Annotated in this window: 54 protein-coding genes (2 of these 54 cut by a window edge); 28 read left to right on the top strand and 26 right to left on the bottom strand. The window is 62.8% G+C overall.

What is annotated here, in order from left to right:
* Positions 1-860: the 3' portion of a heme o synthase gene (gene cyoE / locus CHU94_RS17545; protein WP_094482241.1), read on the top strand. It extends 37 nt beyond the left edge of the window; 860 of the gene's 897 nt are visible here — the last part of the coding sequence; the start codon falls outside the window, past its left edge; it ends in the stop codon at positions 858-860.
* Positions 861-868: 8 nt separating this feature from the next.
* Complete coding sequence (locus CHU94_RS17550) at positions 869-1,480, top strand: SCO family protein (protein ID WP_094482243.1); 612 nt, start codon at positions 869-871, stop codon at positions 1,478-1,480.
* Here CHU94_RS17550 and CHU94_RS17555 read toward each other — a convergent pair whose 3' ends face one another.
* The 3 genes from CHU94_RS17555 to CHU94_RS17565 form a co-directional block, all read right to left on the bottom strand.
* A complete protein-coding gene (locus CHU94_RS17555; RefSeq protein ID WP_094482245.1) occupies positions 1,481-2,470 on the bottom strand; it encodes a tripartite tricarboxylate transporter substrate binding protein in 990 nt (329 codons plus the stop codon).
* A gap of 88 nt (positions 2,471-2,558) precedes the next feature.
* The gene (gene rpoH, locus CHU94_RS17560; RefSeq protein WP_094482247.1) at positions 2,559-3,500 is read right to left on the bottom strand and encodes an RNA polymerase sigma factor RpoH; all 942 of its coding nucleotides are present in this window, start codon (positions 3,498-3,500) and stop codon (positions 2,559-2,561) included.
* 171 nt (positions 3,501-3,671) lie between these two features.
* The gene (locus CHU94_RS17565; RefSeq protein ID WP_094482249.1) at positions 3,672-5,351 is read right to left on the bottom strand and encodes an AMP-binding protein; all 1,680 of its coding nucleotides are present in this window, start codon (positions 5,349-5,351) and stop codon (positions 3,672-3,674) included.
* A 276-nt stretch (positions 5,352-5,627) separates the two neighbouring features.
* Between CHU94_RS17565 and CHU94_RS17570 the strand changes: the two genes are divergently transcribed.
* From CHU94_RS17570 to CHU94_RS17585, 4 genes are read left to right on the top strand one after another with little or no spacing between them, the layout of a single operon-like run.
* Positions 5,628-6,203, top strand: coding sequence for an isochorismatase family protein (locus CHU94_RS17570; RefSeq protein ID WP_094482251.1), 576 nt, complete (start codon positions 5,628-5,630; stop codon positions 6,201-6,203).
* A gap of 10 nt (positions 6,204-6,213) precedes the next feature.
* The gene (locus CHU94_RS17575) at positions 6,214-6,477 is read left to right on the top strand and encodes a DUF1272 domain-containing protein (protein ID WP_094482253.1); all 264 of its coding nucleotides are present in this window, start codon (positions 6,214-6,216) and stop codon (positions 6,475-6,477) included.
* A 14-nt stretch (positions 6,478-6,491) separates the two neighbouring features.
* Positions 6,492-7,400 carry an EamA family transporter gene (locus CHU94_RS17580; RefSeq protein WP_094482859.1) on the top strand — a complete coding sequence of 303 codons (909 nt, stop codon included), beginning with the start codon at positions 6,492-6,494 and terminating at the stop codon, positions 7,398-7,400.
* Between the two features lie 4 nt (positions 7,401-7,404).
* Positions 7,405-8,370, top strand: coding sequence for a GlxA family transcriptional regulator (locus CHU94_RS17585; RefSeq protein WP_094482255.1), 966 nt, complete (start codon positions 7,405-7,407; stop codon positions 8,368-8,370).
* Here CHU94_RS17585 and CHU94_RS17590 read toward each other — a convergent pair.
* On the bottom strand, positions 8,345-9,100 hold the full coding sequence (locus CHU94_RS17590; protein WP_176452072.1) for an ABC transporter substrate-binding protein: 756 nt from the start codon (positions 9,098-9,100) through the stop codon (positions 8,345-8,347). The two genes, CHU94_RS17585 and CHU94_RS17590, sit on opposite strands and share 26 nt — an antisense overlap.
* Before the next feature lie 136 nt (positions 9,101-9,236).
* Between CHU94_RS17590 and CHU94_RS17595 the strand changes: the two genes are divergently transcribed.
* Both CHU94_RS17595 and CHU94_RS17600 read left to right on the top strand, forming a co-directional pair.
* Entirely contained in the window at positions 9,237-10,469 is a 1,233-nt protein-coding gene (locus CHU94_RS17595; protein ID WP_094482259.1) for a multidrug effflux MFS transporter, read from the top strand.
* A 77-nt stretch (positions 10,470-10,546) separates the two neighbouring features.
* Positions 10,547-10,993 carry a C40 family peptidase gene (locus tag CHU94_RS17600; protein WP_094482261.1) on the top strand — a complete coding sequence of 149 codons (447 nt, stop codon included), beginning with the start codon at positions 10,547-10,549 and terminating at the stop codon, positions 10,991-10,993.
* Between the two features lie 9 nt (positions 10,994-11,002).
* On the opposite strand, the gene CHU94_RS17605 is transcribed toward CHU94_RS17600, so the two are convergent.
* The gene (locus tag CHU94_RS17605) at positions 11,003-11,587 is read right to left on the bottom strand and encodes a flavin reductase family protein (protein WP_094482263.1); all 585 of its coding nucleotides are present in this window, start codon (positions 11,585-11,587) and stop codon (positions 11,003-11,005) included.
* A gap of 140 nt (positions 11,588-11,727) precedes the next feature.
* Here CHU94_RS17605 and imuA point away from each other — a divergent pair, with 140 nt between their 5' ends.
* Both imuA and CHU94_RS17615 read left to right on the top strand, forming a co-directional pair.
* On the top strand, positions 11,728-12,456 hold the full coding sequence (imuA, locus tag CHU94_RS17610; protein ID WP_094482265.1) for a translesion DNA synthesis-associated protein ImuA: 729 nt from the start codon (positions 11,728-11,730) through the stop codon (positions 12,454-12,456).
* Positions 12,425-13,798 (top strand): DNA polymerase Y family protein, encoded by a 1,374-nt coding sequence (locus CHU94_RS17615; protein ID WP_094482267.1) that lies wholly within the window; start codon positions 12,425-12,427, stop codon positions 13,796-13,798. The genes imuA and CHU94_RS17615 overlap by 32 nt, the downstream gene beginning before the upstream one ends.
* A 6-nt stretch (positions 13,799-13,804) precedes the next feature.
* Here the strand turns inward: CHU94_RS17615 and CHU94_RS17620 are convergent, their stop codons facing one another.
* Together CHU94_RS17620 and CHU94_RS17625 are read right to left on the bottom strand one after the other, a co-directional pair.
* Positions 13,805-14,293: a hypothetical protein gene (locus CHU94_RS17620; protein ID WP_094482269.1), complete on the bottom strand. Its 489-nt coding sequence runs from the start codon at positions 14,291-14,293 to the stop codon at positions 13,805-13,807.
* Entirely contained in the window at positions 14,293-14,808 is a 516-nt protein-coding gene (locus tag CHU94_RS17625; protein WP_094482271.1) for a DUF1993 domain-containing protein, read from the bottom strand. Before CHU94_RS17625 ends, CHU94_RS17620 begins: the two co-directional genes overlap by 1 nt.
* 59 nt (positions 14,809-14,867) lie before the next feature.
* On the opposite strand from CHU94_RS17625, the gene CHU94_RS17630 reads away from it, so the two are divergent.
* Positions 14,868-15,365: an acyl-CoA thioesterase gene (locus CHU94_RS17630; protein ID WP_094482273.1), complete on the top strand. Its 498-nt coding sequence runs from the start codon at positions 14,868-14,870 to the stop codon at positions 15,363-15,365.
* Positions 15,366-15,389: 24 nt separating this feature from the next.
* On the opposite strand, the gene CHU94_RS17635 is transcribed toward CHU94_RS17630, so the two are convergent.
* Entirely contained in the window at positions 15,390-15,860 is a 471-nt protein-coding gene (locus CHU94_RS17635; protein WP_094482275.1) for an Lrp/AsnC family transcriptional regulator, read from the bottom strand.
* Positions 15,861-15,925: 65 nt separating this feature from the next.
* Here CHU94_RS17635 and CHU94_RS17640 point away from each other — a divergent pair, with 65 nt between their 5' ends.
* Entirely contained in the window at positions 15,926-16,870 is a 945-nt protein-coding gene (locus tag CHU94_RS17640) for an EamA family transporter (protein ID WP_094482277.1), read from the top strand.
* 16 nt (positions 16,871-16,886) lie between these two features.
* On the opposite strand, the gene CHU94_RS17645 is transcribed toward CHU94_RS17640, so the two are convergent.
* From CHU94_RS17645 to CHU94_RS17655, 3 genes are all read right to left on the bottom strand, one after another.
* Positions 16,887-17,642 (bottom strand): SDR family oxidoreductase, encoded by a 756-nt coding sequence (locus CHU94_RS17645; RefSeq protein WP_369597403.1) that lies wholly within the window; start codon positions 17,640-17,642, stop codon positions 16,887-16,889.
* A gap of 152 nt (positions 17,643-17,794) precedes the next feature.
* The gene (locus tag CHU94_RS19600) at positions 17,795-18,553 is read right to left on the bottom strand and encodes a PEP-CTERM sorting domain-containing protein (RefSeq protein ID WP_255034023.1); all 759 of its coding nucleotides are present in this window, start codon (positions 18,551-18,553) and stop codon (positions 17,795-17,797) included.
* 169 nt (positions 18,554-18,722) lie between these two features.
* Positions 18,723-19,286 (bottom strand): YlcI/YnfO family protein, encoded by a 564-nt coding sequence (locus CHU94_RS17655; RefSeq protein ID WP_176452073.1) that lies wholly within the window; start codon positions 19,284-19,286, stop codon positions 18,723-18,725.
* 102 nt (positions 19,287-19,388) lie between these two features.
* Here CHU94_RS17655 and CHU94_RS17660 point away from each other — a divergent pair, with 102 nt between their 5' ends.
* Complete coding sequence (locus CHU94_RS17660; RefSeq protein WP_176452074.1) at positions 19,389-22,661, top strand: error-prone DNA polymerase; 3,273 nt, start codon at positions 19,389-19,391, stop codon at positions 22,659-22,661.
* A 20-nt stretch (positions 22,662-22,681) separates the two neighbouring features.
* Here CHU94_RS17660 and CHU94_RS17665 read toward each other — a convergent pair whose 3' ends face one another.
* A complete protein-coding gene (locus tag CHU94_RS17665; RefSeq protein WP_141211486.1) occupies positions 22,682-23,281 on the bottom strand; it encodes a hypothetical protein in 600 nt (199 codons plus the stop codon).
* Between the two features lie 174 nt (positions 23,282-23,455).
* Between CHU94_RS17665 and CHU94_RS17670 the strand changes: the two genes are divergently transcribed.
* The gene (locus tag CHU94_RS17670; protein ID WP_094482287.1) at positions 23,456-24,418 is read left to right on the top strand and encodes a chemotaxis protein CheX; all 963 of its coding nucleotides are present in this window, start codon (positions 23,456-23,458) and stop codon (positions 24,416-24,418) included.
* Positions 24,419-24,459: 41 nt separating this feature from the next.
* Positions 24,460-24,831, top strand: coding sequence for a response regulator (locus CHU94_RS17675; RefSeq protein WP_094482289.1), 372 nt, complete (start codon positions 24,460-24,462; stop codon positions 24,829-24,831).
* A 22-nt stretch (positions 24,832-24,853) separates the two neighbouring features.
* Here the strand turns inward: CHU94_RS17675 and CHU94_RS17680 are convergent, their stop codons facing one another.
* The 3 genes from CHU94_RS17680 to CHU94_RS17690 are packed head-to-tail and all read right to left on the bottom strand — an operon-like array spanning position 24,854 to position 27,803.
* Positions 24,854-25,873, bottom strand: a complete 1,020-nt coding sequence (locus CHU94_RS17680) for a Gfo/Idh/MocA family oxidoreductase (protein WP_094482291.1) — start codon at positions 25,871-25,873, stop codon at positions 24,854-24,856.
* An 8-nt stretch (positions 25,874-25,881) separates the two neighbouring features.
* Complete coding sequence (iolG, locus tag CHU94_RS17685; RefSeq protein WP_094482293.1) at positions 25,882-26,877, bottom strand: inositol 2-dehydrogenase; 996 nt, start codon at positions 26,875-26,877, stop codon at positions 25,882-25,884.
* A 50-nt stretch (positions 26,878-26,927) separates the two neighbouring features.
* A complete protein-coding gene (locus tag CHU94_RS17690; RefSeq protein WP_094482295.1) occupies positions 26,928-27,803 on the bottom strand; it encodes a MurR/RpiR family transcriptional regulator in 876 nt (291 codons plus the stop codon).
* Positions 27,804-28,079: 276 nt separating this feature from the next.
* On the opposite strand from CHU94_RS17690, the gene CHU94_RS17695 reads away from it, so the two are divergent.
* The 7 genes from CHU94_RS17695 to iolB all read left to right on the top strand — a co-directional run bounded on the left by CHU94_RS17695 (position 28,080) and on the right by iolB (position 36,703).
* The gene (locus CHU94_RS17695) at positions 28,080-29,042 is read left to right on the top strand and encodes a sugar ABC transporter substrate-binding protein (protein ID WP_255034050.1); all 963 of its coding nucleotides are present in this window, start codon (positions 28,080-28,082) and stop codon (positions 29,040-29,042) included.
* A gap of 87 nt (positions 29,043-29,129) precedes the next feature.
* Positions 29,130-30,272 (top strand): ABC transporter permease, encoded by a 1,143-nt coding sequence (locus CHU94_RS17700; RefSeq protein ID WP_094482861.1) that lies wholly within the window; start codon positions 29,130-29,132, stop codon positions 30,270-30,272.
* Positions 30,273-30,290: 18 nt separating this feature from the next.
* Positions 30,291-31,076 carry an ATP-binding cassette domain-containing protein gene (locus CHU94_RS17705; RefSeq protein WP_094482299.1) on the top strand — a complete coding sequence of 262 codons (786 nt, stop codon included), beginning with the start codon at positions 30,291-30,293 and terminating at the stop codon, positions 31,074-31,076.
* Between the two features lie 5 nt (positions 31,077-31,081).
* Positions 31,082-33,037 (top strand): 5-dehydro-2-deoxygluconokinase, encoded by a 1,956-nt coding sequence (iolC, locus tag CHU94_RS17710; protein ID WP_094482301.1) that lies wholly within the window; start codon positions 31,082-31,084, stop codon positions 33,035-33,037.
* 15 nt (positions 33,038-33,052) lie between these two features.
* Positions 33,053-34,930 carry a 3D-(3,5/4)-trihydroxycyclohexane-1,2-dione acylhydrolase (decyclizing) gene (gene iolD, locus CHU94_RS17715; protein ID WP_094482303.1) on the top strand — a complete coding sequence of 626 codons (1,878 nt, stop codon included), beginning with the start codon at positions 33,053-33,055 and terminating at the stop codon, positions 34,928-34,930.
* Positions 34,931-34,954: 24 nt separating this feature from the next.
* Positions 34,955-35,881: a myo-inosose-2 dehydratase gene (gene iolE, locus CHU94_RS17720; RefSeq protein ID WP_094482305.1), complete on the top strand. Its 927-nt coding sequence runs from the start codon at positions 34,955-34,957 to the stop codon at positions 35,879-35,881.
* 18 nt (positions 35,882-35,899) lie between these two features.
* Positions 35,900-36,703 (top strand): 5-deoxy-glucuronate isomerase, encoded by an 804-nt coding sequence (gene iolB, locus CHU94_RS17725; protein WP_094482307.1) that lies wholly within the window; start codon positions 35,900-35,902, stop codon positions 36,701-36,703.
* Positions 36,704-36,764: 61 nt separating this feature from the next.
* Here the strand turns inward: iolB and CHU94_RS17730 are convergent, their stop codons facing one another.
* Positions 36,765-37,721 (bottom strand): LysR family transcriptional regulator, encoded by a 957-nt coding sequence (locus tag CHU94_RS17730; protein WP_094482309.1) that lies wholly within the window; start codon positions 37,719-37,721, stop codon positions 36,765-36,767.
* A gap of 105 nt (positions 37,722-37,826) precedes the next feature.
* On the opposite strand from CHU94_RS17730, the gene CHU94_RS17735 reads away from it, so the two are divergent.
* Positions 37,827-39,353, top strand: coding sequence for a CoA-acylating methylmalonate-semialdehyde dehydrogenase (locus tag CHU94_RS17735; protein WP_094482311.1), 1,527 nt, complete (start codon positions 37,827-37,829; stop codon positions 39,351-39,353).
* Positions 39,354-39,460: 107 nt separating this feature from the next.
* On the opposite strand, the gene CHU94_RS17740 is transcribed toward CHU94_RS17735, so the two are convergent.
* Genes CHU94_RS17740 through CHU94_RS17750 form a run of 3 tightly spaced genes read right to left on the bottom strand, consistent with a single transcriptional unit; the run spans position 39,461 to position 42,880 of the window.
* Positions 39,461-40,138, bottom strand: a complete 678-nt coding sequence (locus CHU94_RS17740) for a GntR family transcriptional regulator (protein WP_094482313.1) — start codon at positions 40,136-40,138, stop codon at positions 39,461-39,463.
* Positions 40,135-41,514 carry an aspartate aminotransferase family protein gene (locus CHU94_RS17745; protein ID WP_094482315.1) on the bottom strand — a complete coding sequence of 460 codons (1,380 nt, stop codon included), beginning with the start codon at positions 41,512-41,514 and terminating at the stop codon, positions 40,135-40,137. Before CHU94_RS17745 ends, CHU94_RS17740 begins: the two co-directional genes overlap by 4 nt.
* Positions 41,515-41,539: 25 nt before the next feature.
* On the bottom strand, positions 41,540-42,880 hold the full coding sequence (locus CHU94_RS17750; protein ID WP_094482317.1) for a glutamine synthetase family protein: 1,341 nt from the start codon (positions 42,878-42,880) through the stop codon (positions 41,540-41,542).
* Positions 42,881-43,056: 176 nt separating this feature from the next.
* Here CHU94_RS17750 and CHU94_RS17755 point away from each other — a divergent pair, with 176 nt between their 5' ends.
* On the top strand, positions 43,057-44,244 hold the full coding sequence (locus tag CHU94_RS17755) for an MFS transporter (protein WP_094482319.1): 1,188 nt from the start codon (positions 43,057-43,059) through the stop codon (positions 44,242-44,244).
* A gap of 289 nt (positions 44,245-44,533) precedes the next feature.
* Here the strand turns inward: CHU94_RS17755 and CHU94_RS17760 are convergent, their stop codons facing one another.
* The gene (locus CHU94_RS17760; RefSeq protein WP_094482321.1) at positions 44,534-45,415 is read right to left on the bottom strand and encodes a LysR substrate-binding domain-containing protein; all 882 of its coding nucleotides are present in this window, start codon (positions 45,413-45,415) and stop codon (positions 44,534-44,536) included.
* A gap of 129 nt (positions 45,416-45,544) precedes the next feature.
* Here CHU94_RS17760 and CHU94_RS17765 point away from each other — a divergent pair, with 129 nt between their 5' ends.
* From CHU94_RS17765 to CHU94_RS17775, 3 genes are read left to right on the top strand one after another with little or no spacing between them, the layout of a single operon-like run.
* Positions 45,545-46,015 (top strand): RidA family protein, encoded by a 471-nt coding sequence (locus CHU94_RS17765; RefSeq protein WP_094482323.1) that lies wholly within the window; start codon positions 45,545-45,547, stop codon positions 46,013-46,015.
* Positions 46,012-47,190, top strand: a complete 1,179-nt coding sequence (locus tag CHU94_RS17770) for an aminotransferase class V-fold PLP-dependent enzyme (protein WP_094482325.1) — start codon at positions 46,012-46,014, stop codon at positions 47,188-47,190. The genes CHU94_RS17765 and CHU94_RS17770 overlap by 4 nt, the downstream gene beginning before the upstream one ends.
* A gap of 25 nt (positions 47,191-47,215) precedes the next feature.
* Positions 47,216-47,602: a tautomerase family protein gene (locus tag CHU94_RS17775; protein WP_094482327.1), complete on the top strand. Its 387-nt coding sequence runs from the start codon at positions 47,216-47,218 to the stop codon at positions 47,600-47,602.
* Positions 47,603-47,902: 300 nt separating this feature from the next.
* Here CHU94_RS17775 and xylA read toward each other — a convergent pair whose 3' ends face one another.
* From xylA to xylF, 6 genes are all read right to left on the bottom strand, one after another.
* Positions 47,903-49,219 carry a xylose isomerase gene (gene xylA / locus CHU94_RS17780; protein ID WP_094482329.1) on the bottom strand — a complete coding sequence of 439 codons (1,317 nt, stop codon included), beginning with the start codon at positions 49,217-49,219 and terminating at the stop codon, positions 47,903-47,905.
* A 74-nt stretch (positions 49,220-49,293) separates the two neighbouring features.
* Complete coding sequence (xylB, locus tag CHU94_RS17785) at positions 49,294-50,742, bottom strand: xylulokinase (RefSeq protein ID WP_094482331.1); 1,449 nt, start codon at positions 50,740-50,742, stop codon at positions 49,294-49,296.
* A gap of 6 nt (positions 50,743-50,748) precedes the next feature.
* A complete protein-coding gene (locus CHU94_RS17790) occupies positions 50,749-51,924 on the bottom strand; it encodes an ROK family transcriptional regulator (RefSeq protein ID WP_094482333.1) in 1,176 nt (391 codons plus the stop codon).
* Between the two features lie 19 nt (positions 51,925-51,943).
* Entirely contained in the window at positions 51,944-52,723 is a 780-nt protein-coding gene (locus CHU94_RS17795) for an ATP-binding cassette domain-containing protein (protein ID WP_094482335.1), read from the bottom strand.
* Positions 52,720-53,856, bottom strand: coding sequence for a sugar ABC transporter permease (locus tag CHU94_RS17800; protein ID WP_094482863.1), 1,137 nt, complete (start codon positions 53,854-53,856; stop codon positions 52,720-52,722). The genes CHU94_RS17795 and CHU94_RS17800 overlap by 4 nt, the downstream gene beginning before the upstream one ends.
* A gap of 141 nt (positions 53,857-53,997) precedes the next feature.
* Positions 53,998-55,017 carry a D-xylose ABC transporter substrate-binding protein gene (xylF, locus tag CHU94_RS17805; protein ID WP_094482337.1) on the bottom strand — a complete coding sequence of 340 codons (1,020 nt, stop codon included), beginning with the start codon at positions 55,015-55,017 and terminating at the stop codon, positions 53,998-54,000.
* A 222-nt stretch (positions 55,018-55,239) separates the two neighbouring features.
* On the opposite strand from xylF, the gene CHU94_RS17810 reads away from it, so the two are divergent.
* On the top strand, positions 55,240-55,557 hold the beginning of the coding sequence (locus tag CHU94_RS17810; RefSeq protein WP_255034025.1) for a CRTAC1 family protein. The gene runs 1,311 nt beyond the window's last position; the window shows 318 of its 1,629 coding nt (coding positions 1-318); the start codon lies at positions 55,240-55,242; the stop codon falls past the right edge of the window.

The following is a 55,557-nucleotide window of genomic DNA, read 5'->3' on the forward strand; positions in this document are numbered from 1 at the left end:
TGCGCCAATTTCATGCGCTGACCAAACCCCGGGTGATTCAGCTGATCGTCTTCTGCGCCCTCATCGGCATGGTGCTGGCGGTGCCCGGCGTGCCCACGTTTCCTCAGATCGGCTTGGCCGCCATCGCCTGTGTCGGCATCTACCTGGTGGCTGGCGCGGCCGCTGCTTTCAACTGCATTGTCGAAAAAGGCATTGACGCCAAGATGAAACGCACCGCCTGGCGCCCCACCGCGCGTGGCGAGCTCAGCGATGTGCAGACCCTCATCTTCTCGGCCCTGCTGTGCAGCGTGGGGTCAGTCATCCTCTATGTGTGGGTCAACCCGCTCACCATGTGGCTCACCTTTGCCACTTTTGTGGGTTACGCCGTCATCTATACCGTGATCCTCAAACCACTGACACCCCAGAACATCGTCATCGGTGGTGCCTCGGGCGCCATGCCGCCCGTGCTGGGCTGGGCCGCCATGACGGGCGACGTGGGGCCCGAAGCGCTGATTCTGTTCCTCATCATCTTCTTGTGGACACCCCCGCACTTTTGGGCGCTGGCCCTCTACCGGGTGGAGGACTACCGCAAGTCCGGCCTGCCCATGCTGCCGGTCACCCATGGCAGCGAGTTCACACGCCTGCAAATCCTGCTCTACACCTTCATCCTGGCTGCAGCCTGCGTGTTCCCCTTCGTCTATGGCATGAGTTCCTGGCTGTACCTTGTGGTGGCGCTGGTCTTGAGTGCTGGCTTCTGCTGGTATGCCGTGCGCTTGCTGCGCAACTACTCGGACGACCTCGCCCGGGCCACTTTTCGCTTCTCCCTCATCCACCTGAGCGTGTTATTTGCCGCTCTACTGGTGGACCATTACCTTCTGTGAGACCCGCCATGAATAAACGTTCTGCTCTTAAATCCATAGCTGTCTGCGCAATATTCATGGGCGCTATGACTATTTTGACGGCCTGTTCCGAGCAGAAACCCTCGTTTGCCTCGGTGGACGTGACCGGTGCCAACTACGCCAAGGACTTTGAGCTGACCGACCACAACGGTCAGGTGCGTCATCTGACCGACTTCAAGGGCAAGGTGGTGGTGATGTTCTTTGGTTTCACCCAGTGCCCAGATGTGTGCCCGACCTCCATGGCCGAGTTGGCCGAGGTCAAGCAACTGCTGGGCAAAGACGGTGATCGCCTGCAAGGCCTGTTTGTGACTGTGGACCCCGAGCGCGACACCGCCGAGGTGCTGAAGGCCTATATGGGTAACTTCGACCCCACCTTTTTGGCCTTGTACACCACGCCCGAGAAGCTGGCCGCATTGGCCAAGGACTACAAGGTCTATTACAAAAAGGTGGAGGGCAAGACCCCCACCAGCTACACCATGGACCACTCGGCGGGCAGCTATATCTACGACCCGCAGGGCAATCTGCGCCTGTTTACGCGCTACGGCAGTGGGGCCAAGGTGCTGGCGTCCGACATCGCCCAGCTGCTCAAAAGCAGTTCCTGATCAATCGATCTTGATGCCCTGGCTGGCTATGATGCCGCCCAGCAGCGCGGTGTCGGACTGCACGCGCAGGCGCAGGCCCTCCGCCGTGGTGCCCACCACGGTCCAACCCTGCTGAAACATCTTTTGGCGCATCTCGGGGCTGCGCGCAATCTCACTGAAGAGCGTGGCCAGCTTGGCCGCGGCCGCCGGGGGCAGGGTGTTGGGCGCGGCCACCGCGTTCCAGATCTCCAGGTTGAAGTTTTTCACACCGGCTTCAGACAGGCTGGGAATCTCGGGCGCCAGCGGGCTGCGCACGCTGGCTGTGACGCCAATCGCTTTGAGCTTGCCGGCCTTGATTTGGGCATTGGCCAATGCCGGGGGCAGCAGGCTCAGGTGCAGGTCCCCGGCAATCATGGCGGTGGCCACCTGCGGGTAGCCGGGGTAGGGTACATGCACCGGGGCAATCTTGGCCTGTGACTTGAGCAGCTCCATGCCCAGGTGGCCCACGGTACCCATGCCCGGCGTGCCGTAGTTCCAGCGGTCACCGGCTGCGCGCGCGGCCTGCAAAAACTCGGAGGCGTTGTTGCCTGGGGCATTGACTGGCGCCGTCAGCACCAGGGGCGACACACCCAGCAGGCTCAGCGGCTGCAGGTCCTTGAGCGGGTCGTAGCTCAGCTTGGGGTTGAGCAGCTTGGCAATCGTCATGTTGCCGTTGATCATCAGACCGATGGTGTGGTTGTCGGTGGCCTTGGCCACTGCGTCCGCGGCAATATTGCCAGCCGCGCCCACCTTGTTGTCCACAATCACCGGCTGGCCCAGGGCCTTGGACAGCGGCTCGGCAAAGGCGCGGGCTGTCAGGTCGGGCGAGGAGCCGCCGGGAAAGCCCACGATGATGCGCAGCGGTTTGCTGGGCCAGGTTTCGGTTTTTGGTGCTTTTTGGGCCATAGCCCCCGTAGATAGTGCGCAAGCAGCTATCGAAAGTGTAGCAATGGTGAGCGCGCGGCGTTGCATGGTGTGGGTGTCTCCGAAATAAAAATGCCCCTGCGACCGGGGCCAGCAGGGGCATTGTCGCGCAAGCGCCGCAGCGCTTGGCGCGGGATCAGGCGTAAGCCGCCAGCGCGGTCTTCATCTTCTTCATGGCTGCCACTTCGATCTGGCGGATGCGCTCGGCGCTCACGCCGTATTCGGCGGCCAGGTCATGGAGGGTCATGCCGCCACTGTTGTCGTCGTTCACCTTGAGCCAGCGCTCTTCCACGATGCGGCGGCTGCGCTCGTCCAGACTGGCCAGGGCGGTGGCAATGCCGTCGGTGGCCAACACATCGCGCTGGCGCGCTTCGATCATGGCCACGGGTTCGTGGGCGGTGTCGGTCAGGTAGGCGATGGGGCCAAAGGCGTCTTCGCCGTCGTCACCCGGGGTGGGGTCCAGCAACACGTCACCACCCGACAGGCGGGTTTCCATTTCCAGCACGTCTTCGGGCTTCACGTTCAGCTCACGGGCCATCGCGTCCACCTGGGTAGGGTTCAGCGTGTCGCGGTGGGTGTCCAGATCGGCGGCCGCATCTTCGCCCTTGAAGCGCTGCTTCATGGAGCGCAGGTTGAAGAACAGCTTGCGCTGGGCTTTGGTCGTTGCAACCTTGACCATGCGCCAGTTCTTCAAGATGTACTCGTGAATCTCGGCCTTGATCCAGTGCAGCGCATAGCTCACCAGGCGCACGCCCTGGTCCGGGTCGAAGCGTTTGACGGCCTTCATCAGGCCCACATTGCCCTCTTGGATCAGGTCGCCGTGGGGCAAGCCGTAACCCAGGTATTGGCGTGACACGGACACCACCAAACGCAAGTGAGAGAGCACTAACTTACCGGCAGCTTCAAGGTCGTTGTCATTCTTGAACTTGCGCGCAAACTCCTGTTCTTCTTCCAGCGTGAGCATGGGCAGGCGGTTGGCGGCAGAAATATAGGCGTCCAGATTCCCCAGTGGCGGCACCAGCGACCACGGATTGGCCGGGGCCAGGGCAGTTTGGGGCATGGCAAGCAGTGTGGACATTCAGAACCTCCTTGTGTTCAGTCTTTATATTAGCACTCGTAAGAGTTGAGTGCTAAAGGGAAGTTCAATGACCCCAATAGGATTCGGATGAAGTTGTGTAAAGCCTCGGCCCCCACCGTTTTGGGCGCAAAAAAAGGGGCCGAAGCCCCTGGTTCCAATGCAGTACGGGTTTTAGGCCCACTGCACCGTGCCCTTGCCGCTGTACCAGCCGTCCAGCTTGGGCTCCACCGCCGCTTCGATGCGGTTGCGGCGGATCTTCATGGTGGGCGTCAGGAAGCCGTTCTCAATCGACCACGGTTCAGGCGCAATCACCAGCATCTGCAGCTTCTCGTAATCCGGCAGTTCGGCATTCACGTCCTTGAGCAGCTGGGTCAGTTCGGCGGTGATCTGGGCTTTGACAGCCGGGTCCTTGACCGTGGGGCGCACGGTTTCGGCCAGTACGACCATGGCGTAGGCCGAAGGCTGGCCCACGCCGGAGACCATGCTCAGCTCGATCAGCGGGCAGGCGTTGATACGGTTCTCGATGGGGGCGGGTGCCACGTACTTGCCCTTGGAGGTCTTGAACAGCTCCTTCACGCGACCGGTGAGGCGCAGCAGGCCGTCGGCGCGACGCTCGCCTTTGTCACCGGTGCGGAAGAAGCCGTCTTCGGTGAAGACTTCGGCGTCCAGGTCAGGCCGCTTGTAGTAGCCCACAAACTGGCCGGGCGACTTGATCAGCACTTCGCCTTCCTCGCTGATGCGTACTTGCACCCCCTTGAGTGGCACACCCACACAGCCGGGAGCGTTGACCTTCTCGGTGGAGTTGTGCGAGTAGGCAAAGTCCTCTGTCATGGCATAACCCTCAATCAGGTTGAGCCCGAGGCGACGGTACCAGGCAATCAGCTCGGCCGGAATGGGCGCGGAGCCGCTACCGGCCAAGAGGGCGTGGTCTAGGCCCAGACCCTTGAGCACCTTGCGCCCGACGATCTTGCCCAGAATGGGGATGCTCAGCAGGCGGTCCAGCTTCTTGGGGGGCATCTTGGCAAACACGCCTTGCTGGAACTTGAGCCAGAGGCGTGGCACCGAGATAAAGGTCACCGGCTTGGCGCGGTTCAGGTCTTGCACAAAGGTGTCCAGCGACTCGGCGAAGAACAGGTGCGTGTTGCCATCGACCAGCGATGCACTCTCTACCCAAGCGCGCTCAAACACGTGTGCCAGCGGCAGGTAAGACAACATGCGGTTTTTCACGTCGGCCCCAATGCGCGACTTGGTGTCCTGGCTGATGCCCTCGGCCGCAGCAGTGATGCGCTCGAAGCTGTGCATCACGCCCTTGGGCTGGCCGGTGGAGCCGGAGGTGTACATCAGAATGCCAATGTCGGTGCCGGCTCGCGTTACCTTGCCTTGCAGAGGCTGGGTGCGGGCGACCACGGCATCCCAGCTCTCGTAACTGTTTTTGGGGGCCAAGGGGAAGGCGATACGGGGCAGGGACTCGGGGATGCCAGGCAACTGCTGGTCAAAGGTGTCGAGCTTGCCGACAAACAGCAGACTGGCTTCGCTGTGGTCCAGCACATAGCGCACGGTCTCCGCTGTCTCGGTGGGGAAGATGGCGACGGTAGTGCCCCCAGCCAGCCAGATGGCCAGCTCCGCCATGATGAAGTGGGCGCAGTTCTTGGAGAGGATGGCGATGCGGGCGCCGGGCTCCAGGTTCTGTGCTTTCAGGTACGCAGCCATGCGGCGCGACTCGTCCATCACCTGGCGCCAGGTGTAGTCCTTGACCTGGCCGCCACCTACAGGCTGGGTCAGGTAGACCTGGTCGGCCAGTGCAGTTTCGTGCGCCTGGACGTAATCCAGTATCAATTTGGCTTGGGCCATGTTGTCGTCTCCTTTTATAAAATCTTTGCAGCATTGTCTTGTGATTTGGCGGCAGTACAGTGCTTTGTGCGACTATTTCGGCACAAAACAAGGGTTTTGCAGTATTTACCCTAATCTGTCGCCATCTTCGGAGTCGCTGCTGCAGCCACACATTGGTGTTTTGCCCTTGTGTGGAATTTTTTGGCTTTATTTGTCCTCTTGTTGACTGGTGTTCACCTTTTCTCTGGTAGTGCAAGCGCATAAAGTACAGTGATTCAAATTAATCACTGTCTAAAAATGTCCTGTTCAAGCCCATCCCGGTCTGCCCTCATCGTGATCGACGTGCAAGCATCGTTTGCGCAAATGCCCTTTTGGACGCAGGGGATTCATGCCCCGTTTCAGGAGGCCCTGCTGAAGCTGGACGCGGGGTGCCGCGCTGCAGGTGTGCCCGTGGTGCACATCTTCCACGTGGGGCGTGCTGGGCCTTTTTTGCCAGAGTCCGGTTTCGTGAGGCCTTTGGACTGGCTGCCGGGCAATCCGGCTGTGCGTTTTGACAAGCACACCCACAACGCGTTCACTGATACCGGGCTGGACCTGTGGCTGCGCCGCCAAGGCATTACCAAGCTCATCATCAGCGGTATCCGTACTGAACAGTGCTGCGAGACCACGGCCCGTGTGGGCTCCGACCTGGGCTATGACGTGGACTTCGTGTCCGAAGCCACGCTCACCTTCCCCATGACGCATGCGGGCAGCGGCCGCACCTTTAGTGCCGAAGACATCACCACGCGTACCGAACTGGTGTTGGCCGACCGCTTTGCCCGCATCGTCGATGTGGATACCTGCCTGGCCGGGCTGGCCGCTGCATCCATTTAAGGAGCCTCACGTGTTGCAACTGCGCCCCAACTGTGAATGCTGCAATGTGGATTTGCCACCAGCGGCCCTGAATGCCCGCATCTGCTCGTTTGAATGCACTTTTTGCGCGGATTGCGCCGACACCCATTTGGACGGCACATGTCCCAATTGCGGTGGGGAGCTGGTGCGCCGCCCGGTGCGCCCGGCGGGCAAGCTGGCCAATAACCCGCCATCTGCCGAGCGCGTGTTCAAACCGCAGGGCTGCAGCCGCGCCGTATCTCAGGGCGCGGTGTGAGCGGCGGCCTGCCCATGCGGCCCAAAGACCTGGCGCTGGCCTTGCTGGTCATCGTGGTGTGGGGTGTCAACTTTGCGGTCATCAAAGTCGGCGTGGTGGGCATACCGCCGCTGCTGCTGGGCGCCTTGCGTTTCTTGCTGGCAGCGTTCCCGGCGCTGCTGTTCTTCAAGCCGCCCAAGGTGCCTTTGCGCCTTTATTTGGCCTATGGCCTCACCATATCGGTGGGGCAGTTTGCCTTTCTGTTTAGCGCCATCCACGTGGGCATGCCGTCAGGCCTGGCTTCGCTGGTGTTGCAGTCGCAGTCTTTCTTCACGCTCTTGCTGGCAGCCTGGTGGCTGAACGAGCGCTGGCAGGCCAACCAGATGGCTGGTCTGCTGCTGGCTGCTGTGGGTTTGGTGCTGATTGGCAGTGCCAGCGGCGCAGTCCACGGTGTTTCCATGCCCTTGCTGGGTTTTGTGCTCACCATTGCGGCAGCCGTCATGTGGGCCTGCGGCAACATCGTCACACGCGCTGTGGGGCGCTACGCCCCCATGAACCAATTGGCTTTTGTGGTCTGGGCCAGCCTGGTGCCACCGCTGCCGTTTCTGGGCCTGTCGGCCTGGCTGGAGGGGCCGGAGGCGATGCTGCAAGCCCTGCAGCACATCGACCTGGCGGCCATGGGTTCCATTGCCTACCTGGCCTGGGCCGCCACGCTGCTGGGCTACGGGCTGTGGACACACCTGATGTCGCGCTACCCCACCAACAAGGTGGCACCGTTCACGCTGCTGGTGCCCCTCGTGGGCCTGAGCACGGGCTGGCTGGTGTTTGGCGAGGCACTGCGCCCCATTCACTTTGCGGGCGGCGCCTTGCTCATGACGGGCCTGCTGGTGAATGTGTTTGGTGCCCCGCTGTTTGCGCGCCTGAAGGTGGCCACGTCGAGGTGATGGCATGGACGATCCGACACTCTCCATCTACCTGGTGCTCACGCCCAATGTGCTGATGCTGGACTACGCTGGACCGGCCGAAGCGCTGCGCATGGCGCGCGACATGGGGGCGCCGATAGTGCTGCACACCTGCGGGCCGCAGGCGCAGATCCCCACCTCGCTGGGCACCGGCCTGTCGGGGTTGGCTCCTTTGCCTGCGCAGCTGCCGCCGCGCAGTTTGGTGCTGGTGGTGGGCAATAGCAACGAGGCCGAGGACTACGCCACCGAGGCAGCCCGGCAGGTGGTGCACTGGCTGCGCACGGCGCCCCAGGTGGACACGCGCCTGGCCAGCATCTGCTCCGGGGCACTGCTGCTGGCGCAGGCCGGTTGCCTGGACGGGCGACACTGCACTACCCACCACACCCTGATTGCCGATTTGCAGGCGTGCGCACCCCGCGCGCAGGTGGTCGGCGATCGTATTTTTGTGGACGACGGCCTCGTGCTCACCAGTGCGGGCATCACCACCGGCATTGACCTGGCACTGCACATCGTGGAGCAGGCCGCCGGCCCCGAGCTGGCAGCCCGCGTGGCACGCCGTCTGGTGATGTACCAACGCCGCGGCGCACACGATCCGCAAATGTCGCCTTGGCTGGCACATCGCAACCACATGCATCCGGCGGTACACCGCGCCCAAGATGCGGTGGCGCGTTCGCCCGAGCGCAGCTGGACACTGGAAGAATTAGCCGCCGTGGCCTGCGTGAGCCCGCGCCATCTGAGCCGCTTGTTTGCCCTGCATACCGGCATTAGCGTGGTGACCTACCAGCAGCAGCTGCGCATTGCGCGGGCACAAGAGATGCTGGCGCACAACCCCACGCTCTCACAGGAGCGCTTGGCCCAAGCCTGTGGCTTTGGTTCTGCGCGTGATTTCAGGCGCGTGTGGCAGCGCTGCGCGGGTGTGGCACCCGCTACGAGCCGAGGTTCTGCGCAATGATCCTGGGAATGTCGCCGCGCACGTAGCCACGTTTGATGACCTGGTTGAACTCTGCCAGCCAGGGTTTCATCTGCATACTCTTGGGAAACGCCAAAAAGTTCGGGTCGCTGCGCAGGGGCACGGGCAGCACCACCAAGGAATTTTTGAAGGGCAAAAACTCTTTGTGGATGCGCAATGTTTCTTCAAACCCCGCCTTGCCCACATTGAACAGCGCGCAGTCAATGCGCCCGGCCATCAGCTTGTGCAGGCGGTTGCTGGCCCCGTTGTCGCCGTCCACTACAAACACACCCGTATCACGGGCCCGCTCAAAGGCTTCGCCATAACTGGCGTCTCGCACTATGCCCACGCGTTTGCCACGCAGGTCGCTCAAGGTCCTGAACGGAAATTCGTTTCCCTTGCGCACGACCACCACCACTTCATCAAAAAACAGTGGGTCGGAATAATCGAAGAGTTCGTCCCTGCGGCGGGTCCACGACAAACCCACAATGCCGCCGTCGCCCGACGAGGCTTGCAGGTACGCGCGGGCCCAGGGGTAGAGAGCCAGTTGCAGGCTGTCGTTGTGCAGGTGTTGGTCGGCATACTGCAAGATGTCGATCAGGATGCCGCGATTCTTGCCCTCTTGCACATACATCTTGGGAGGCGATCCGTCGCCACTGAACACGGCAATGTCCGCAGCTCCAGCGCCGGCGCCCATGAGCCATCCCAACACACATGCTACGAACAACTTCACCATGCACCCTTTAGTTTGATGAGCAAATAAAGCATAACCTGCAAAACCGCGTGCCCAGCGCAGGCTTGGTCGGCAGGCGCCTGTTTTTGCACGGTCCGTGTTTCAATAGCCTCTTGCATAGCCCCATGTTTTTTCCATGAATCCCGACGCCCTCAAACTCTGGCGCGCCCCGCAATGGGCCTTTTCCATCCTGCTGGCCCTCTTGGGCATGTTGGGGCCGTTCTCCATCGACACCTACATCCCCGCCTTCGCGGGCATCAGCCAGTCGCTGGGCGCCACGCCGGTGCAGATGCAGCAAACGCTGTCGGCTTACCTGTTTGGCTTTGCCTTCATGGCGCTGTTCCATGGCTCGTTCTCCGACAGCTTTGGCCGCCGCCCCGTGGTGCTATGGGGGCTGGCTGCGTTCACCATTGCGTCCATTGGCTGCGCGCTGGCACAAAGCATCGGCCAGCTCATTTTCTTCCGCGCCATGCAGGGCCTGTCCACGGGCGCCGGCATCGTCGTGTCGCGCGCGGTCATTCGCGATGTGTATCCACCCTCGCAGGCCCAAAAGGTCATGAGCCAGGTCACCATCTTCTTTGGCGTGGCACCCGCCATTGCGCCCATGGTGGGCGGCTGGCTGTTGGTGCACGCCAGCTGGCACGGCATTTTCTGGTTCCTCACCGGTGTGGGTGTGTTCCTGTGGGTGGCCAATTACTTCTTGTTGCCCGAGACCCTGCGCCCTGCTGATCGCCAGCACTTCCATGCCAAGAACCTCATGGCGGGTTACTGGAAGCTGGGCTCGGACCCGCGCTTTGTGCTGCTGGCGCTGGCCAGCGGCATCCCGTTCAATGGCATGTTTTTGTATGTGCTGAGCGCGCCCGTGTTCTTGGGGGAGCACCTGGGCCTGCAGCCGCAGCAGTTCTTCTGGTTCTTTGTGCTCACCATCAGCGGCATCATGGGTGGCGCCTTTGTCAGCGGTCGCGTGGCCGGCAAGATCAGCCCCAAGCGCCAGATTCGCAACGGCTTCCTTATCATGCTGATCATTGGCTTGCTCAATCTGGCCGCCAACCTTGTCTTCAAGGCCCACGTGAGCTGGGCCCTGTTTCCCATCGCCATCTTCGCTTTTGGCTGGGCCATGATGGTGCCCGTGGTGACTCTGCTGGTGCTGGACCTGCACCCCGACCGCCGTGGCATGGCGTCGAGCCTGCAGATGTTTGTGGGGTCGACTGCCAACGGCATCGTGGCTGGCGTTATCTCGCCCCTGGTCATGCATTCCACCGTGGGGCTGGCCACCGCCTCGGTGCTGATGATGTGCCTGGGCCTGTGTTCCTGGGTATTTATCCGCCGGCAGTGGCCCGAAATCGGACAGAAGGTGGACGGCCTGTGAACGGCGCAGCGAAGCGATGGGCGGAGCGTGCGGGGGGGGCGATTGGCACGGCGCTTTTGGTAGGTGTGCTGGTCCTCATGGCCGGCTGCTCCTCGGTACCACAGTCATCAGCACCGCCGGTGGCTGCCCCCCAGCCCGCTGGCCGCCTGACGCTGGAGCAAGCCAACGACGTCACCGTCATGGCGATTGGTTTGGTAGGCACCCCCTACCGTTATGGCGGCAACACGCCCGCCAGCGGCTTCGATTGCAGCGGCCTCATCGGCTACGTCTACAAACAACGCGCCGCTGTCGTGGCGCCGCGCTCCACGGCGGGCTTGATCGATTGGGGCACCAGCATTCCCGCGCCAAGTCTGCGCACTGGCGATTTGGTCGTCTTTGCGCAAAACGGCCGCGCCACGCATGCCGGCATTTATGTGGGGGAGGGGCGATTTGTGCACGCGCCATCCACGGGCGGGACGGTGCGGCTGGATAGCTTGCAGTCGGCGTATTGGGCGAAGCAGCAGGTGAGTTATCGGAGGCCGTGAGACAGCCATTCACGCCTTAAGCTTGAGCGAATCCCCAATCACAAAAAACTGCCCGCCCGCCACATAGTGCAAGGTCCGCAAATCATCCGGCGCCTTGTCAAACTCCCAGTGTCCGTTGACGAACACACGCGCATCGGCCCAGGCCTGGGTGACTTCGCCAATGAACAAATCGTAGGTCTGTTGGTTGTGCGGTTCGGGCACCAGCTTGCAGAGCAGCCAGCCCACGCAGTCTTGCACCAGGGGCACGTCACAGCCCTCGGGCTGAAATAGCTGGATGCCGTGGCGTTGTAGCTTGTCGGGTGCGCTCGCAGCGCTGTCGCTGCCCACGCCCAGCGTGGCCTGGGCCAGGCCGCGCGCGGGCACGTTGAGTGCAAACCAGCCACTGCCTTCCATCAGCGCGCGGGTGTGCGTGGCCTTGTCGATGACTACTGTTACCTTGGGCGGGCTGAAGTCCAGCGGCATGGACCAGGCTGCGGCCATGACGTTGTGCTCGCCCGCGTGGCTTGACGACACCAACACGGTGGGGCCGTGGTTGAGCAGGCGGTAGGCTTTGTCCAGCGGGACGGGGGTGCAGAAAGCGGGCAGGGTGGTCATGCGGGCCACTCTAGCAAAGCCGCCAAAAGCCCATGCCGCTGCAGCCCCCGCCGGGGCTGGCACGCCTGTTCTTGATTTTGATAGCAGGGGCGTTTTTCATATACTGTTCAAAAATACAGTATTCAGCTCAAACCCTTGCCATGCCTAGCCTAGCGCACGTTCACTCCGGTTCGCCAGACCCGCAAGACATCCACGCCGATGTCTGGCACGCGCACGCGCTGGCCGGTAGCCCGCAGGTCGTGCAGCCTACGGGTGATGCGCTGCTGGACGCGCAGTTGCCTGGTGGCGGCTGGCCCGTGGGCGCGTTGGTGGAGTTGCTGCAGCCCACCGGTGTGCACAGCGAATGGCGGTTGCTGCTGCCCGCGCTGGCGCGCTGTGGCCAGGGGCCGGTGGTGCTGGTGGGCGCGCCCTACCTGCCGTTTGTGCCAGCCCTGGCGGCGCTGGGTCTGCATGCCAGCCGCTTGCTGGCAGTGGGGGCGACGGGCACGGCCCAAGACGGCCGGCTCTGGGCCACCGAGCAACTGTTGCGCTGTGCCGAGGTGGACGCGGTGCTGGCTTGGCTGCCGCAGGCGCGCAGCGACCAACTGCGCCGCCTGCAAATGGCCGCGGCGGAGCACCACAAGCTGCTGTTTGTGATGCGCCCGGCTGCGCTGCAGACCGATGCCTCGCCCGCGGCCCTGCGTTTGGTGCTGCAGCCCCAGCCGCCCGCGCAGAGCCCGCGGCTGGACGCGCTGGCGGTGCAGATCGTCAAGCGCCGTGGCCCGCCATTGGCCCAGCCGCTGCAACTGCAGGCGCGTGCGGCCCGTCTGGCGGTGCTGTTGGCGGCGGAGGGTGCCCATGCACTGGATCGCACTGCGGCCCACGCCTGATGCGTTGCCACCCACCGAACCCACCTTGGCCGATGTGCACACCGCATTGGCCTGGTGGGCGCTGCGCTTCACGCCGCTGGTGGCGCGGGTGGAGGACGCGCTGGTGCTGGAGGTGTCGGGCAGCGAGCGCCTGTTTGGCGGGCGCAGCGCCTTGTTGCAGCAGATTTTGGAGCCAAATCAGCCTCTAGCCCCCGTAGAAACTGCGCAAGGTGCTACGTCTTTGATAGCGATTGGGCGCTTGTGGAGCGGGCGTGATGTGGCGCCTGAGGCGCTGTCGGTGCACGTGCTGGCCGCAGCCCGACCGCACCTGCCTACGTTGGCGCGCCTGGGTGTACGCAGCTGGGGCCAGTTGCGGGCGCTGCCGCGTGGCGGGCTGGTGCGCCGCTTTGGCGCCGAGCTGGTGGACGCGCTGGACCGCGCCTGGGGCCAGCGCCCCGAGGTCTACCCCTGGCTCACGCTGCCTGATGTGTTTGACGCGCCGCTGGAGCTGGCCGCCAGCGTGGAGTCCGCCCCGGCGCTGCTGTTTGGCGCGCGCCGCTTGCTGGCGCAGCTGCTGGTGTGGTTGCGCGCGCGCCAGCGCGGCGTGCTGGCGCTGGAGCTGCTGTGGGACCTGGACGCGCGCCGTTCCAACACGCGGCATGTGGACGCGCACCATACGGGCGGCCAGCAGGGCCGGCTGGAGCTGCGCACGGCCCAGGCTACGCAAGACATGGCGCACCTGCAGCGCATCCTGGGGGAGCAGCTGGCGCGTGTGACCTTGCCCGCGCCCGTGCTCTATCTGCGCCTGCGCAGCCTGCAGACCCAGCCGCTGGCCGGCGAGAGCCACAGCCTGCTACCCGACGACGTGCGCAAGGGCGACAGCCTGCACCAGACGCTGGAGCGCCTGGCCGCGCGGCTGGGGGCGGCGCAGGTCCAGTGCGTCAGCCCGCTGGCCGACCACCGGCCCGAGTGCATGCAGCAGTGGGCACCATGGCAGGTCCATACACTCCCAAAAAACGCTATGAAATCAGGAGCTGTTAGCGCAGTATCTATGAGGGCTAGAGACCTAAAAGACCACGAATTGCACCCCCAGGCCAGTGTCTGGCCCACCTGGTTGTTGCCCACCCCGCTGCGCCTGCCAGTGCGTGACTGCTGCCCGCAGTACCAGGGGCCGCTGACCCTGCTGGTGGGGCCGCAGCGGCTGGAGGCGGGATGGCTGGACGACGCGCCGGTGCTGCGCGACTACTTCATTGCCCGCAGCCCGCAGGCCGGGCTGGTGTGGGTGTACCGCGAGCGGCAGGTCGGCGAGGCTGGGCTATCGCCGCAGGATGCGCCTTGGTACCTGCACGGCCTGTATGCCTGAGCGGGCCTAGAACAGTCGGAACTTCACCTGCACCACCAGCGCACCGTCGATCTGAGCCACGCTGGGGATGAGGCTGAGGTTGACGCCAAAGCGCTTGCCTTCGTAGCTGGCCATGGGCAAGGCCGCGACAAAGTAGCCGCCGTTATCCACGGCGGGGTAGCCATTCATCACGCCCATGGCCAGGCCCAGCTTCCAGTCGCCCAGCGCAATGGGCTGCCAGTTCACGGCGACGTAGTTGGTGTTGCGGTACACGCTGTTGTAGAAGCTGCCCGCCATGACTGATGTGTCGGGTTTGAGCCGGTACTCCAGGCCCAGACCGCTGTTGTTTTCGTTGTAGCCCTGGCTCTGGTTGGGGTGGTAGGTCAGGGCGCCCAGGTTGAGCCAGAGCGCCTGGTCGGTGGGCGTCTCGGACGCCTCCTCAGCCCATGCACCACCGGCGAAGGCCAACACCAGCGAGCACAGGCCGCGCGCAGCGGACAGACCGTGGCGCCGCATCAACGCGCCTGCCCGCCGCGGTACAGGTGCCAGCCATCAAAGTCGCCTTTGCTCAGGGGAACGCCGTGGTGTCGCAAGATCGCATAAACCATACTGGTGTGGAAGAAGAAGTTGGGCAGCGCGTATTGCTGCAAAAAGACAGGGCCGTCTAGCGTAACCGCGGTTTCACCGGCTGTGTCGGTGATTTTGCGTTGGGCCGCATCGGCAAAGTCGGCGGGGGTGAGGGTGTCCAGAAAATCCAGCCCTTGGGCAATGCGGGTGTGCAGGGCCGCTAGGCTGTGGTGGTGTTCGCCAAATGGCGTGATCCCACGCCCGGCCAGCGGTGCGCAGGCACGGAACACAAAGTTCACCACCACCTCCACCTGCACCGCCAGCGGCAGCATGTCGGGCGCCAGGCGGGCCTGCAGCAGCGTAGCCTCTGGAAGGCAGGGTTGGGCCCGGCGCAGCAGGCCTTGCAGTTGCTGCAGGTAGCGGCGGAACACGGGAACGCTGGCGTCAAACAAGGAGGTGTGCATGGTCTGCAATATAGCCGCGCCGTGCAGCGCGTCTTACGAAACTCTTACACTCGGATCCCATGAATTTGCCCACCCACCAACTCAGCATGACCGTGCTCATGTCACCCGACATGGCCAACTTCTCCGGCAACGTGCACGGCGGCGCTATTCTGAAGCTGCTCGACCAGGTGGCCTACGCCTGCGCCAGCCGCTATGCCTCGCGCTACGTGGTCACGCTCAGTGTGGACCGGGTGCTGTTTCTGCAGGCCATCCATGTGGGGGAGCTGGTGACCTTTCTGGCCAGCGTCAACTACACGGGCAAGTCTTCCATGGAAGTGGGGATCAAGGTGATTGCCGAAAACATCCGCACCCAGGAAGTACGCCACGTGAACAGCTGCTTCTTCACCATGGTGGCAGTGGACGACGAGCGCAAGGCCGCTCCGGTGCCACCCCTGCAGCCGCAAACCCCTGACGAGGTGCGCCGCTTTGCCGAAGCGCAAATGCGCAAAGCCCTGCGCCAAGAGCTGGAGGCCAAGTTCCACGGCATCAAACACCCCAAGGCGCCAGACGCGGCCTGACCTGGCCGAGGCGGAGGCCGCCCCTTAGCCGCCGGGCAAGCGCAGGGGTTGGTCTTCAAACTCGGTGTTGAGCACCACGGTGCTGGTGGTGCGCGCCACACCGGGAATGGCCTTGATTTGCAGCAGCACCGCCTCCAGGTCGCGTGCGTGCGCGGTGCGCACTTTGGCCAGCAGGTCGTACTCACCGGCCACGCTGTGCAGCTCCTGCACCGCCTCTACCTTGCGCAAGTGGGCGGCAATGTCGCGGCAGTGGGTGCCGCCGTCGTTGCGGATGGCGACAAAGGCGGTGAAATTCAGGTCCACGGTGAGCGGGTCCACGCTGATGGAGAAGCGGCGGATCACGCCGCGTTCCAGCATCTTCTTCACCCGCTCATGCACGGCGGCGGTGGAGAGGCCCACTTCAGCACCTACTTCGGCGTAAGAACGACGGCCGTCTTCGCCTAGCGCCGTAAGAATTTTGGCGTCTGTTGAATCTATCTGAATATTTGCTTGCATTGGGCGTTATTTTGGGTAATATCACGCCATGCGGCGCTGGTTGCCGTAAATTTTACGGACTATTCATGATTTCAGCACTCAATATTCAGCAAGGCTGGCGTCTTTCGCCCTTCTGGCGCCTCATGGTGGCCTTGTGGTTGGTCTACATCGTCTGGGGTACGACTTACTTTGCTATCGGCATTGCGGTCCACAGTTTCCCCCCGTTGTGGATGAATGCCACACGTTTCACGCTGGCCGGAGTGATCATGCTGGCCTGGGCGCTGTGGCGTGGGGAGAAGCTGCCGACCTGGCGCCAGTGGCGCAATGCGGCTGTGGTGGGTGGGCTCATGGTATTTGGTGCCATGAACCTGGTGGTGTTTGCCCAGCAACACGGCATTGGCTCGGGCCTGATGGCCACGGTGGTGACCACCATGCCCATGTGGCTGGCGCTGTGGACGCGGCTGGGCGGTGAACGCGTGCCGCTGACCAGCTGGATTGGCCTGGTGCTGGGGGTGGGCGGCGCCCTGCTGCTGGCCATGGAGGGCGACTTTTCCGCCAGCTGGCTGGGGGCGTTGGCCGCCTTTGGCGCACCGTTGTGCTGGAGCGTGGGATCGTATGCCTCGCGCAAGCTGGACCTGCCAGGCCCAGCCATGGCCTCTGCCACCGAGTGGCTGGCTGGCGGGCTGATGGGGGTTGTTGCCGCATCGTTGATCGAACCACAAAATGCCTTGAGCAACGTAACGCCTGAGGCCTGGCTGGCCTGGTGGTACCTGCTGGTGTTTGGCACGCTGATCGCGCTCAACGCCTACCTGTGGCTGCTGCAAAACACCACGGCTGCCGTGGCAGGCAGCTATTCCTTTGTGAACCCTGCCGTGGCGCTGCTGGTGGGCGTGCTGATTGGCAAGGAGGTGCTCACCGGTTGGGTGTTTGTGGCCTTGCCGCTGATTGGCGGCGCACTGGCCATGATCATGTACGGCCCGGCGATCGTGGCCTGGTTGCAAGGGCTGCGCCGCCGCACCGGCCAGGCCTAAGCGCTGAGGGGCCGGTTCAGACCGAGGTCATTCCGCCGTCTACCGTGTGGGCCAGACCAGTCACAAAGCTGGCCGCATCCGAGCTGAGCCACAGCACCGCAGCGGCCACCTCGTCAGCCTCGCCAATGCGGCCGATGGGGTGAAGTCCTGCCACCGCCGGGCCCACCTTGGGGTCTGCCGCCACCGCGCGCTCGAACATCACGGTGCGGATCACGCCGGGGCATACGGCATTGACGCGGATGCCTTTGCGCCCGTATTCGGCTGCTGCCGATTTGGTCAGGCCCACCACCGCGTGTTTGCTGGCCGCATAGGCCGACATCTTGGGCGCACCGATGAGGCCAGCCACCGACGCGGTGTTGACGATGCTTCCACCGCCCTGGGCCAGCATCTGCTGGATCTGGTACTTCATGCACAGCCACACGCCCTTGACGTTGACGCCCAGGATGCGGTCAAAGGTGGCCTCTTCGCAGTCGGCCAAGCGCATGTGCTCCTCTTCGATACCGGCGTTGTTAAAGGCGCAGTCCAGCCGGCCAAAATGCGCCACCACCTGGCCCACCATGGCCTGCACCTGCGCAGCGTTCACCACATCGGCGGCTACAAACAAGGCTTCAGCGCCCTGTGCACGCACTTGCGTGGCGGTTTCTTCTCCCGCACGCACATCGCGATCGGTCACTGCCACCTTGGCCCCCGCGCGGGCAAATGCCAGCGCGCTAGCCCGCCCGATACCGCCACCCCCGCCGGTGACCAGCACTACCTTGTTGTCAAAACGCATGTTCATTCGCCTCTTTCAAGATTGCCCAGTGAAAAAGGCATCTTAGGCGGCGGTGGGCAGCGTGCCAGTGCGCGCTGGTAACGCAGGGGACAGCCAGAAACGACAAAGGCCCCGAAGGGCCTGTGTGGAGGAGAGTGCGTTGCGTGCGGCGCTTAGGCTGCCGCAGCCTTGGCCTTGCGGCGGCGTGCTACGGCACCCACCAATCCCAAACCAGCCAACATCAATGCATAGGTTTCGGGTTCTGGCACGGCAGACACGAAGTACAGCTGGTCTTGGGCGTGCGTCGAGTAGCGCTCGGTGTTCCTGTTGTAGCTGTACAAATTCAGCACGCGCACTTGGTTGCCCACGTCGGTCCAGCCATTGTTGACGGCTGTCGACGCCATTTGCACCAACTGGTTGGCATAGGCGTCATTGCTGTACAAGTTGCTGCCCACCAATTCCTTTTCCAAGTACCACACGGCTGTTTGGAAGGAGTTGGCCTTGGAGTTGCTCGAAAGAATGCTGGTCTTGAAGGCCGAGTTCGTATTGAAGTAGCTGAACAGCCATTCAGTCTTCAAGCTCAGGGGATCGCTATTGGCTGTGCCGCCAGAAGCGCCGTTGTTGGCGCTGTAGTAACTGGATGTCGCGTTTTGCGTTGCGTTGGATACGTTTTTGACGTACAGCGTGGTGTTGGCGTCAAAGTATTCGTACTTTTCCAAGCAGAAGGTATAGAACGAGTTCTCGCCCGACAAGGTGGACCCGTTGGATTTAACTTCAATGGCGGAGAAAGCTCCCGCCAGGCTGCCGCTAGGGGTCGTGCTGAGTTTGACGTAGTCGCCAGCCACCACTTCAGCGGATGCAAATTGCGCGCCCAGCAATGCAATGGATGCCAGAGCGATGCGGGCTACACGGCCCAAATTCTTGCGGTTCATTTTGTTGCTTCCCTTAAATAACCACTACCAAATCTGAAACAGATTGTTGATGGCGTAAGGCCAGGTGTAAATAGTCCGAACGGACTAAGCGGTGTGTGGGTGCTGCCGGCCATGCCTGTTTTCTGTGGCAAAAGTCACAGAAATGCCCGCGCGCCCAGAGGGCACATGCCTAGGGTGCCAGACCCAACACATGTGCCAAGTCATCGCGCTGGAGTGGCTTGCTAAATGAGCCCAGCACACGCAGGCCATCGGATACGGCCACTTCGGCAGCAATGGACATCATCAGACTGCTACCCCCGCTGAGGAGGATCACGCCACCGCGGTACTGCACCTTGGCCAGGTGACCCAGGAAATCAAGGCCATCGGTGTGCGGCATGACCATGTCGCAAATCAAAAAGTCAGGGGGCTGTGGCATCTGGGCCAGCACCTCGGCGCCGGTGCCGCCATCGCGTGCCGTGTGTACCTCGGCCACGCCCAGGCTCAACAGCATTTCGTGCAGCACGGTGTGGCTGAAGTCGTCATCGTCTACCACCAGCACACGCAGGGGCGCGCTGTCGGCTGCGGGTGCGGGGCTGGTGGTGCGCTGGGCTGCGGCTTGGCGGCGACGCTCCAGGCTCTCGAGCGTCGCGGTCAACACAAATTCGGACAGCGATTCTTGGGGGCCGAGCAAAGACTCAATATCCGCGCGTAATGCAGCGGTAATGGGAATGGCGGGCAGCGAAGACAGTTGCATGGATGAAGTGTAAGGGAATGTGAATGAGTTTTTGGCAAAAATATGTATGTATATACAGTTATTTGCCATAATTCATGGCCCAGATGTACGGGAGCGCGCCACATGCTTCCAGATTACGCCGAATTGCACTGCCTTTCCTCTTTCAGTTTCCAGCGCGGCGCCTCGCAGCCTGAAGAGTTGGTGCAGCGGGCCCATGCATTGGGCTACCGCGCGCTGTCCATCACGGACGCGTGTTCGGTGGCCGGTGTGGTGCGCGCGCATGTAGAAGCCAAGCGCTTGGGCCTGCAGCTGCTGCCGGGGGCTGAGTTTGCGGTGGCGCTTCCCGATGGGGGTCATTTCACGCTGGTGGCCTTGCCGCACAACCTGGCAGGTTGGGGCCAGCTGTGTACCTTCATCAGCGCCGCGCGCATGGTGGCACCCAAGGGCGATTACCGTGTGGACTGGTGCAAGGCGAACTGGGCCGGATTGCCGGATTGCGAGGTTTTGTTGCAATTCCCGACTGCTATCAATATGGAAGCTGCTTGCGCAATATCCATAAGGGCTAGAGGCCTATTTGGATCAAAAACCTGGTTGTTGGCCAGTGCCGGGCTGGTGGCGGGTGATGCGCTGCAGCGCGTGCGGGTGCAGCAGCTCTCGGCCTTGAGCGGCCTGCCGGTGCTGGCTACGGGCCAGGTGTGCATGCATGTGCGTTCGCGCAAGCCGCTGCACGATGTGCTGACCGCTGTGCGTCTGGGCCAGCCGGTGTCGGCCTGCGGTTTTGCACTCCAGGCCAATGCGGAGGGGCATTTGCGTTCGCGGGCGCGGCTGGCAGCGCTGTTCCCTCCTGCGTGGCTGGCCCACACACTCACCGTGGCGCAGCGCTGCACCTTCAGCTTGGACGAACTGCGTTATCACTACCCACTGGAGGCGGTGCTGCCGGGCCAAACGGCGGCGCAGACCCTGCGCCACTACGTGGAAGAGGGCGCGCAAGATCGCTACCCGCAGGGCGTGCCTGACGACATCCGTGCGCGGGTGGAGCACGAGCTGGCACTGATCGTGGAGCTGCGCTTTGAAATGTATTTCCTGACCGTGCATGACATCGTGCGCTTTGCGCGGCGCGAACACATCCTGTGCCAGGGGCGAGGCTCGGCGGCCAATTCGGTGGTCTGTTACTGCCTGCACATCACCGAGGCCAATCCGCATGAGACCTCGCTGTTGTTCGAGCGCTTTATCAGCCGCGAGCGCAACGAGCCGCCTGACATTGACGTGGACTTTGAGCACCAGCGCCGCGAAGAGGTAATCCAGTACATCTACGCCAAATACGGGCGCGAGCGCGCGGCCATTGCTGCCACCGTCATCAGCTATCGCCCGCGCAGCGCCCTGCGTGATGTGGGCCACGCGCTGGAGATCCCTGAGGTGCTGATCACCGCCATGGCCAAAGAGCACCCGGGCATGTACAGCCGGGAGGTACTGGCGGAAAGGCTACAGAATGCTATTGAAAAAGTAGCTGCTGGTGCAGATTCCACATGCGCTGTTGGCCATTTGATCGCAAGAAGTCAGGGTGGCAGTGTGCCCGGCGTAGGTAGAGGAGGAGACCGCGCAGCGGGCGGGGGACACGAAGCTGGGTGCACTGCCGCCCTGACGCCGCCGGAGCACCACGGTATTGCGATCCCTTCCGCGCGCCGCCTTCAGCTGTGGCTGGAGCTCAGCACCACGCTGCAGGGTTTTCCACGCCACCTGAGCCAACATGTGGGCGGCTTTGTGCTGACCCAAGGGCCGCTGATCCGTCTGGTTCCGGTGGAAAACGCGTCCATGGCGGACCGCTCCATCATCCAGTGGGACAAGGACGACTTGCAGGCGGTCGGCCTGATGAAGGTGGATGTGCTGGCCCTGGGCATGCTCAGCGCCATCCGCCGCTGCCTGGAGATGGTGACACAGCGGCGTGGCTTGCGCCAGCCGCTGCGCATGCAGGACATTCCGCGTGACGATGGGGCCACCTACGACATGATTTGCGCGGCCGATACCGTGGGCGTGTTCCAGATCGAGAGCCGCGCGCAGATGAGCATGCTGCCGCGACTCAAACCGCGCAAGTACTACGACCTGGTGGTGGAGGTGGCCATCGTGCGGCCGGGGCCCATCCAGGGCGGCATGGTGCATCCCTACCTGAAAGCACGGAACAGTCCCGCGCTCGCGCAGTCACCCTATCCGGCGCTGCGGGAAGCACTGGGGCGCACCCACGGCGTGCCGATCTTTCAGGAGCAGGTCATGCAAATCGCCGTGCTGGCCGCTGGTTTCACGCCGGGCGAGGCCGATGCCTTGCGCCGCTCCATGGCCGCGTGGAAGCGCCACGGCAATGTGAGCCAGTACCACGACCGGTTGGTGGGCGGCATGGTGGAGCGGGGTTACCCGCTGGACTTTGCCGAGGCCATCTTCAAACAGATGGAGGGCTTTGGCGAATATGGCTTTCCTGAGAGCCACGCGGCCAGCTTTGCGCTCTTGGTCTACATCAGCAGCTACCTCAAATGCCACGAGCCAGCCTGTTTCCTGGCCGCGCTGCTCAACAGCCAGCCACTGGGCTTTTATGGCCCGGCGCAGCTGGTGCAGGACGCACAGCGCCATGGCGTGGCGGTCCATGCGGTGGATGTGCTGCACAGTGAGTGGGACTGCACGCTGGAGGGGAATGCCGTTCGCCTTGGTCTGCGTCTGGTTGGTGGCTTGACGAAACCGGTGGCGCAGCGCATCACCGAACAGCGCCTGCAATCCCCCTTCACCAGCACCCAGGACCTGGCGCTGCGCTGCCAGCTGGATGCGGGCGATCTCAAGGCCCTGGCCAGTGCCGATGCACTGCGCTTGCTCAGTGGCCACCGCCGCCAGCAGGTGTGGGACGCTTCGGCGCTGCTGCCCGCCCCCAAGCTGCTGCAGGGCGTGCCGATTGACGAAGACGCGCTGGTGTTGCCCGCTGCGGGTGAGGGCGAGGAGGTGACGTTTGATTACGCCTCGGTTGGGCTTACTTTACGCTCCCACCCCTTGCTGCTATTGCGTGAGCAGCTATCAAAACTGAAGCTGCTGACAGCCGCGCAGATGCGTGACTACCCCAGTGGTCGGCTGGTACGGGCCTGTGGCATCGTCACCGCCCGCCAGCGACCTCAGACGGCCAAAGGCGTGGTGTTCGTGACGCTGGAAGACGAAACCGGCAGCGTCAATGTCATTGTCTGGAAGTCGGTGCGCGAGGCGTTCCGCGACACGGTGTACCGCGCGCGACTGATGGCGGTCTACGGGGTGTGGCAGCGCGACGACGAGAGTGGCGGCCAAGTGCGCCACGTGGTGGCCAAGCATCTGGTGGACCTGACCCACCTGCTGGGCGACCTGGCCACCACCAGCCGGGATTTCCACTGAGGCCTCGGGGTGGCGTGGTCTTAAAACTTGAAGCGCAGGCCGAAACTCAAGAAGTCTTCGCCGTTGGCGCCGTTGCTGTTGAGCAAGTCGTAAATCGCGCAGCGGTGGTGCAGGCGCACAAACAACTCGGTGTCCGGCGTTTGTGGCCGCGAAAACGCAGCTTCGACGAACAGGAAGTTCAGCGTGCGGGTACCTTGCCCATTGGCGCCGCGCTCCATGGGCCCGACCTCGCTGGTGTATGAGATGCCCAGCGGCGCCAACCGCAGGTCGGTGCGCAGCACGTCGCGCCAGGGAAAGCCGCTCCAGCGTATAGCGGGTGCCACCGCCACCTCCGTCAGGCTCGCCTTGCCCCATTGCTGGCCAATCATGCCGTCCAGCTCCAGGGCAAGGGGCCAGTCCTGTGATTTCCATAAGGTGGTGCTACCCGTGAGGGCCAGCATGTAATGGTCGGTGTAGTTGGCGGTGCCCGCAATCGCCCCCGCGGGTTCTGCATCGTGGTACTTGCCCGCATATAGGCCCCAGCTGGAGTCCCGCGACTGCGCTTGGGCTTGCCCATGCAGTCCGAGGAGCATGGCGGACAACGTGAGAATCAAACAGAACGGTGGTGTGCGTGAGGACATGACGCGAAATGTTTGTAGGGCGTGGTGGTGTGCATGGTAGTCACGCTGGTATGCCCGCGACAAGCTGGGCCATCAAGTCCATAGATCCGGCGGGGAGATGGAAACGCTCCAAGCGGTCTCGCCGCGGTGTAGCATGTCCACCGGGAGACAACGCTGTCCTGTGAGGCCCTTGCCATGACCGATACCACCCATCTGGAAGCCAAAGTTTTGTTGCTGGAGCACGACGCGCAACAATGCAAGGCTTTGACGGACTTCTGCGACTCCGTCGGGCTGATGCCTTTGCTGCGAACCTCGCACGATGCCCTGAACTGCCTGGAGCAGCACAAGGATCTTGCCGGCGTATTGTTGGCAGAGGATTTGCCTTGCGGCACCCGCGATGCCCTGCACCTTGCGGAGTCCATCCATCGCCTGCGGCCGGAGCTCCCCATTTTTCTGCGCCGAACTGTGGGGGGCGATCTCGACGCCCTGTACCGGGAATTTATCCGCTACCCCTGGCTGACCGGTGATATGGAGCAGCTGCGTGCGGGTGTGGAGCGCTCCATCTTCAGCCTGCGTTACCCCACGGCGCTGGTCGAGGGCATTGTGGATCTGACGCTCACGTCCATGCGCTCCATGTTCCCCAACGCCCGGGTGGAGGCGGAGCCGCCCTATGTGGTCCACGACCGCATCATTCACGGCGAGGTATCCACCATCATTCCCATCGAGAGCACCTGGTGCCGCGGCTACATGATGCTGCAGACCGAGGAGAGCGCCCTGCGCCAGGGCTTGCTCAAAGGTTTCAGTTATGAGGGTGTGGGTGGCGAGCTCAATTTTCGCGATCTCAATAACATGCTGGGCGAGACCACCAACCTGATCTGGGGTGCGTTCAAGAACCGCTACATCGCGCCGCAGACCACGGTGTCTACCCAATTGGCCCAGGTTCCCATTGTGATCAACCATGCGCACAAGTACATTTCGTTCGGATCGCCAGATCCCCAGTTATGTGTGCGCTATGCCCTCACGGAGGCTGGTCGCCGCGGCAGCCAGCCCTTGGTTATCGTGCAGCGGTTTATATTCAACCTCCATTGGGCGCCAGAGCAGTTTGCCGAGTCTTCGGCATCGAGCTCCAGTGAAGCGGGCGACCTGGATCTATTCTGAGCAAGTGATGTCGGTACACGCCGACGGGGAAGAGCAAGAAAATGGCGAATGTTCTGGTGGTGGATGATTCCAGCACGATGCGGGAGATTGTTTCCGGTTATCTGGGCAAGCATGGTTTCGACGTGGCGTTGGCCACGGACGGGCGGGATGGTCTGGCGCAGCTGAGTGCTGATCCCGATATCAAGCTGGTCGTGAGCGACATCAACATGCCCAACATGGATGGACTGGCCATGGCTGAAAAAATCCGCAGGGAACTGGGCAATACCTCGGTGCACATCATCATGTTGACCACCGAGGACAACCCCCTGATGCGCGATCGCGGGCGCGCCATCGGCGTTACCGGCTGGATCGTCAAGCCGTTCCGCGGTGACGCCGTGCTGAACGCCTTCAAGAAGTTCTGCGGTATGGCTTGAGGGGCTTGCCAGCCCCCACCCACTACACAGACTCAGGCATTCCGCTCTTCAAGGAACGGGTAATGGCCAAACCAATGCGGGTGGCCTCCAGTGCGTCGGACAAGGTCAACGTCAGCCTACGCTCGCCACGGCATGCGGCCACGAAATCCGCCATCTCCGCTGCAAAGGCAGCTTCGAAGCGCTCATAGAAGTCCTTGAGCACCGCATGACGTACGCCGTAGGCGTCGCTCTTCACCACACGGTCACGCGCGGCGTGCTCGCCCACCAGCAGCTTGCCGGAAGTGCCAATGATTTCCGTGTGCGTTTCATGCCCGTGGGCCATGGTGCGCGAGGCATAGAACACCGCCTTGGCTCCCCCCTCAAAGTCCACAATCGCCAGGCCGTTGTCCACATCGCCAAATTCGGCCAAGCCAGGATGCAACGCGATGGTGCCCGTGGCGTAGGCGCGCGTGGCCTTGGGGCGACCCAGCATCCAGCGCGCCAGGTCGATGTCGTGCACGCTGCAGTCCATGAAGATGCCACCGGAGGTGGGCGCAAAGCGCACAAAGAAGCCGTCCGGGTCGTTCTGGTCGCAGGTTTGCGAGCGCACGATGAAGGGGCGACCGATCTCGCCCGCCTCAATGCTGGCCTGGGCTGCGCGATAGCTGGGGTCAAAGCGACGCACAAAGCCCACCATGGCGATCAGGTCGGGGTGCTTGTCGGCTTCCGCCAGCACACGCTCGCAATCAGGCACGTTCAGGGCCAGAGGTTTTTCCACGAACACATGCTTGCCGGCTTGCAGCGCGGCAATGGTCTGGTCCGCATGCAGGGAGGTGGGGGTGACCAGCACAACGGCGTCCACATCGGGGCTGGCCAGCAGGTCTTCATAGCGGGCGTAGACCTGCGTAATGCCGAGCTGTTCGGTGGCATACGCGCGCTCGGCTTCCACCGGGCTGCAGGCGGCGGTGAGCACGCAGTTGCGCGTGCTGAAGGCCAGGGCTTGTGCGTGGCGCTGGCCCAGACGTCCCAGACCCACGATGCCAATTCGCAAGGGAGCTTTCATGGCGTGCTTCAGAAGGTGATGATGCGGTTGTTGGCGGCGCTCTCGGCTGCGGCGTCGGCCAGGATCTGGGCGTCCACACCGTCCTGCACGGTAGTGCGGAAGGTGCCTCCGTTTTGCAGCTGCGTGAAGAAGTGCTCAATCTCCAGGCGGTAGGCTGCGGCGTAGCGCTGCAGGAAGAAGGCTTCAGGATTGTCTTGCGAAGTACCTTGCGCGGTAGCCTGGGTCACTTCGCTGGGCTTGTGATTGCCACACTGCAGCATGCCTTTGGAGCCAATGACTTCAAAGCGCTGGTCGTAGCCGTAGGCGGCGCGGCGCGTGGTGTTGATCTGGCACAGGCGGCCCTTGACGGTCTTGATGGTGACGGCGGTGCAGTCAAAGTCACCGGCCTTGCCGATGGCGGGGTCAGTCAGGCAGGAGCCGGTGGCGCTCAGCCAGGCCGCCTTGTCGCCATCACCGCACAAGATCCAGCGGAACACGTCAAAGTCGTGGATCAGCATGTCACGGAAGATGCCGCCGGACTGCTGGATGTATTCCACGGGGGGCGCACCGGGGTCGCGGCTGGTGATGACCAGCATTTCGGGATTGCCGATGTCGCCACGGTCTAGGCGCGTTTTGGCTTCATTGAAGGTGGGATCAAAGCGGCGCTGGAAGCCGATCATGCAGGCCACACCGGCTGCAGCAACCTCCGCGCCGCATGCCTTGGCCCGCTCGGCAGACAGGTCCACGGGCTTCTCGCAGAAGATGTGTTTGCCGGCTTGTGCTGCGCGGGTGATGAGGTCGCTGTGGGTGGTGGTGGGGCTGCCGATGACGACGGCGTCAATGGACGTGTCGGCAAAGATGGCTTCGATGCTGTCCATGCGCGCACCATGCTCCTGGGCCAGCGATGCAGCATTCGCAGTCATTGGGTCGCTCACCGCAGTGAGTTCAATGCCGGGCATGGCGGCAAGGTTGGCTGCGTGGATGCGGCCAATGCGGCCGGCGCCAAAGAGGGCAACTTTTTTCATAGGTGTTTCAAGGTAAGGAATGGGAACAGAAAGGAATGCCTGCCTGCCCGTCAGGGCTGGCGCGGCCGGGTGGGTTCGTATTGCAGCTCCAGCCGGTAGGCCAGCGCCATGAAGAGGCTTTGCACCACGGCCATGGTGTTGGTCAGGGCACGGAAGCCAAAGACGCTGGTTTCATTCACCAGGATCGACGTCTGTGCCAACCGGGCCATGGGGCTCAGGCTGCTGTCAGTGATGCAAATAATCCGCGCGCCGCGCGCATGGGCCTCCGCCACGATGCTTTCGGTCTCAGGGGCATAGGGCGCGAATGAAATGGCCACCATCACATCCCCGGGGCGCAGCCCGCGCAATTGGCCATCCTGCATATTGCCCATGGCGGTGATGTGTTGCACCCGCTTCTCGGTGTGTTGCAGGGCATAGGTGAGGTAGGTCGAAATGGCGAATGAGCGGCGGGTCGCCATCAACCACACGGTGTCGGCGCGGAACAGCAAATCCACGGCGGCTTCAAACGCGGGCTCTTGCAGACTGCTTTGCAGCTCTTCCATACCCGCGATGCCGCCACCGATCACCGCGTGCACGATGTCTGCGCTGCTCAGGTCCTTGGCGCCGGATTCAATCGCGCCACGAATCCGCGACTGGTAGTCCCGGCTGGGGGATATCTGGCGCGCCAAGCCATCCCGAAACAGCTTTTGCATCTCGGTGAATCCGCTGAAACCGAAATGCTTGGCAAAGCGCACCACCGCAGACGGCTGCACCTCGCAATGCTCTGCCACCTGCTGGATGGACTGGATGCCCACTTGCCCGCGGTGTTGCTCCACATAGGTGCCGATTTGTTTGAGTTGGCGGCTCAGACCTTCGAATGCATGCGCAATCGCGGCAATCAGGGCTTCTTCGCTCTCGGGAGCGGGGGGGGTAGGAAGGGAGTTCATACGGGCTATTTTTAGAACAAATTATCCGTCAAACCTTCTAATTGAAAAGAAAATATGTTCTAGGGTTTTTACCAATTAGAAATAACTTTCTAATTTCGAGTGAAATCGATAAACTTCTTCGCAGATGCCGGAAGCCCCGCGTCTGCTGCATTGCAGTGAAGTTTTTATCTTTATCTGTGACATCAAAAAATTGGAGACCGCAAGATGAACCTGAAGTTGTCCCGCAAGACATTTGCAAAAACCGTATTGCTGAGCACATTGCTGGCTGTGAGTGGCATGGCCGCTGCGCAGTCCAAGATCGCATTGATCAGCCACGCACCCGACTCGGATTCCTGGTGGAACACCATCAAGAATTCCGTCAAACACGCCGGAGAAGACTATGGTGTGCAGGTCGACTACCGCAACCCACCCAACGGTGACCTGGCCGACATGGCCCGCCTAATCGAGCAAGCCGCTGCACAGGGCTACGACGGCGTGATCGTCACCATTGCTGACTACAACGTGCTGCAAAGCGCGATCAAGAAGCTCACCGACAAAAAGATCCCCGTGATCACCATCAACTCCGGCACCACCGAGCAAAGCGAGAAGCTGAGCGCCGTGATGCATGTGGGCCAGCCTGAGTACGAAGCCGGCAAAGGCGCTGGCATGCGCGCCAAGGCCGATGGTGTGAAGTCCTTCTTGTGCGTGAACCACTACGCAACCAACCCCGCCTCGTTTGAGCGTTGCCGCGGTTTTGCCGACGCCATTGGTGTCGACTTCAAGAAGAGCACCATCGATTCGGGTGATGACCCCACCGGCATCGAGGCCAAGGTCTCTGCCTACCTGCGCCAGAACCCCAGCACCGGTGCGGTGCTGACCCTCGGCCCCACATCAGCCCACCCCACCTTGAAGGCGCTGGAAAAAGCAGGTCTCAAGGGCAAGATGTGGATGGCCACCTTCGACCTGTCTGACGAAATCTCCAAGGGCATCAAGGATGGCTCGGTGAAGTTCGGTATTGACCAGCAGCCCTATTTGCAAGGCTATGTCCCTGTGGCCGTGCTGGCCAGCATGAAGTCCATGAAGAGCACGGATCTGGCTGCGGTGTCTGCTGCCGTCAAGGCCAATGCCAAAACCACGGCCCGTTTCAATGAGTACGGTTTGGCACCTGCCTACGGTCCCCGTCACATCGGCTCCGGCCCTGGCTTTGTGACCAAAGACAACATCGGCAAGGTCGAGAAGTACGCAGGCCAATTCCGCTAATTGCCTGTCCCCGTGGCAGAAAGGGCGCACTGCGCCTTTTCTGTTGCGGCCGGTTTCGTTTTATTTTGCATTTCCTGTGTGATGTTTATGACCCCCAACGCCCCCACCCTCGCCACCACGGCACCTGTTGACGACAGGGTCCGCCAGGTCAGCCTTGTGCGCAAACTCATGGCGCGCCCCGAATTCGGCGCCCTGGCCGGTACCTTGCTGGTCTTCGTCATGTTTGCATTCAGTGCCGGCGGCTCTGGTATGTTCAACCCCGAAGGCATCATCAACTGGAGCACCGTGGCCGCGTACCTCGGCGTGCTCGCCGTAGGTGCGGCACTGCTGATGATTGCGGGTGAGTTCGATTTGTCGGTGGGCTCCATGATCGGCTTTGCCGGCATGCTGCTGGCCATTCCGGCCTTGTACTGGGGGTGGCCCATCTCCGCCTCGGTGGTATTTGCATTCACGGTCGCCATGTGCCTGGGCTGGCTCAACGGTTGGCTGGTGGTGCGCACCGGCCTGCCATCGTTCATCGTCACACTGGCGTTTTTCTTCATTTTGCGCGGCCTGTCGCTGGCGGTGTCGGTCATTTTTACCGGCAAAACCATTCTGAGTGGCAATGGGGATCTGGTGCTGCGCGACATGATCAGCCAGGATCCGGTCATCGCGTTTCTGTTCAACGGTTACACCCTGACCGGTGTGTTCAACAGCTTGGCCCAGGCCGGCATTCTGGCCGCCCGCGACGACGGCACGGCGCTGGCCACCGGCATACCCAAGGCCGTAGTGTGGTGGATAGGTCTGACCGCTGCGGGGGCGTTTTTGCTGGCCCGTACCAAGTTGGGCAACTGGATTCAGGCTGTGGGCGGCGACGCCAATGCCGCCAAGAACGTGGGTATTCCTGTGGCCAAAGTCAAAGTTGGCTTGTTTGTCCTGATGGCGTTTTGCTCCACCGTGTTTGCCGTTCTGCAAGTGGCCGATGCCGGTTCTGCGGCGGCCGACCGAGGCTTGCAAAAAGAGTTTGAAGCCATCATCGCTGCCGTGATCGGGGGCTGCCTGCTCACCGGTGGCTACGGCTCGGTGATCGGTGCCGCGTTTGGCGCCCTGATCTTTGGCATGGTGCAAATCGGCATTGGTTACACCAGCATCGACAACAACTGGTACCGCGTATTCCTCGGCCTCATGCTCTTGATTGCCGTGCTGTTCAACAACTACATCCGCTCCCGCTTTGCTGCAGGCCGTCGTTAAACCACAGAGCCAATTTCCATGAGCGACTACATCCTTCAACTCGAAGACATCAGCAAGTTTTTCGGCCCCGTCATTGCCCTGGGCGGCGTGACCCTGCGTTTGCGCCGTGGCGAAGTGCACTGCCTGCTGGGCGACAACGGTGCTGGCAAGTCCACCCTCATCAAAACCCTGGCAGGTGTGCACAGCCCGGACAAGGGCGAATACCTGATCGACGGCAAGCCAGTGCGCTTCACCTCGCCCCGCCAGGCGCTGGACGCTGGCATTGGAACCGTCTACCAAGATTTGGCGCTGGTGCCGCTGATGAGCGTGGCCCGCAATTTCTTTATGGGCCGCGAGCCCACCAAGCAGGTGTTCGGCTTTTTGCCGGTCATGGACCATGTGCTGGCCGCTGAAACTGCTGGGGCCAAGCTGCGCGACATGGGCATTCGCATCCGCGATGCCAACCAGATGGTGGGCACCATGTCCGGTGGAGAGAAGCAATGTCTGGCCATCGCCCGCGCCATCCATTTCGGCGCCAAGGTGCTGATCCTGGACGAGCCCACCGCTGCGCTGGGCGTCAAACAATCGGCGAACGTGCTCAAGCTCATTGCCACCGCCCGGGCCCGTGGCATTTCGGTGATTTTTATCACCCACAATGTGAACCACGCCTACCCGATTGCAGACAGTTTCACCTTGCTCAACCGTGGCAAATCACTCGGCACCTACTTGAAAAAGGACGTCAGCAAAGACGAGGTGCTGGACATGATGGCCGGTGGCGAGGAAATGCAAAAGCTCATGGCCGACCTCGAAGGCGTAACGATCTGAACACCATGACACATTTGAAATTTCCGCAAGGTCGAACCTATGACCTGGCCTGCATGGGCCGCTTGGCCGTCGACCTGTATGCCGAGCAATTCGGCTCCCGGCTGGAAGATGCGCGCAGCATGGCCAAGTACCTGGGTGGCAGCTCTGCCAATCTAGCCTTTGGGGTGGCCCGCCTGGGGTGCAAAAGCGCCATGATCTCGCGCGTGGGCAATGAGCAAATGGGGCGCTTTCTGCTGGAGACCCTGAGCGCCGAAGGTTGCGACACCAGCCAGGTGCAGATCGACCCCGAGCGCCTGACTGCGCTGGTGTTGCTGGGCCTCAAAGATCGCGACACCTTTCCTTTGTTGTTCGTGCGCGAGAACTGCGCCGACATGGCCATTGACGCCAATGCCATCAACGAGGACTTTATCGCCCAGTGCCGCGCACTGGCCATCACTGGCACCCATCTATCCACCCCCGGCACCCGCGCTGCGGCCCACAAGGCGCTGCAGTTTGCACGCGCGCACGGCACGGTGACGGTGCTCGACATTGACTACCGCCCTGTCTTGTGGGGCCTGACGTCGCGGGGCGCGGGCGAGAACCGTTTTGTAGACAACGCCGGTGTCACGCAGCAGCTGCAGCAAAGCCTGCCCTTGTTTGACATGCTGGTCGGTACCGAAGAGGAATTTTTGATTGCCGGTGGCGTTGCCCATGATCTCATTGCCAGCCTGCGCGCCGTACGTGCGCTGTGCCCCCAGTCCACACTGGTGGTCAAGCGCGGGGCGTTGGGTTGCTGTGTGATTGAGGGCGCGGTGCCCAGTGACATTGATGCTGCACCTACCTACCGTGGCGAACGTGTGGAAGTGCTCAATGTGCTGGGTGCGGGCGATGCCTTTTTGTCGGGCCTGATGGCCAGCCTGCTGCAGGGCAAAGACTGGGCGGAGTCCACCAAAGTGGCCAACGCCTGCGGAGCCATCGTGGTCTCGCGCCACGCTTGCTCGGCCGCCATGCCAACTCCGGCCGAGTTGGACCATTGGTTTGGCGGCACGCGCAACCCCAAGGTCGATGCCGACCAACAACTGGCGCACCTGCACCGCGTCACCGCCGCCCGCCCGCGCTGGAGCGAGCTGTGCGTCATGGCTTTTGACCACCGCAGCCAGTTCTACGACATCACCCGCGCTTGCGGGGTTTCCGAGTCGCGCATTCCAGTCCTCAAAAAACTGCTGGTGCAAGCGGCAGAGCAGGTCGAGCGCAGCCGCCAGTTGCAAGGCCACACCGGCGTTCTGATCGATGGCGGCGACTACGGTGCCGATGCTCTGGCCAGCGCCACGGGCAGGGGCTGGTGGGTGGGCCGCCCGGTGGAGTTGCCTGGCTCGCGCCCCCTGCGTTTTGACGGCACGCGCTCGATTGGCAGTGCCCTCACGCACTGGCCCACCGAACACGTGGTCAAGTGCCTGGTGCACTACCACCCGGATGACGAATTCAGCCTGCGCCTGGCGCAAGAGCAAACGGTGCTGGAGCTGTGGGAAGCCACGCGCCAGTCCGGCAACGAGCTGTTGCTCGAAATCATTCCTCCCCGTGCGCTCACCCCGGATGGCACGGCCGACGCGGCGGTGCTGCGCGCGGTCAAGCGCTTTTACAACCTCGGCGTCAAACCCGAGTGGTGGAAGCTGGCGCCCATGCAAGCGCAAGGCTGGCGCGACCTGGAAGCGCTGGTTGCCGAACGCGACCGCCATTGCCGTGGTGCCGTTATTCTGGGTTTGAACCAGCCGCTGGACTTTTTGGCAGCCAGTTTTGCCCAGGCCACCAACCCCATCGTCAAAGGCTTTATGGTCGGCCGCACCTTGTGGGTCGACGCCTCCACCCGCTGGTTCAAGGGTGAAATGACCGATGCCGAACTGGTGCAAGCCGTCGCCCACAACTTCGCCGTGCTGGTCGATGCCTGGCAAAGCCGCTACACCGCATCCCGTGCCGCTGCCTAGTATTCTTTGATTCCTATGAAACACATCCGACTCACGATGGCCCAGGCGCTGGTGCAGCACCTGGCTGCGTTGCAATCCGAGGTCGAGCACCTCGATGGCACCACGACCGTGGAACCCTACTGCGGTGGCGTATTCACCATCTTTGGCCACGGCAATGTGGCGGGCCTGGGCGAGGCCTTGGCCGCCGAGCGCAGCCGCTTGCCCACCTACCGCGCCCACAACGAGCAGACCATGGCCCACGCCGCCATTGCGTTTTCCAAAGCGCAGTTCCGGCAACGCATCATGGCGGTATCCACCAGCATCGGCCCCGGCGCGACCAACCTGGTCACGGCTGCTGCAGTGGCCCACGTCAACCGCTTGCCGGTGCTGCTCTTGCCCGGCGACATCTTTGCCAACCGTCGGCCCGACCCAGTGCTGCAGCAGATTGAAAGCTTTGCCCAGGGTGACGTGAGCGCGAGCGACTGCTTCCGCCCCGTCACCCGCTACTTTGACCGCCTGACCCGCCCCGAGCACATCCTGACCGCCTTGCCGCGTGCGGTGCAGATGATGACCGACCCCGCCAACTGCGGCCCGGCCTGCCTCTCGCTCCCGCAAGACGTGCAGGCCATGGCCTTTGATTGCCCGGAGGATTTCCTCCATCCCGAGGTGCTCCGTTTCCGCCGCCCGCCCGCAGACACGCGCGAGCTGGCCAACGCAGCAGCATTGCTGCGCACCGCCAGGCGCCCGCTTATCGTGGCTGGCGGTGGCGTGCTTTACAGCCAAGCCTGGGCCGCACTGCGCGCCTTTGCCGAGGCGCATGCCATTCCTGTCGTGGAGTCGCATGGCGGCAAGAGCAGTCTGCCTTGGGACCACCCGCTCAATCTGGGTGCGATTGGGGTGGACGGCGTCTCGTGGGCGAACGACATGGCCCGTGACGCCGATGTGGTGTTTGCCGTAGGCACCCGCTTGCAAGACTTCACCACCGGCTCGCACGCCTTATTCCCACAGGCTAAATTGCTGAGCCTGAATGTGCAACCCTACGACGCTGGCAAATGGAGCGGCACCGCCTTGGTGGCCGATGCCCGCGTGGGCCTGGGCCAGCTCCAAGCCGCTTTGGGCGATTGGACTGCCGACGGCGCGTGGACCACCCGCGCCCAGCAGCAAGCCGCTGCGGCCAACGCCCGCATCACCGAGCTGACCACCCATGTTCCGCAGGGCGTGCTGCCCTATGACGCGGAGGTGATAGGCGCCGTACGCGACTCGGCCACTGTGCTGGGCCTGGACAGCGCGCAGCACGATGTGGCCTTGTGTGCTGCCGGTACCTTGCCCGCCGAACTGCACAAGCTGTGGCGCGCGGGGCGGCCGGGCAACTACCACATGGAGTACGGCTACTCGTGTATGGGCTATGAAGTGGCAGGGGGCTTGGGTGTCAAGATGGCCCGCCCCGAACAGGAAAGCATCGTGCTGGTGGGCGACGGCTCCTACATGATGGCCAACTCCGAGCTGGCGACCTCGGTGATGCTGGGCAAGAAGATCATCGTGGTGGTGCTCGACAACCGGGGCTACGGCTGCATCCAGCGCCTGCAAACAGCCACCGGCAGCCCCGCCTTCAACAACCTGCTGGACGACTGCGTGCCCGAGGGGGGTGAACGCAGCAACATCGACTTCGCCATGCATGCCCGTGCCATGGGGGCGGATGCCGTGCACGTGAAAAACGTGACCGAGCTCAAAGCCGCCATGGTGCAAGCGCGCCAGGCCAAGCGCACCCAGGTGATCGTCATCGACACCACCCACACCCGCACCACCGACGGTGGCTGCTGGTGGGAGGTCGCCATTCCCGAGGTGTCTGCACGGCCTGCCGTGCGCGATGCCCATGCTGGTTACTTGGCCGGCCAACAGACCCAACGTATTTGATTGTTAAAAGAAAGCTTTATTGCCATGACCTGGAACGTACAAATCGGCATCAACCCCATCTCCTGGTTCAACGATGACATGCCCTCCCTGGGCGGCGAAACGCCACTGGAAACCGCTTTGCGCGAAGGCAAGGAAATCGGCTACGTCGGCTTTGAACTCGGCAACAAATTCCCCAAAGACGGCCCCGCACTCAAAGCCAAGCTCGACGAGTACGGCCTGGCCTGCGTGTCCGGCTGGTACTCCGGCTTTCTGGCCGAAGTCGAACCTGGCCAAAGCAATGCCGACGCCGTGGCCGCTGAGATCGAGCGCTGCAAGGCGCACATGCACAAGTTGCAATACAACGGCGTGAAGGTGGTGGTGTATGGCGAGTGCGCAGGCACCGTGCAAGGCCAGATGGACACCCCCGTCAACAAGCGCCCCCAGTTCGCCAGTGAAGCGCTATGGCAAAGCTACGCCGAGCGCCTGAACGCATTCGGCGAACACCTCATCCAAACCTACGGCATCAAGCTGGCTTACCACCACCACCTGGGCGCCTATGTGGAGTCCCCGGCCGATATCGACAAGCTGATGACGCTGACCGACCCCGCCAAGGTCTTCCTGCTGTACGACACCGGCCACGCTTACTTCGGTGGCGCCACCGACCCGGTGGCCCTGCTCAAAAAGCACGTCAAGCGCGTGGTGCATGTGCATTGCAAGGACGTGCGCACCCCCGTGATTGCCCAGGCCCGCAACGACGGCTGGAGCTTCTTGCACGGCGTGCTCAACGGCACCTTCACCGTGCCCGGCGACGGCACCATCGACTACGCAGCTGCCCTCAAGGTGCTGCGCGAAGCCGGTTATGAAGGCTGGCTGGTGGTGGAGGCCGAGCAAGACCCGGCTGTGGCTCCCAGTTACCAATATGCCAAGAAGGGCTACGAGACTTTGAATGCCCTAGTCAAAAGCCTCGCCTGATCTGCAAAGGACACCACCATGGTCAGCCCCCTCTTAGCCAAGGCCGCGCCCACGGGCCGCGAGATTGTCAACGTCACCCCCGAGCGCGCAGGCTGGACACACGTGGGCTTCCGTGCCGTGCGCCTCGAAGCTGGCGCTACAGAAATCGTAGCTACTGGCGCACGTGAGCTGTGCGTGGTAGTGCTCACAGGCTCGGTGGATGTGACGGTGGATGGAACCACCTACGCCAAGCTCGGCACCCGCGACAGCGTGTTTGATGAGAAGTCGCCCGCCGCGGTCTACGTGCCCGCTGGCAAAACGGTCACGCTGCGCGGCGTGCGCAATGCGGAGGTCGGCCTGTGCACTGCGCCCACCGACAAACAAGACCGTTCCGTGCGCGTGATCGACCCCGCCGGCATGCGCCGCAGTGTGCGCGGCAAGGGCACCAACACTCGCTATGTGTGCGACATCCTGCCGCATGACGACCCGACTGCCGCTCACCTGCTGGTGGTGGAAGTGATGACCCCCGCCAGCCACAGCAGCAGCTACCCGCCCCACAAGCATGACGTGGAGCAGCCGCCTGTGGAAACCCTGCTGGAAGAAACCTATTACCACCGCCTCAACCCGCCGCAGGGCTTCGCCTTCCAGCGCGTGTACACCGACGACCGCAGCCTGGACGAAGCCTGCGCTGTGGAAAACCACGACGTGGTCATGGTGCCGCGCGGCTACCACCCCGTGGTGGCTCCGCATGGCTACGACTCGTATTACCTTAACGTGATGGCAGGCCCCAACCGCTTCTGGGTCTTCAAAAATGACCCGGCCCACGAGTGGATGTTGAAGTAAGTCACTATCTCGATGAAGCGCCCGCAAGGGTGCTTTTTCTTTGGTGGCCTTCTTTGGCGGTTCAGGCTTTGGTTGCGTGTGCCGCATCCACGAATCCGCTGGCCAAGGCTTCTCGTAAGTAGCTCACCAGTGCCGAAACGGCCAGTGGCACATGCGATGCGTAGGGGCGTATGGCGTAGAGCTGTTCTGCAAAGGAGCCCACGGGTGTCCATGCGGGCAGTACCTCCACCAGCTTGCCGCTTGCCAGTGCCATTTGGGCGCTGAAGTCGGGCAGCAGGGCAATGCCTAGCCCGGCAAGTGCTGCGTCGCGCAGCGCCTCGCTGTTGTTGGCAGCCAGCGAACCCCGCACCTGCACGGTGACCCGCTCGCCACCCTCCGGGTCGCGGGGCTCCAGCGTCCAGGCCGGGTTGTCTTGTGAGCGGGGGTAGTGCAGGCAGTTGTGCGTGGTGAGCTCGCTAGGGTGCCCCGGTGCACTGTGGCGGCGCAGGTAGGCGCGGCTGGCAACCAGCGTGGAGCGGGTGGAGCACAGTGTCCAAGCCACGTGGGTATCGGGCGGGCGCTCGGTGTGGCGGATGGCGAGGTCAAAGCCCTCCGTGGCCAGCGGCACCAGCCGGTCGGACACATTGAGCTCGATACGCACCTCTGGGTGCTGGCGCAGAAACTCGGCCAGTAGCGGCACCAGTTGTTGCCGCGCCAAAGCCACCGGGGCGGTGAGCCGCACTAGGCCCCTTGGGGCGCCGGCCAGGTCGCGCACCTGGGCCACGCTCTGGGCAATCTGATCAAAGGCGGGGCGGGCCTGGTCGGCTAGGCGCTGGCCGGCTTCGGTGAGGCGCACGCTGCGGGTAGTGCGCTGCACCAGGGCTACGCCGGCCAATCGCTCCAGCTCCGCAATGCGCTGGCTCATGGCGGCCTTGCTCACGCCCAGGCGGGCGGCCGCTGCGGTGTAGCTGCCTTGCTGGTCCAGCACGGTGAGCCAGTGCACATGGCCCCAGAGTTCGTGTATTTTTTGCTCATTCATGGCTTGATTGTTCACTAAATTGAACAATCAATTCAAGCTTTTTGGCTTGTTTGCAAGGGTGCGGCTCCCTAGACTGCGTACATCCAACCACAGGAGACTATTTCCATGAATGCACGCAGCCCCGTTGTCACCGACATCGCCCACTACATTGCCGGCGCCCACAAGGCCGGTACTTCCGGCCGCAGCCAGCCGGTGACCAACCCTGCCACCGGCGAAATCACCGGTTCCGTGGCCCTGGCCAGCGTGGCCGAGGTGGATGCGGCTGTGGCTGCTGCACAAGCGGCGTTCCCCAAGTGGTCTGACACCCCTCCCATCCGCCGCGCGCGCATCATGTTCAACTTCCTGCAGTTGTTGAACGAGCACAAAGACGCCTTGGCCCGCATGATCACCGCCGAGCACGGCAAGGTGTTTACCGATGCGCAGGGCGAGGTGTCCCGGGGTATCGACATCGTCGAATTCGCGTGCGGCATTCCGCAGTTGCTCAAGGGTGACTTCACCGACCAGGTGTCCACCGGCATCGACAACTGGACCCTGCGCCAGCCACTCGGCGTAGTGGCCGGCATCACGCCGTTCAACTTTCCGGTCATGGTGCCGGCATGGATGTTCCCCGTCGCCATTGCTGCGGGCAACACCTTTGTGCTCAAGCCCAGTCCGATCGACCCGTCCCCCAGCCTCTACATTGCCGATTTGCTCAAGCAAGCCGGCCTGCCCGATGGCGTGTTCAACGTGGTGCAGGGCGACAAAGAAGCGGTGGACGCCCTGCTGGTGCACCCCGATGTGAAGGCTGTGAGCTTTGTGGGCTCCACACCCATTGCCAACTACATTTACGAGACCGGCGCCCACCACGGCAAGCGCGTGCAGGCCCTGGGTGGCGCCAAGAACCACATGGTGGTCATGCCCGATGCGGATGTGGACCAGGTGGTGGACGCCCTCATAGGCGCGGGCTACGGCTCCGCCGGCGAACGCTGCATGGCCATCAGCGTGGCGGTGCTGGTGGGCGATGTGGCCGACAAGGTCATCCCCAAGTTGCTGGAACGAACCAAAACGCTCAAGGTGCTCAACGGCACCAACCTCGCGGCTGAGATGGGCCCCATCGTCACCCAGGCAGCGCACAAGCGCATCAGCGGCTACATCGACCTGGGTGTGCAAGAAGGCGCCACGCTGCTGGCCGATGGTCGTGGCTTTGACGGCAAACAAGCCGGTGAAGGCTGTGGCGATGGCTTCTGGCTCGGCGGCACGCTGTTTGACCACGTGACCCCCGAGATGCGCATCTACAAGGAAGAAATCTTCGGCCCCGTGTTGGCCTGCGTGCGCGTGCCCGACTTTGCCAAGGCACTGCAGCTCATCAACGACCACGAATTCGGCAACGGCGTGGCCTGCTTCACCCGCGACGGCAACGTGGCGCGCGAATTCAGCCGCCGCGTGCAAGTGGGCATGGTGGGCATCAACGTGCCGATTCCGGTGCCCATGGCCTGGCACGGCTTTGGGGGCTGGAAGAAGAGCCTGTTTGGCGACATGCACGCCTACGGCGAGGAGGGCGTGCGCTTCTACACCAAGCAAAAATCCATCATGCAGCGCTGGCCCGAGAGCATTGGCAAGGGGGCGGAGTTTGTGATGCCCACCGCCAAATAACTGCCAGCCAAGTAATCACAAGCAAAATCGTGCTCTGGCGCCCATGGAATGTGCGCGGGCAGCTTCTGTTTTGATAGCAAAAAGGCGACTCGGCGGAGTCGTCTTTTTTATTTGCGCTTCTTGTCCACGCACGCCGCACGCAAAAACTGGCCGGCTACAAAGATGTCGCGCTCTACCGCGCGGCGCACAGCGGCACTGTCGCGCTGGGCGAGGGCTAGTACCAGATCGTCGTGGGCGTCGTTGAGCACGGCGCTCGCATCCGGGGTGTCAAACAGGCGGTTGGAGATGGGGCCGGCGCGCAGCCACAGGGTGTCTATCAGCTGAAACAGCAGGGGTGAGCCGGCAGCCTTGTAGAGCATCACATGAAAGTCATCGTTGATGTCCAGGTAGCGCTTGGCTTCACCCGCTTGCAAGGCGGCGGCCATGTCGGCGCTCCAGCCTTGCAGGGTGGCAATTTGTGCCGCGTCCAGCCGCAGGCAGCCGCGCTCGGCGGCTTCGCCTTCCAGTAGTAGACGCATCTGCATCAGGTCGTCAAACTCGGGCAGCGAGAGGCGGGGTACGGTCACACCCGCGTTGGGCACATTAATGAGTGCGCCCTCGGCAGCCAGCCGCTGCAAGGCGGCGCGCACCGGCATCTGGCCCACACCCATGTCGGCCGCCACGTTACGGATTTTGAGCCGCTCGCCGGGCAGAAAGCGCCCCACCGTGATCCACTGGCGCAGCGTGGTGTAGACGCGGTCCTGGTCGGTGCTGGTGCTTGTCTCTGGGGTGGGGGCTTCGCTCATGGGGCGATAGTGTCCACCACAAACGCCTCCATGCCGGCCACCAGGCGGTCCACATCGTCGGCGTTGGTATCAGGGCACACCAGCATCATGTTGTGAAACGGCGTGATCACCAGGCCCCGGTTCAGCAGGTAGAGGTGAATGTTCTGCTCCAGAGCCGGGTTCAAGATGCGGTCCGCCTCGCTGCCGTTGCGCGGCGGTGTGGGGGTGAACTGGAACTCGGTGCGCGCACCCACTTGAGTTACACACCAGCCCAAGCCGTGGCGCGCAATCATGGCGCGCAGGCCATCCGCCAAGCGGGTCGCCAGGGTGAACATATGGGCGTAGGCCGCGTCCGTCATCACCTCGGCCAGGTTGGCACGCATGGCGGCCATGGTCAGCAGATTGGCAGTGAGCGTGGTGCCTATGCCGCTGTGGCCGGGCGGTGCATTGCGCTTGGCAGCCTCAGCGCGGGCAGCCGCGTCGGCGCTAAAGCCATACACAGCGCAGGGCACACCACCGGCCACCGGTTTGCCCAGTACCAGCAAGTCAGGTTGCAGGCCGTGGGCGCGGGTGTAGCCGCCGGGCCCGGTGCTGATGGTGTGGGTTTCGTCGATCAGCAGCAGCGTGCCGTAGCGGCGGCACAGGGCCTGCGCCGCTTCCCAAAAGCCGGGCTCGGGCAGTACCATGCCGATGTTGGTCATGGCCGGCTCGGCCAGCAGGCAGGCCACCTGGCCGTCGGCCAGTGCCGCTTCCAGCGCGGCCAAGTCGTTGAACTCCACACTGCGGGTGGTGCGGGTTATGTCCACCACCTGACCCAGCAAGCTGTCGCGCGTGCGCGGCTGGCCGTCCACCAGGTCTACAAATACATCGTCCACCGTGCCGTGGTAGCAGCCATTGAAGATCAGCACCTGCGTGCGTTGGGTCAGCGCCCGCGCCCAGCGGATGGCAAAGCGGTTGGCGTCAGACGCCGAGAGCGCAAACTGCCACACCGGCAGCCCGAAGCGGCGGGCCAGCTCCTCGGCCACCCACACGCCGTCTTCACCGGGCAGCATGGTGGTAATGCCTTGCGCCCCCTGTGCCGCAATGGCGCGGGCCACCGCAGGCGGGCTGTGGCCGAACATGGCGCCCGTGTCGCCCAGGCAAAAGTCCACATAGCGGTGGCCGTCGGCGTCGGTGAGCCGCGCACCCTGTGCGTGTGCCAGGTGCAGCGGGAAGGGTGTGGACCAGTCGTTCATCCAGTGCAGGGGCACGCCAAACATCAGGTGCTTGGCTGCCCGTTGCGACAGGGCGTGGGACGTAGGGTTGGCCGCCGCGTAGGCTGCGCGCTCGCGCTCGCGCACAGCGGCCAGGCGTTGCGGGTCCAGGTGGCGCAAAACGGGTGTGTGGGTCTGTGTCATGGCGGTTCTCCGGTGCGTGCGGGGTCTAGACCAACAGCAACAAGTGCTCGCGCTCCCAGGAGCTGATCACGCGGTTGTAGGTGGCGTACTCCAGCTCTTTCACGGCGCAAAAGGCGTCCACAAAACCGGCGCCCAGCACCTCGCGCATGGGCTCGCAGCTGCGCATGGAGGCAATGGCGTCCTCCAGGTGGCGGGGCAGTTCGTGGCTCACGTTCCAGGCGCTGTCGGTGGTGGGGGCGCTGGGCGTCAGGCCCTCGGTCATGCCCAGATAGCAGCAGGCCAGCGTGGCGGCCATGGCGAGGTAGGGGTTCACGTCTACGCCCGGCACCCGGTTTTCCACCCGGCGATTGGCGGGGCTGGACTTGGGAATGCGGATGCCGCAGGTGCGGTTGTCATGCCCCCAGCGCACATTGATGGGCGCCGACATAAAGGGAGAGAGCCGCCGGTACGAATTCACATACGGCGCAAACATGGGCATGAGCTGCGGAATGTAGGCCTGCAGCCCCGCAATGCACTGACCGAACAGCGGACTGGCCGAGCCATCGGGCAGGCTGAAGATGTTGTTGCCCTCGGCATCCAGAATGCTCTGGTGGATGTGCATGGCGCTGCCCGGCTCCTGCTCCATGGGCTTGGCCATGAAGGTGGCAAAAATGCCGTGGCGCAGCGCCGTCTCGCGCACCGTGCGCTTGAACAAAAACACCCGGTCCGCCAGCTCCAGCGCATTGCCATGGCTGAAGTTGATCTCCATTTGGCCGGGGCCGGCCTCGTGGATCAGCGTCTCCACGCCCAGGTTGTGCTGCTGGCAAAAGCTCGACAGCTCCATGAAAAAGGGGTCGAAGTCGTTGACCGCGTCAATCGAATAACTCTGCCGCCCCGCCTCGGGCTTGCCGGTGCGGCCCAAAGGCGGTTGCAGCGGCTCGTGCGGGTTTTGCTGGCGGGCCACGAGGTAGAACTCCATCTCAGGCGCCACCACCGGCGTCCAGCCACGCTCGTCAAACAGCTTGAGCACGCGGCGCAGCACGCCGCGTGGCGAGATTTGCACCGGGCTGCCGTCCCACTCCTGGCAGTCGTGGATCACCACCGCCACCGGCTCGGCCGCCCAGGGCACCACGCGGGCGGTGCTCACATCGGGCAGGCACACCATGTCGGGGTCGGTGTCGCCCACATAGGGGCCGTTGTCCGGCTGCTGGCCATTCACTGTGTTGAGCAGCACGCTTTTGGGAATGCGCATTTCCCCCGCCGCCAGAAACAGGTCGCGCGGCAGGATCTTGCCGCGCGCAATGCCCGTCATGTCGGGGATGACGCACTCCACCTCGTGGATGCGGTGCTGGGTCAAAAAAGCTTCGATGGTGCTGAGGGTGGACATGGATGTGGTCGGGAGTGGAGATGGCTAAATTTTAGTTCTCCACATTAATTTGTGATCACAAATCAATAAATCGCATCAAAATTATTCTGAATGTGGTTATTTGTGATCGAAGATTTTCCTGAAAGGTGTGCATTTCCCAACAGCTAGACTCCCAGCCCTGCCTCCTGTTTTGTTCCATGTCCCGCATCACCCACGCTTCGCCCAGCTACGACTGGCGCACCATCACCGCCCTCAACACCGTCTCCACCCTGGCCCAGATCGGGCAGTTCGGCATCATCTTTGTCATCGTTCCGGTGTGGCTGGCGCTGCAGGGCTTGAGCGCAGCGCAGCTGGGTTTTTTTGCCGCATCCTTGTGGATGGGGCAAATGCCTGGCCTCGGCCTTGCGCCCTGGCTATGCCGCCTCTGGGGTGCGCGCACCGTGGTGGTGGTGGGGCTGGCCGGCTCGGTGGTGGCGTTGCTAGGTATGGCATGGGTGCCGATGGCGTCATGGCCCTGGTCTGCGTACTTGGTTTGCGGCTTTCTGGCAGGGCTAGGCATGGGCCTGCGCTGGGTGGGGCTGGAGCCCTGGCTCTACAACATCGCCCCGGCCCATGCGCGCGGGCGCTTGGTGGGTTTTCATGAAACGCTGATTGCCGCCGCCCCCGTGGTGGCCCCGGCCATTGCCGCGTGGGTGGGTGTGCAGGGTCACACCATCTTGTGGGTGGGCGTGGGCTTTACCGTGTCGGCCCTGGTGCCCTTGGCATTTGCCCGCACTCCGCCAGTGGAAGAGGCGCACCACGTCAACAGCTGGCCCCAGTCTGCCCGCGCCGCGTGGCCGCACCGCATCTTCAAGCAGGGGCTGCTGATTGCGCTGTGCGGCGGCATGCTGGAGTCGGCGCTGGCGGGCTTGTTTGCCGTGTTCGCGGGCGACCGCGGGTTTGAGGCCGAAGGCATCGCCCATTTGCTCACGGCCTTCGGTCTGGGCGGCTTGCTGCTGCAATACCCCGTGGGCTGGATGGCCGACCACTGGGGCCTGCGCGCCGCTTGCGCACTGGCCGCGCTGGGCACCGCCCTGGCTGCTGCACTGTTGGCCCTTGCTCCGCTAGTCCCGGGCTTGCCTGGTGTGCCGGTGGCGTTTGCCACTATGTTTGTGTTGGGCGGGCTGATCACCGCCTTCCTCACCCTGGCACTCATTGCCGCCACCAAGACCCCCACGCCCGACATGGCCTGGAATGTCAGCAGCCTCTCCATGGCCTATTCGCTCAGCGCCGTCGTCGGCCCGGTGGTGGCGGGTGGCGCCATGACCGCTACCAGCAGCGTGGCACTGATGTGGTTTGCGGCCGCGGTGGGTGTGGTGATGGTGGGGTTGCTATTGAAAAAATAGCTGCTTGCGCATGTTCTATGGGCGCTGGAGTCGAATTTGATGCTTGCTTTCGACCCACAGCTGCCGTTCAAGATCACTTCGCCAACTACAGCAGTGCGAGAACTGACGTCCAGAACGCAGGAGTGAGTGTCTCAGTTCTGCTGGCTCGACTACTGCCCGCACAGTAACGAGCACCGAACTACGCCTCAGACCTTTTCACTTCGATGCCAAGGCATCTCACCGTTGTCAACTTCAGTTAGAAGTTCCATGCAGCAGTTGCACCGCACGCCGCTTCGTGGTGCATCGACAATCACCCGTGCGTTTGTCGTCGCAACCAGGCGACGAACCTTGAACATTGGGGCTGCGGCGGCCGTTCGGGCAGGCAGAGCCAATAGCCAAGACGAGGCGGAACAAACCAGTCGGGGCCCAGCGGCACTAGAGCGCCGGACCGCATGCGACCCTCCACAAGAGACTCTCTTCCCATGACGATGCCCATGCCCTCGACAGCTGCCTGGGCGGCAATATTGAAGTCGGTCAGCTGGAGCTTCGTCGCTGCCGAGAGGTCCACCCCAAAGCGCTCGGCCCACAAATCCCACTCATACGGGCGACTGACCTGCAGCAGCGTCGCTGCGGCTATGTCTGCCGGGGACCACTCCTGTCTGGCCAGCGCCAATTGCGGTGAGGCAACGGGACGCAGCCGCTCTGGCATCAGCTGCTCCGAATGCACGCTGTCCCAGTCGCCGCGGCCGTAGCGGATCGCGAGATCGACCTCGCCGTTCTCCAGATCGGCAAGGTCGAGACTGGGTTGGAGCCTCAGTTCGATCTCAGGGTGAGAAGCACAAAAAGCAGGTAGCCGTTGCACCAACCATCCCACCGCGAACGAGGGCAAGACGCTGACGCGCAGCACCTTGGAAGGTTCGGGGCGCAATGAGGCGGTCGCATCAGCGAGCAGCTGAAAAGTGCGGACCACCTCCTTGTGATACGCCGCACCCTCGGCCGTGAAGCGAATGGATCTCGCCTCGCGTTCGAACAAGCGGACTCCTACGGCGATCTCCAGTGCCTTGACGTGATAACTCACCGCGCTTTGCGATATGCACAGCTCCTCGCCTGCAGCTCGAAAGCTCTGCAGTCGCCCCACGCATTCGAAAACGCGAAGGGTGCTCAGCGGCGGGAGGGCGGGATGTTGTCTCATCGGTATAGCAGCAGTGTCGCATGTCACGCCCGATACCCATCAAGAAAACTGATCGCTTGCCAAGCATTTTTGATTGGTCAGTCAGGCGGCGCGTCGATATATTGCAGCCATCGAATCCGGAGTGACCTCATGCCTTTGATCCGCGACAAAGTGGCCCAGATCGGCCTCAATCTCCCAGAGCCTGCCAACCCCGTGGCCAACTTCTCGGCCATACGCCGGGATGGTGACTTGCTCTACATCTCCGGCCAGATCGGAATCGAGCAGGGTCAGGCCACGCATTCCGGCGCCCTCGGCCCAGCGGACGTGGAACGTGGCTACGAGGCCGCTCGGGCAGCCGCTCTGCGGGTCCTGGCTCATATTTCTACGGTCTCCGAGAACTCTGGCTCCGTGCAGGCGGTGCTCAAAGTGACGGTGTTCATCGCCGCGATTCCCGAGTTCCGATACCACTCCCAGGTCGCCAACGGTGCGTCAGATCTGCTCGTTGAAGTCTTCGGCGACGCCGGGCGGCATGCGCGCTCCGCCGTGGGCGTCTCGTCGCTTCCCCTCGGCGCAGCAGTCGAGGTCGAAGCGCTGGTGCGCCTCGCTGGAGAGGAAGCATGACGGAGAATTTTGATGTTCAGGCGCTGCGTGCGGAAACGCCCGGCTGCTCACTGTCTGCGTTCTTCAATCACTCGGGCGCCTCGCTGCCTTCCGCCAGGACCACACGAGCCATCGCAACGCATCTCGACCGAGAGGCGCTGCACGGCGGCATGGAGGCGGCCGCTCTCGTCGAAACAGAGCTGACCGAAACCCGCCGGATGGCAGAAGCGTTGTTGGGAGCGCAGCAAAATGAAGTCGCCTATACCTCGAGCGCGTCGGCCGCAATCGGTTTGGCATTCGCGGCGATGCCTCCGTTGCAACGCGGGGATCGCATACTTGTCGGGCGGCACGAGTGGGGCGGGAACGTGTCGACGTACATGCATGCAGCAAACCGAGCCGGTGCGACGGTGGAGGTGATCCCGTGCAGGGAGGATGGCACTGTCGACGCCGAGGCCCTTGCGCGCATGGTCGATGAGAGGGTCCGACTCGTCTCGCTGACCTGGGTTCCAGCGAATGGTGGGCTCGTCAACGACGCCGAGGCAATCGGCCAAGTGACGAGTGCTGCTGGCGTTCCGTACTTCATCGACGCAGGCCAGGTTCTGGGCCAGATGCCGGTGGACGTGGAACGGCTGCGCTGCGACGTGCTCAAAGGGACCTGTCGGAAGTTCTTGCGCGGCCCTCGGGGCACGGCGCTGTTGTACGTGCGAAACGCCTTCGCCGAGACCCTGCGGCCGGTTTTTCTGGATGTGCAGTCCGGACCTTGGGGGATGGACGGCCCGAAGGTTAGGCGTGACGCACGCGCCTTCGAGACCATCGAAGGGTCGGTCGCCCTGATCATGGGCCTGCGTGAGGCCTTGCTCCAAGTCGAGGCAGTCGGTGTCGACCGCATTCAGGCCCGGGTCAAGAGGCTGGCGGATTCGCTTCGTGCCCAGCTTAGCGAGGTTCCCGGCGTGCTGGTACGCGACCTCGGCACGGAACGTTGTGGCCTCGTGTCGTTCACCGTTGAGGGTGCAGACTCTGCGATGATCAAACGAGAACTCGCTGCTCGGCACATCGTCGTCGGTGGAAATGGTGTGAGCTACACCCCCTACGACATGACCGCCCGCGGCCTCACGTCGATCGTGCGGGCGTCGGTGAGCTACCTCAATACGGAAGAAGAACTCGACGCACTGGTCCGTGCCGTCTCAACTCTCTAGTCGCTCATCTAGGAAGGCCCGACCCATGCCGCTCGCCCGGATCGACCTCTGCGCAGGCAAGCCTGATGCTTATCGCCGTCGGCTTGCCGACATCGTCTACGAGTCCATGCTTGACACGCTGAACGCCCCTCGAGACGACCAGTTCCAGGTGATCGCGCAGCATGCGCCAGGGGACGTCATCGCCAATCCCACCTACCTGGGCATCCAGCGTTCGAGCGACGTGGTGTTCATTCAGCTCTTCTTGCTCGCTGGGCGCAGCGTGGCGCAGAAGAAGGCGTTCTATGAAACGGTCGCCGAGACCCTGCATTGCGAGCTGGGAGTGCGCCGTGAGGATGTGTTCATCGGCCTCGTCGAGGTGACGCGGGAGAACTGGTCGTTTGGCAATGGACTGGCACAGTACGTGACAGAGTAAGGTTGTCAGCCGCGATGGCAATGTGCGATGCGTCGGCAACGGAAGCGTTGGGCGGCCCCCGGGGCATCAAGCCGCTCCTATCTCAAGGCTAGGAACAAGCTGCCTTTGACGCTTCACGGTCACTCACGCTTGACGCCCGAACGTCTCGGTCTAGTCTTCTGCTGTTGTCCTGTCCGCAGTGTGAACGACAGCAAGTGGCCCAATGCAGAGAGTCATCCAGATCACAACTGTCGCAAAAAGCAAGGCCCCGCAGGCATTCACCCGCGGGGCCTTTGTCTGTCCGCTGACTGGCGGCTCAACTCAGAGGTAGCTGTTGAGCAAGTTCTCAATCCGCTCCTGGCGGCCGGAGACAGGTTGCACGTCCACGTTCTGGTCCAACACGCGTTGGGCTACGGCATCCAGGCCGAGCTTGCCGGTCAGTACGTCCTGGCCGAAGCTGCCTTTCCAGCCGGCGTAGCGGTCTTCGGTCACTTGGGCGAATTTGCCGTCGGTGATCATCTTTTCGGCGATCAGCAGGGCGCGGGCCGATACGTCCATGCCGCCGATGTGGCCGTGGAAGATGTCTTCGGGGTCGATGCTCTGGCGGCGCACTTTGGCGTCAAAGTTCAAGCCGCCGGTGGTGAAGCCGCCGCCCTTCAAGATCAGGTACATCGCCAGCGCGGTCTCGGGGATGTTGTTGGGGAACTGGTCGGTGTCCCAGCCGCACTGCATGTCGCCGCGGTTCATGTCGATGGAGCCGAAGATGCCCAGATCAATCGCCGTAGCAATTTCATGCTCAAAGCTGTGGCCCGACAGGGTGGCGTGGTTGGCTTCGATGTTGACCTTGATTTCCTTCTCCAGGCCGTAGCGGCACAGGAAGCCGTAGACGGTGGCGGTGTCAAAGTCGTACTGGTGCTTGGAGGGTTCGCGGGGCTTGGGTTCGAGCAGGATGGTGCCCTTGAAGCCAATCTTGTGCTTGTACTCCACCACCATGTTCAGGAAGCGGCCCATCTGGTCCAGCTCGTGGCCCATGCGGGTGTTGAGCAGGGTTTCGTAGCCTTCGCGGCCGCCCCACAACACGTAGTTTTCGCCGCCCAGTTTCAGGGTGGCGTCCATGGCTTCTTTCACCTGCAAGGCGCCCATGGCAAAGATTTCGGGGTTGGGGTTGGTGGCGGCACCCGACATGAAGCGGCGGTGGCTGAACAGGTTGGCCGTACCCCACAGCAGCTTCATGCCGGTGGCTTGCTGCTTGGCGCCCAGGATGTCGACCATCTCGCGCAGGTTGTTCACGCTCTCACGCGGGGTGGCGCCTTCGGGGGCCACGTCACGGTCGTGGAAGCAGTAGTAGGGCGCGCCCAGCTTGGCAAAAAACTCAAACGCCACTTCGGCCTTAGCCTTGGCGGCGGCCATGGGGTCTGTCATGGCGTGCCAGGGGCGCTGGAAGGTGTCGCCACCAAACGGGTCCAGCCCGTTCCAGCAGAAGGTGTGCCAGTAGCAGACGGCAAAGCGCAGGTGCTCTTCCATGCGCTTGCCCAGGACCATGCGGTCTTTGTCGTACCACTTGAAGGCAAGTGGGTTGGTGGATTGCGCGCCCTCATAGGCGATGGGCTTTGTCACGGAGGGAAAGTAGTGGCTCATGGTGTATTCCTTGGGTGGTTTAGTTGTGTGGTCGAATTAAATAGTGGGTCTAACGCCCCGGTGGGCGTGGTGGTTCAGGTAGATTGGTACAGGCTGCGGAAGGTCGCGTAGCGCTCCAGCAGCAGGGTTTGTTCGGCGGCGATGGGGCGGTAGGTGGCTTCCACCTCGGGGCTCAGGCACACGTCGGCAGATGCAGCACCCGTAGCCAGCCAGCCCAGGCGTGCGGCACCCAGAGCACCGCCCACTGCCGAGCTGCCATGGGTGACGATGTCTACGTTCAGCGCGCTGGCCAGTTGTTGTGCCCAGAAGCTGCTGCGCGCACCGCCGCCTACCAGCGACAAGCGTTGCACGCTGCTGCCTGCGGCATTCAGCGCGGCCAGGCCGTCTTTGAGGCCGAAGGTCACGCCTTCAATGACGGCGTAGCCCAGGCGGGCGGCGTCGGTGTCAAAGCTCAGGCCGTGGAAGCTGCCGCGCACATTGGCATCGTTGTGCGGGGTGCGCTCGCCACCGAGGTAGGGCAAAAACAGGGGCGATGCGGCGCGCTGTGCCGCACTCAGGGCGCCGGCTTTTTCGGCCACCACACCCGCGTTGGGCGCGCCCAGTAGGTCGGTGACCCACTGCAGGCTGCTGGCGGCAGAGAGCATCACACTCATCTGGTGCCAGCGGCCCGGCACAGCGTGGCAAAACGCGTGCGTGGCGCTGGCCGCATTGGGCTGGTAGCTGGGCGTCACCACAAACAGCACACCGCTGGTGCCCAGCGACAAGAAGCCTTGGCCGCTGTCGACTGCGCCCATGCCCATGGCGCTGGCTGCGTTGTCGCCCGCGCCACCGGCTACCACGATGCCCTTGGGCAAGCCCAGCGCCTGGGCCACATCGGCTTTCAGGGTTCCGCTGGGGGCGCTGCCTTCCACCAGGCGCGGCATGTGGGCCTGGGTCAGGCCGGTGAGGGCCAGCAGGGCGTCGGACCAGGTGCGCTTCTGCACATCCAGCCACAGCGTGCCGCTGGCATCCGACATGTCGCTCACGTAGTCGCCGGTGAGCTTGAGGCGCACATAGTCTTTGGGCAGCAGCACCTTGGCGACCTGCTTAAAGATGGCAGGCTCATGTTTGGCCACCCAGCGCAGTTTGGGAGCGGTAAAGCCGGGCATGGCCAGGCTGCCGGCCAAATCGGTCAGGTCCGGCAGCTCGGCCATCATCTCGGTGCATTCCAGCGCGCAGCGGGTGTCGTTCCACAAAATGGCGGGGCGCAGCACCTGGTCTTGTGCATCCAGCAGCACGGCACCGTGCATCTGACCCGACAGGCCAATGGCCTGCACGGCGGCAAATTCTTGCGGGTGTGCAGCGCGCAGCTGCGCCAGGGCCGACTGCGTGGCGGCCCACCAGTCGTGCGGGTTTTGTTCGCTGTGGCCGGGGTGTGGGCGCTGCACGGTGAGGGCAGTGCCCGCCGAGCCGAGCACCCGGTGGTCGGGGGCCAAAAGCAGCACCTTCACTTCGGAGGTGCCAATATCAATACCAATAAACATGCGTTGTTATGCGGTGATGGTGGAGGAAGAAGAAATCTCGGCGGCCTCTGCAGCGCGGGCTGCAGGTGCTGGGGTTTTGGCGTGCATCGGTCGCAGGTCGTGGTGCAGCACCAGCGCTGCGGCGCCTACGGCGGACGCCAGCAAGCCGTAGCGCGCGGCGCGCACGGTAGGGGCTGCCATGCCGGCACTGGCGGCGTACGCCTGCAAGGTGTCTTGGGCGACTTGCACGATGCCGGGGTAGGTGTCGCACGAAGGGCCACCTACCACCAGTGTGCTGGGGTTGAAGGTGGTCCACAGGTTTTGCAGCACCACGCCCAAGTAGTGGCCGCCCCGGGCGGGGTCTGGCAGCTTGGCCAGCGCTCGGGCGCCAAAAAAGGTCTCGGCGCAGCCTTTGCGGCCACACGAGCACAGTGGCCCGTCGATCTGCAAAATGCTGTGGCCAATTTCGCCAGCCATGCCTTGCATGCCGGTAAACAGGCGGTCGTTGAGCACAATGCCCGCGCCCACACCGGCGCCGCAGGTCACAAAAATCAATGAGTCTTTGGCATCGCCCTCGGAAAACTCGTATTCGCTGAGCGCGGCGGTGTCGGCTTCGTTTTGCACATGCACGGCCACCGGGGGCACACTCGCTTGCGCCAGTGCGTGCGTAATGAGAGGGACAAAGTCCACATTGCGCCAGCCCAGGTTGGGGGCAAAGCGCAGCATGCCGGTGGCCTCGTCAAAGGCGCCTGGCAGGCCCACCCCCACACCGGCGAGCTGCACACTGCGCTGCAGCAGCTGCGCGTGGGTGCGTGCCACCAGGCGCGCAGTCTGGCGGCACACTTCTTCGGGTTGGGTGCCAAGCAGGGGTTCTTCCAGTGCACACAAGACTTGGCCGGTGAGCGACACGCCCACCACCCGCAGGGCTTCCACCGCCACTTCCACACCAATCATGCCGCGGCTGCGGCTGTCGATTTGCAGGGGCGTGGAGGGGCGGCCTAGGCCAGGGGCGGCGGTGGCGTCGGTTTCGGTGAGCCAACCTTCATCAATTAGCTCGCGCACCAGCAGGCTCACGGTGGATTTGGTGAGGCCACTTTCCACCGCGAGTTGGGCGCGCGAGAGCCCGCTTTGGCTGCGCAGCAGCCGCAGCAGCACGCTGCGGTTGATGCGTTTGACTAATTGTTGGTCGCCGGTCGTTTTCATGGTGGGGGAGGGGCCGCACTCACAGGCTGTGGGTTTGCGGCTTTCCTTCGGGTTGTTTGCCTGCGATGATCATTCCAAGGACTTCGTCCTCGTTGACATCGCTTGTGCGGTATGCACCCACCAATTTTCCATTTTTCATGACCGCCAATCGGTCACTGAGGCCAAAAACATCGGGCATGTCGTGCGTGATCAGGAAAATGCCTACGCCTTCGGCTTTGAGCTGCTTCACCAGGTTGCCCACCATCGCGGTTTCCTCGGGGCCCAAGGCGGCCGTCGGCTCGTCCATGATGAGGATCTTGGCGTTGAAGTAGATGGCCCTTGAGATGGCCACGACTTGGCGCTGCCCGCCCGAGAGGCGGCGCACCGGGGTGCGCACGTTCTTGAAGTTCTTGTTCAGGCGATGGAAGACCTTGCGGGCGTCCGCGTCCATGCGGTGGTCGTCCAGCGTGTTCCAGCGGGTCAACAGTTCGCGGCCCAAAAAGAGGTTGGCCACAGCGTCCAGGTTGTCGGCCAGAGCCAGCGTCTGGTAGATCGATTCGATACCGCAGCGCTGTGCATCCACGGGGGTGCGGATGTTTGCCTTCTCGCCGTTGATGAGCACCTCGCCGCTATCGATGGGGTAGGCACCGGCCAACATTTTCATGAGGGTGGATTTGCCTGCGCCGTTGTGGCCCAGCAGGGCCACCACTTCACCGGGGTAGAGCGTGAGGCTCACATCGTCCACCGCGTGTACACCACCGAAGGACTTGCCGATGTTGCGCATCTCCACCAGCGCCTGCTTTGTATTGCCCGCGCTCATACGGTGTCTCCTGTCATACGGCGGTAAACCACATCAAACACCACCGCAGCAATCAGCACCTGGCCGATGATCACGTAGCGCACCCCAATCGACACATCCAGCAGCAACATGCCGCTATCAATGCTTTGCATGATCAGCGCACCCAGCACCGATCCCAAAATCGAACCACTGCCACCGGCCAGCGCGGTCCCCCCAATCACGGCAGCCGCAATCACATACAGCTCCATGCTGGTGCCCAGCGAGTTGGTGCCCGCGTTGAGCCGTGCGATGGACACAATGGCGGCGATGGTGATGAGCACACCCATCAGCGCAAACAGCATGAGCGTGACCTTGCGCACCGGAATGCCCACCAGCGCGGCCGCTTCGGGGTTGCCGCCCATGGCAAACACATAGCGGCCAAAACGCGTGCGGTGCACGATGAATGAGAGCACCAGCGCCACAGCAGCCCAGATCAGCACGGGGATCGGAATGCCTTGCGGAGCGTCCTTGTTCATGATCTGGTAGTTGTTCATGGCGGTGACAAAACCCAGCACGATGGCCACGGGAACCAGCACGATCAGCGCGTCCAGCCACAAGGGGTTGTTGGGCACGTCATACGAGGCCTTGGCACGGCGCTTGGCCCACATCTGGACCACCAGGGCCAGCACAATAGCGCCGGCCAGTACCCAGCTGGCGGTGACGCCAATCGCACCGTCAAAACCACCGCCCAGGCGTTGGAAGAATTGGTCATTCACGGGTTGGGTTTTGCCGTCGGCCACCAGAAAGGCTGCACCGCGAAACGACATCAGGCCACCCAGCGTGACGACGAAGGAGGGAACGCCCAGCATGGCGGTGAGGGCGCCTTGGTACAGCGACACAGCAATGGCCACAGCCAGACCGGCCAGCGAGGCTTCGACCCAGTGCCAGCCGGCGGTGTACATCAGGGTGGCAATCAGCACGCCCACAAAGCCCATGACCGAGCCCACCGACAGGTCAATGTGGCGGGCCACGATGACCAGCACCACCACGGTGGCGACAACGCCCACCACGGCTGTTTGCTGGGCAATGTTGTACAGATTCTCGGGGGACATGAAGAGTCCGCCGGACAGGATGTTGAACACCAGGGCAATAGCTGCCAGCACGGTGCCCATCATCACCAGGCGCCAATCAATGGCCGCCTGCTTCAGGGAATTCAAAACGGGATTCACAAGCGTTCTCCGCAAGACATAAAAAAACCGCGGGCCGAACCCAGCCCGCGGTTGGAGGGCTTCAACTAACTCAGAGAGAAACGCAGATTACTTGCAAGCGGCCGGGCCCTTGGAAGCGTCTACACCTTTGCACAGATCATCTTTCTTGATCCAGCCAGCCTTGACCACCACATCGAGGTTCTTCGCGGTGATTGGAACGGGCTTCAAGAACTGGGCCTGCAGGGCCACTTTCTTCTCGCCACCGTTCCAAGTTTGGGCGGCAGCTACTTTTTGGCCCTTGGCCAGCACCACGGCAGCGGCAGCAGCGTCCCGACCCAGGTCACGGGCGTCTTTCCACACCGACACAGTCTGGCTGCCCAATGCCACGCGGTTCAGCGCAGCGTGGTCACCGTCCTGGCCAGAGACTGGAATGCCCTTGATGCCCTTGGCTGTCAATGCAGCCACCACACCACCAGCGGTACCGTCGTTGGAGGCCACCACGGCGTCAATCTTGCCGCCGGTCTTGGTGATGATTTGCTCCATATTCTTCTGGGCGACTTCGGGTTTCCAGCCGTCGGTGTATTCCTCGCCCACGATCTTGATATCGCCTTTTTTAACGGCGGCGTCAATGATTTCTTGTTGGCCACCGCGCAGGAAGTTGGCGTTGGGGTCGGTCGGCGAGCCCTTGATCATCACGTAGTTGCCCTTGGGCTTGGCTTCCAGAATGGCGCGGGCTTGCATACGGCCCACTTCCACGTTGTCGAAGGTGATGTAGAACACGCCGGGCGCTTCGATCAGGCGGTCATATGCGACCACAGGAATCTTCTGCTGGTTGGCCTTGTTCACCGCGGGCAGGATGGCGTCCTTGTCCATGGCCAGAATGATCAGTGCCTTGGCGCCTTTGGAGATCAGGCTGTCGATGTCAGCCAGTTGCTTCTCGGGGGAGCCACCTGCGTCCGCACTGATATAGGTCGCACCGTCTTTGGCCAGCTGGGCCTTGATGGCGGCTTCGTCAGTCTTCCAGCGTTCTTCCTGGAAGTTGGACCAGCTCACGCCCACGACTTGGGCAAATGCGCCAGCAGCAGCCAGGCTCAGGGCCAGGGCAGTCAGGGTTGTCTTCAGTTTCATTGCTTGTCTCCGGTGGATTGGCCTGTGTCAGGCCTATGGTTTTGGAAAGGCTTTTCAGAGCCATCGTGCTGCCTTAAATGCAACACATTGCATTTAGTAAGGACGACAAACTAATTGTTCGGGACTTGGCTTGTGGCGCGAATAGGGATAAACCCGACATAGTTTAATCATCGAACTTAATAAGATCGCCGGGTTCTTTCATTTTTCGCAAAGGATTGCCGCGTGCACCCTCTGGATTGGATTTCCCGGCCCGCCGTGCGCAGCGTGGTGGCTGGCTTGGGCCTGATGTCGGGCGCTTGGGCGGCCGATGCGCCCGCGCCCGCAACGCCCCGGTTTGCCGAAGAAACCGACATCGCTGGCCTGCAAAGCCGCTTTGAAGGCGAGGGTGAGTACATGGTGGGCGGTGGTGTGGCCACTTTCGATTGCGACGCTGATGGCCTGCCCGAGGTGTACGTGACCGCGGGTGTCAACAAAGCCAAGTTTCTGCGCAACCGCAGCACGCGGGGCGGTGCGCTCAAGTTGCAAGAAGAACGCTCGGGC

The organism is Rhodoferax sp. TH121, assembly GCF_002251855.1.
Lineage (GTDB): Bacteria > Pseudomonadota > Gammaproteobacteria > Burkholderiales > Burkholderiaceae_C > Allorhodoferax.

Bases quoted from the DNA above. Each gene is read 5' to 3' on its own strand.
- CHU94_RS17550 (WP_094482243.1), top strand. From the start codon at position 869: ATGAATAAACGTTCTGCTCTTAAATCCATAGCTGTCTGCGCAATATTC.
- CHU94_RS17555 (WP_094482245.1), bottom strand. From the start codon at position 2,470: ATGCAACGCCGCGCGCTCACCATTGCTACACTTTCGATAGCTGCTTGC.
- rpoH (WP_094482247.1), bottom strand. From the start codon at position 3,500: ATGTCCACACTGCTTGCCATGCCCCAAACTGCCCTGGCCCCGGCCAAT.
- CHU94_RS17565 (WP_094482249.1), bottom strand. From the start codon at position 5,351: ATGGCCCAAGCCAAATTGATACTGGATTACGTCCAGGCGCACGAAACT.
- CHU94_RS17570 (WP_094482251.1), top strand. From the start codon at position 5,628: ATGTCCTGTTCAAGCCCATCCCGGTCTGCCCTCATCGTGATCGACGTG.
- CHU94_RS17580 (WP_094482859.1), top strand. From the start codon at position 6,492: ATGCGGCCCAAAGACCTGGCGCTGGCCTTGCTGGTCATCGTGGTGTGG.
- CHU94_RS17585 (WP_094482255.1), top strand. From the start codon at position 7,405: ATGGACGATCCGACACTCTCCATCTACCTGGTGCTCACGCCCAATGTG.
- CHU94_RS17595 (WP_094482259.1), top strand. From the start codon at position 9,237: ATGAATCCCGACGCCCTCAAACTCTGGCGCGCCCCGCAATGGGCCTTT.
- CHU94_RS17600 (WP_094482261.1), top strand. From the start codon at position 10,547: ATGGCCGGCTGCTCCTCGGTACCACAGTCATCAGCACCGCCGGTGGCT.
- CHU94_RS17605 (WP_094482263.1), bottom strand. From the start codon at position 11,587: ATGACCACCCTGCCCGCTTTCTGCACCCCCGTCCCGCTGGACAAAGCC.
- imuA (WP_094482265.1), top strand. From the start codon at position 11,728: ATGCCTAGCCTAGCGCACGTTCACTCCGGTTCGCCAGACCCGCAAGAC.
- CHU94_RS17615 (WP_094482267.1), top strand. From the start codon at position 12,425: ATGCACTGGATCGCACTGCGGCCCACGCCTGATGCGTTGCCACCCACC.
- CHU94_RS17620 (WP_094482269.1), bottom strand. From the start codon at position 14,293: ATGCGGCGCCACGGTCTGTCCGCTGCGCGCGGCCTGTGCTCGCTGGTG.
- CHU94_RS17625 (WP_094482271.1), bottom strand. From the start codon at position 14,808: ATGCACACCTCCTTGTTTGACGCCAGCGTTCCCGTGTTCCGCCGCTAC.
- CHU94_RS17630 (WP_094482273.1), top strand. From the start codon at position 14,868: ATGAATTTGCCCACCCACCAACTCAGCATGACCGTGCTCATGTCACCC.
- CHU94_RS17635 (WP_094482275.1), bottom strand. From the start codon at position 15,860: ATGCAAGCAAATATTCAGATAGATTCAACAGACGCCAAAATTCTTACG.
- CHU94_RS17640 (WP_094482277.1), top strand. From the start codon at position 15,926: ATGATTTCAGCACTCAATATTCAGCAAGGCTGGCGTCTTTCGCCCTTC.
- CHU94_RS17645 (WP_369597403.1), bottom strand. From the start codon at position 17,642: ATGCGTTTTGACAACAAGGTAGTGCTGGTCACCGGCGGGGGTGGCGGT.
- CHU94_RS19600 (WP_255034023.1), bottom strand. From the start codon at position 18,553: ATGAACCGCAAGAATTTGGGCCGTGTAGCCCGCATCGCTCTGGCATCC.
- CHU94_RS17655 (WP_176452073.1), bottom strand. From the start codon at position 19,286: ATGCAACTGTCTTCGCTGCCCGCCATTCCCATTACCGCTGCATTACGC.
- CHU94_RS17660 (WP_176452074.1), top strand. From the start codon at position 19,389: ATGCTTCCAGATTACGCCGAATTGCACTGCCTTTCCTCTTTCAGTTTC.
- CHU94_RS17665 (WP_141211486.1), bottom strand. From the start codon at position 23,281: ATGTCCTCACGCACACCACCGTTCTGTTTGATTCTCACGTTGTCCGCC.
- CHU94_RS17670 (WP_094482287.1), top strand. From the start codon at position 23,456: ATGACCGATACCACCCATCTGGAAGCCAAAGTTTTGTTGCTGGAGCAC.
- CHU94_RS17675 (WP_094482289.1), top strand. From the start codon at position 24,460: ATGGCGAATGTTCTGGTGGTGGATGATTCCAGCACGATGCGGGAGATT.
- CHU94_RS17680 (WP_094482291.1), bottom strand. From the start codon at position 25,873: ATGAAAGCTCCCTTGCGAATTGGCATCGTGGGTCTGGGACGTCTGGGC.
- iolG (WP_094482293.1), bottom strand. From the start codon at position 26,877: ATGAAAAAAGTTGCCCTCTTTGGCGCCGGCCGCATTGGCCGCATCCAC.
- CHU94_RS17690 (WP_094482295.1), bottom strand. From the start codon at position 27,803: ATGAACTCCCTTCCTACCCCCCCCGCTCCCGAGAGCGAAGAAGCCCTG.
- CHU94_RS17695 (WP_255034050.1), top strand. From the start codon at position 28,080: ATGGCCGCTGCGCAGTCCAAGATCGCATTGATCAGCCACGCACCCGAC.
- CHU94_RS17700 (WP_094482861.1), top strand. From the start codon at position 29,130: ATGACCCCCAACGCCCCCACCCTCGCCACCACGGCACCTGTTGACGAC.
- CHU94_RS17705 (WP_094482299.1), top strand. From the start codon at position 30,291: ATGAGCGACTACATCCTTCAACTCGAAGACATCAGCAAGTTTTTCGGC.
- iolC (WP_094482301.1), top strand. From the start codon at position 31,082: ATGACACATTTGAAATTTCCGCAAGGTCGAACCTATGACCTGGCCTGC.
- iolD (WP_094482303.1), top strand. From the start codon at position 33,053: ATGAAACACATCCGACTCACGATGGCCCAGGCGCTGGTGCAGCACCTG.
- iolE (WP_094482305.1), top strand. From the start codon at position 34,955: ATGACCTGGAACGTACAAATCGGCATCAACCCCATCTCCTGGTTCAAC.
- iolB (WP_094482307.1), top strand. From the start codon at position 35,900: ATGGTCAGCCCCCTCTTAGCCAAGGCCGCGCCCACGGGCCGCGAGATT.
- CHU94_RS17730 (WP_094482309.1), bottom strand. From the start codon at position 37,721: ATGAATGAGCAAAAAATACACGAACTCTGGGGCCATGTGCACTGGCTC.
- CHU94_RS17735 (WP_094482311.1), top strand. From the start codon at position 37,827: ATGAATGCACGCAGCCCCGTTGTCACCGACATCGCCCACTACATTGCC.
- CHU94_RS17740 (WP_094482313.1), bottom strand. From the start codon at position 40,138: ATGAGCGAAGCCCCCACCCCAGAGACAAGCACCAGCACCGACCAGGAC.
- CHU94_RS17745 (WP_094482315.1), bottom strand. From the start codon at position 41,514: ATGACACAGACCCACACACCCGTTTTGCGCCACCTGGACCCGCAACGC.
- CHU94_RS17750 (WP_094482317.1), bottom strand. From the start codon at position 42,880: ATGTCCACCCTCAGCACCATCGAAGCTTTTTTGACCCAGCACCGCATC.
- CHU94_RS17755 (WP_094482319.1), top strand. From the start codon at position 43,057: ATGTCCCGCATCACCCACGCTTCGCCCAGCTACGACTGGCGCACCATC.
- CHU94_RS17760 (WP_094482321.1), bottom strand. From the start codon at position 45,415: ATGAGACAACATCCCGCCCTCCCGCCGCTGAGCACCCTTCGCGTTTTC.
- CHU94_RS17765 (WP_094482323.1), top strand. From the start codon at position 45,545: ATGCCTTTGATCCGCGACAAAGTGGCCCAGATCGGCCTCAATCTCCCA.
- CHU94_RS17770 (WP_094482325.1), top strand. From the start codon at position 46,012: ATGACGGAGAATTTTGATGTTCAGGCGCTGCGTGCGGAAACGCCCGGC.
- CHU94_RS17775 (WP_094482327.1), top strand. From the start codon at position 47,216: ATGCCGCTCGCCCGGATCGACCTCTGCGCAGGCAAGCCTGATGCTTAT.
- xylA (WP_094482329.1), bottom strand. From the start codon at position 49,219: ATGAGCCACTACTTTCCCTCCGTGACAAAGCCCATCGCCTATGAGGGC.
- xylB (WP_094482331.1), bottom strand. From the start codon at position 50,742: ATGTTTATTGGTATTGATATTGGCACCTCCGAAGTGAAGGTGCTGCTT.
- CHU94_RS17790 (WP_094482333.1), bottom strand. From the start codon at position 51,924: ATGAAAACGACCGGCGACCAACAATTAGTCAAACGCATCAACCGCAGC.
- CHU94_RS17795 (WP_094482335.1), bottom strand. From the start codon at position 52,723: ATGAGCGCGGGCAATACAAAGCAGGCGCTGGTGGAGATGCGCAACATC.
- CHU94_RS17800 (WP_094482863.1), bottom strand. From the start codon at position 53,856: ATGATGGGCACCGTGCTGGCAGCTATTGCCCTGGTGTTCAACATCCTG.
- xylF (WP_094482337.1), bottom strand. From the start codon at position 55,017: ATGAAACTGAAGACAACCCTGACTGCCCTGGCCCTGAGCCTGGCTGCT.